The organism is Streptomyces sp. NPDC007088 (assembly GCF_042869355.1).
Lineage (GTDB): Bacteria > Actinomycetota > Actinomycetes > Streptomycetales > Streptomycetaceae > Streptomyces.
In genome coordinates this window covers 171,807-229,174 of sequence record NZ_JBIAFO010000012.1, presented here as the reverse complement: position 1 = coordinate 229,174, position 57,368 = coordinate 171,807, and the positions used below count along the sequence as shown (strand labels likewise).

50 protein-coding genes, 1 tRNA gene and 1 riboswitch (1 of these 52 only partly in view) are annotated in these 57,368 nt (G+C 73.1%); of the genes, 36 read left to right on the top strand and 15 right to left on the bottom strand.

Annotation, left to right across the window (positions count from 1 at the left end; translation table 11 throughout):
• Positions 1-53: 53 nt before the first annotated feature.
• Positions 54-1,418: a M14 family metallocarboxypeptidase gene (locus tag ACFYMP_RS20975; protein WP_388859587.1), complete on the top strand. Its 1,365-nt coding sequence runs from the start codon at positions 54-56 to the stop codon at positions 1,416-1,418.
• Positions 1,419-1,486: 68 nt separating this feature from the next.
• Here the strand turns inward: ACFYMP_RS20975 and ACFYMP_RS20970 are convergent, their stop codons facing one another.
• A complete protein-coding gene (locus tag ACFYMP_RS20970) occupies positions 1,487-2,644 on the bottom strand; it encodes an FAD-dependent oxidoreductase (protein WP_388859584.1) in 1,158 nt (385 codons plus the stop codon).
• Positions 2,645-2,679: 35 nt separating this feature from the next.
• On the opposite strand from ACFYMP_RS20970, the gene ACFYMP_RS20965 reads away from it, so the two are divergent.
• On the top strand, positions 2,680-4,068 hold the full coding sequence (locus ACFYMP_RS20965; RefSeq protein ID WP_388859581.1) for a DUF3616 domain-containing protein: 1,389 nt from the start codon (positions 2,680-2,682) through the stop codon (positions 4,066-4,068).
• Between the two features lie 100 nt (positions 4,069-4,168).
• The gene (locus ACFYMP_RS20960) at positions 4,169-5,806 is read left to right on the top strand and encodes an ABC-F family ATP-binding cassette domain-containing protein (RefSeq protein WP_388859578.1); all 1,638 of its coding nucleotides are present in this window, start codon (positions 4,169-4,171) and stop codon (positions 5,804-5,806) included.
• 73 nt (positions 5,807-5,879) lie between these two features.
• Here the strand turns inward: ACFYMP_RS20960 and ACFYMP_RS20955 are convergent, their stop codons facing one another.
• The 6 genes from ACFYMP_RS20955 to ACFYMP_RS20930 all read right to left on the bottom strand — a co-directional run bounded on the left by ACFYMP_RS20955 (position 5,880) and on the right by ACFYMP_RS20930 (position 12,239).
• Positions 5,880-6,668 carry an SAM-dependent methyltransferase gene (locus ACFYMP_RS20955; protein WP_388859575.1) on the bottom strand — a complete coding sequence of 263 codons (789 nt, stop codon included), beginning with the start codon at positions 6,666-6,668 and terminating at the stop codon, positions 5,880-5,882.
• Entirely contained in the window at positions 6,665-7,486 is an 822-nt protein-coding gene (locus ACFYMP_RS20950; protein WP_388859572.1) for an SAM-dependent methyltransferase, read from the bottom strand. Before ACFYMP_RS20950 ends, ACFYMP_RS20955 begins: the two co-directional genes overlap by 4 nt.
• A gap of 189 nt (positions 7,487-7,675) precedes the next feature.
• Complete coding sequence (locus ACFYMP_RS20945; RefSeq protein WP_388859569.1) at positions 7,676-10,114, bottom strand: Tex family protein; 2,439 nt, start codon at positions 10,112-10,114, stop codon at positions 7,676-7,678.
• 83 nt (positions 10,115-10,197) lie between these two features.
• On the bottom strand, positions 10,198-10,323 hold the full coding sequence (locus tag ACFYMP_RS20940; protein ID WP_388859566.1) for an LPFR motif small protein: 126 nt from the start codon (positions 10,321-10,323) through the stop codon (positions 10,198-10,200).
• A 171-nt stretch (positions 10,324-10,494) separates the two neighbouring features.
• Positions 10,495-11,358: a hypothetical protein gene (locus ACFYMP_RS20935; protein ID WP_388859564.1), complete on the bottom strand. Its 864-nt coding sequence runs from the start codon at positions 11,356-11,358 to the stop codon at positions 10,495-10,497.
• Between the two features lie 92 nt (positions 11,359-11,450).
• The gene (locus ACFYMP_RS20930) at positions 11,451-12,239 is read right to left on the bottom strand and encodes an enoyl-CoA hydratase/isomerase family protein (protein ID WP_388859561.1); all 789 of its coding nucleotides are present in this window, start codon (positions 12,237-12,239) and stop codon (positions 11,451-11,453) included.
• 256 nt (positions 12,240-12,495) lie between these two features.
• Between ACFYMP_RS20930 and ACFYMP_RS20925 the strand changes: the two genes are divergently transcribed.
• Positions 12,496-12,978, top strand: a complete 483-nt coding sequence (locus ACFYMP_RS20925; RefSeq protein WP_388859682.1) for an ATP-binding protein — start codon at positions 12,496-12,498, stop codon at positions 12,976-12,978.
• Between the two features lie 81 nt (positions 12,979-13,059).
• Here the strand turns inward: ACFYMP_RS20925 and idi are convergent, their stop codons facing one another.
• The 3 genes from idi to galE form a co-directional block, all read right to left on the bottom strand.
• Complete coding sequence (gene idi, locus ACFYMP_RS20920) at positions 13,060-13,653, bottom strand: isopentenyl-diphosphate Delta-isomerase (protein WP_388859558.1); 594 nt, start codon at positions 13,651-13,653, stop codon at positions 13,060-13,062.
• A 125-nt stretch (positions 13,654-13,778) separates the two neighbouring features.
• Positions 13,779-14,714 carry a cation diffusion facilitator family transporter gene (locus tag ACFYMP_RS20915; protein WP_388859555.1) on the bottom strand — a complete coding sequence of 312 codons (936 nt, stop codon included), beginning with the start codon at positions 14,712-14,714 and terminating at the stop codon, positions 13,779-13,781.
• 200 nt (positions 14,715-14,914) lie between these two features.
• Positions 14,915-15,901: a UDP-glucose 4-epimerase GalE gene (gene galE / locus ACFYMP_RS20910; protein ID WP_388859552.1), complete on the bottom strand. Its 987-nt coding sequence runs from the start codon at positions 15,899-15,901 to the stop codon at positions 14,915-14,917.
• Between the two features lie 238 nt (positions 15,902-16,139).
• On the opposite strand from galE, the gene ACFYMP_RS20905 reads away from it, so the two are divergent.
• The 18 genes from ACFYMP_RS20905 to ACFYMP_RS20820 all read left to right on the top strand — a co-directional run bounded on the left by ACFYMP_RS20905 (position 16,140) and on the right by ACFYMP_RS20820 (position 36,726).
• Entirely contained in the window at positions 16,140-18,056 is a 1,917-nt protein-coding gene (locus tag ACFYMP_RS20905; RefSeq protein WP_388859679.1) for a DUF5941 domain-containing protein, read from the top strand.
• Positions 18,053-18,805 carry a sugar phosphate nucleotidyltransferase gene (locus ACFYMP_RS20900; protein ID WP_388859549.1) on the top strand — a complete coding sequence of 251 codons (753 nt, stop codon included), beginning with the start codon at positions 18,053-18,055 and terminating at the stop codon, positions 18,803-18,805. Before ACFYMP_RS20905 ends, ACFYMP_RS20900 begins: the two co-directional genes overlap by 4 nt.
• Positions 18,793-19,854: an iron-containing alcohol dehydrogenase family protein gene (locus tag ACFYMP_RS20895; protein ID WP_388859546.1), complete on the top strand. Its 1,062-nt coding sequence runs from the start codon at positions 18,793-18,795 to the stop codon at positions 19,852-19,854. Before ACFYMP_RS20900 ends, ACFYMP_RS20895 begins: the two co-directional genes overlap by 13 nt.
• Positions 19,832-20,611: a CDP-alcohol phosphatidyltransferase family protein gene (locus ACFYMP_RS20890; protein ID WP_388859543.1), complete on the top strand. Its 780-nt coding sequence runs from the start codon at positions 19,832-19,834 to the stop codon at positions 20,609-20,611. Before ACFYMP_RS20895 ends, ACFYMP_RS20890 begins: the two co-directional genes overlap by 23 nt.
• A 23-nt stretch (positions 20,612-20,634) precedes the next feature.
• A complete protein-coding gene (locus tag ACFYMP_RS20885) occupies positions 20,635-21,507 on the top strand; it encodes a glycosyltransferase family 2 protein (protein ID WP_388859676.1) in 873 nt (290 codons plus the stop codon).
• A 92-nt stretch (positions 21,508-21,599) separates the two neighbouring features.
• A complete protein-coding gene (locus ACFYMP_RS20880) occupies positions 21,600-22,541 on the top strand; it encodes an ABC transporter permease (protein ID WP_388859541.1) in 942 nt (313 codons plus the stop codon).
• Complete coding sequence (locus ACFYMP_RS20875; RefSeq protein WP_388859538.1) at positions 22,528-23,319, top strand: ABC transporter ATP-binding protein; 792 nt, start codon at positions 22,528-22,530, stop codon at positions 23,317-23,319. The genes ACFYMP_RS20880 and ACFYMP_RS20875 overlap by 14 nt, the downstream gene beginning before the upstream one ends.
• Positions 23,320-23,774: 455 nt before the next feature.
• Positions 23,775-24,686: a squalene synthase HpnC gene (gene hpnC, locus ACFYMP_RS20870; protein WP_388859536.1), complete on the top strand. Its 912-nt coding sequence runs from the start codon at positions 23,775-23,777 to the stop codon at positions 24,684-24,686.
• A gap of 8 nt (positions 24,687-24,694) precedes the next feature.
• On the top strand, positions 24,695-25,633 hold the full coding sequence (gene hpnD / locus ACFYMP_RS20865; RefSeq protein ID WP_388859533.1) for a presqualene diphosphate synthase HpnD: 939 nt from the start codon (positions 24,695-24,697) through the stop codon (positions 25,631-25,633).
• Between the two features lie 157 nt (positions 25,634-25,790).
• Positions 25,791-27,191 (top strand): hydroxysqualene dehydroxylase HpnE, encoded by a 1,401-nt coding sequence (gene hpnE / locus ACFYMP_RS20860; protein WP_388859530.1) that lies wholly within the window; start codon positions 25,791-25,793, stop codon positions 27,189-27,191.
• Positions 27,188-28,339 (top strand): polyprenyl synthetase family protein, encoded by a 1,152-nt coding sequence (locus ACFYMP_RS20855; RefSeq protein WP_388859527.1) that lies wholly within the window; start codon positions 27,188-27,190, stop codon positions 28,337-28,339. The genes hpnE and ACFYMP_RS20855 overlap by 4 nt, the downstream gene beginning before the upstream one ends.
• A 153-nt stretch (positions 28,340-28,492) precedes the next feature.
• Positions 28,493-30,472 carry a squalene--hopene cyclase gene (shc, locus tag ACFYMP_RS20850; RefSeq protein ID WP_388859524.1) on the top strand — a complete coding sequence of 660 codons (1,980 nt, stop codon included), beginning with the start codon at positions 28,493-28,495 and terminating at the stop codon, positions 30,470-30,472.
• Complete coding sequence (locus ACFYMP_RS20845; RefSeq protein WP_388859521.1) at positions 30,472-31,146, top strand: 1-hydroxy-2-methyl-2-butenyl 4-diphosphate reductase; 675 nt, start codon at positions 30,472-30,474, stop codon at positions 31,144-31,146. The genes shc and ACFYMP_RS20845 overlap by 1 nt, the downstream gene beginning before the upstream one ends.
• 5 nt (positions 31,147-31,151) lie before the next feature.
• Positions 31,152-32,174 (top strand): adenosyl-hopene transferase HpnH, encoded by a 1,023-nt coding sequence (gene hpnH / locus ACFYMP_RS20840; protein WP_388859673.1) that lies wholly within the window; start codon positions 31,152-31,154, stop codon positions 32,172-32,174.
• Between the two features lie 177 nt (positions 32,175-32,351).
• Positions 32,352-34,244, top strand: coding sequence for a 1-deoxy-D-xylulose-5-phosphate synthase (dxs, locus tag ACFYMP_RS20835; RefSeq protein WP_388859518.1), 1,893 nt, complete (start codon positions 32,352-32,354; stop codon positions 34,242-34,244).
• Positions 34,241-35,683: an aspartate aminotransferase family protein gene (locus ACFYMP_RS20830; protein WP_388859515.1), complete on the top strand. Its 1,443-nt coding sequence runs from the start codon at positions 34,241-34,243 to the stop codon at positions 35,681-35,683. Before dxs ends, ACFYMP_RS20830 begins: the two co-directional genes overlap by 4 nt.
• Before the next feature lie 120 nt (positions 35,684-35,803).
• Positions 35,804-36,475 (top strand): helix-turn-helix domain-containing protein, encoded by a 672-nt coding sequence (locus tag ACFYMP_RS20825; RefSeq protein ID WP_388859512.1) that lies wholly within the window; start codon positions 35,804-35,806, stop codon positions 36,473-36,475.
• The gene (locus ACFYMP_RS20820; protein WP_388859509.1) at positions 36,475-36,726 is read left to right on the top strand and encodes a DUF6126 family protein; all 252 of its coding nucleotides are present in this window, start codon (positions 36,475-36,477) and stop codon (positions 36,724-36,726) included. Before ACFYMP_RS20825 ends, ACFYMP_RS20820 begins: the two co-directional genes overlap by 1 nt.
• 21 nt (positions 36,727-36,747) lie before the next feature.
• Here the strand turns inward: ACFYMP_RS20820 and ACFYMP_RS20815 are convergent, their stop codons facing one another.
• Positions 36,748-37,545, bottom strand: coding sequence for a tyrosine-protein phosphatase (locus ACFYMP_RS20815; protein WP_388859506.1), 798 nt, complete (start codon positions 37,543-37,545; stop codon positions 36,748-36,750).
• 352 nt (positions 37,546-37,897) lie between these two features.
• A riboswitch (cyclic di-AMP (ydaO/yuaA leader) is annotated at positions 37,898-38,052 on the top strand.
• Positions 38,053-38,056: 4 nt separating this feature from the next.
• Here ACFYMP_RS20815 and ACFYMP_RS20810 point away from each other — a divergent pair.
• From ACFYMP_RS20810 to ACFYMP_RS20795, 4 genes are all read left to right on the top strand, one after another.
• Positions 38,057-38,800: a peptidoglycan DD-metalloendopeptidase family protein gene (locus tag ACFYMP_RS20810; RefSeq protein ID WP_388859503.1), complete on the top strand. Its 744-nt coding sequence runs from the start codon at positions 38,057-38,059 to the stop codon at positions 38,798-38,800.
• A gap of 256 nt (positions 38,801-39,056) precedes the next feature.
• Complete coding sequence (locus tag ACFYMP_RS20805) at positions 39,057-39,866, top strand: SGNH/GDSL hydrolase family protein (protein ID WP_388859500.1); 810 nt, start codon at positions 39,057-39,059, stop codon at positions 39,864-39,866.
• A gap of 142 nt (positions 39,867-40,008) precedes the next feature.
• Positions 40,009-41,193 (top strand): MBL fold metallo-hydrolase, encoded by a 1,185-nt coding sequence (locus tag ACFYMP_RS20800; protein WP_388859497.1) that lies wholly within the window; start codon positions 40,009-40,011, stop codon positions 41,191-41,193.
• An 828-nt stretch (positions 41,194-42,021) separates the two neighbouring features.
• Positions 42,022-45,366, top strand: coding sequence for a GH92 family glycosyl hydrolase (locus ACFYMP_RS20795; protein WP_388859494.1), 3,345 nt, complete (start codon positions 42,022-42,024; stop codon positions 45,364-45,366).
• A gap of 83 nt (positions 45,367-45,449) precedes the next feature.
• Here the strand turns inward: ACFYMP_RS20795 and ACFYMP_RS20790 are convergent, their stop codons facing one another.
• Complete coding sequence (locus ACFYMP_RS20790; RefSeq protein ID WP_388859491.1) at positions 45,450-46,091, bottom strand: hypothetical protein; 642 nt, start codon at positions 46,089-46,091, stop codon at positions 45,450-45,452.
• A gap of 308 nt (positions 46,092-46,399) precedes the next feature.
• On the opposite strand from ACFYMP_RS20790, the gene ACFYMP_RS20785 reads away from it, so the two are divergent.
• The 8 genes from ACFYMP_RS20785 to ACFYMP_RS20750 all read left to right on the top strand — a co-directional run bounded on the left by ACFYMP_RS20785 (position 46,400) and on the right by ACFYMP_RS20750 (position 53,748).
• Positions 46,400-48,580: an ATP-binding protein gene (locus ACFYMP_RS20785; protein ID WP_388859488.1), complete on the top strand. Its 2,181-nt coding sequence runs from the start codon at positions 46,400-46,402 to the stop codon at positions 48,578-48,580.
• Between the two features lie 106 nt (positions 48,581-48,686).
• The gene (locus tag ACFYMP_RS20780) at positions 48,687-49,148 is read left to right on the top strand and encodes a roadblock/LC7 domain-containing protein (protein ID WP_388859485.1); all 462 of its coding nucleotides are present in this window, start codon (positions 48,687-48,689) and stop codon (positions 49,146-49,148) included.
• Between the two features lie 11 nt (positions 49,149-49,159).
• A complete protein-coding gene (locus ACFYMP_RS20775) occupies positions 49,160-49,531 on the top strand; it encodes a DUF742 domain-containing protein (RefSeq protein ID WP_363143746.1) in 372 nt (123 codons plus the stop codon).
• A complete protein-coding gene (locus ACFYMP_RS20770) occupies positions 49,509-50,111 on the top strand; it encodes an ATP/GTP-binding protein (RefSeq protein WP_388859482.1) in 603 nt (200 codons plus the stop codon). Before ACFYMP_RS20775 ends, ACFYMP_RS20770 begins: the two co-directional genes overlap by 23 nt.
• Positions 50,108-50,674, top strand: coding sequence for a GAF domain-containing protein (locus tag ACFYMP_RS20765; protein ID WP_388859479.1), 567 nt, complete (start codon positions 50,108-50,110; stop codon positions 50,672-50,674). Before ACFYMP_RS20770 ends, ACFYMP_RS20765 begins: the two co-directional genes overlap by 4 nt.
• Positions 50,675-50,782: 108 nt before the next feature.
• Positions 50,783-51,739, top strand: a complete 957-nt coding sequence (locus ACFYMP_RS20760) for an alpha/beta fold hydrolase (protein ID WP_388859476.1) — start codon at positions 50,783-50,785, stop codon at positions 51,737-51,739.
• Between the two features lie 62 nt (positions 51,740-51,801).
• Positions 51,802-52,197, top strand: a complete 396-nt coding sequence (locus tag ACFYMP_RS20755) for an MmcQ/YjbR family DNA-binding protein (protein WP_388859473.1) — start codon at positions 51,802-51,804, stop codon at positions 52,195-52,197.
• A 105-nt stretch (positions 52,198-52,302) separates the two neighbouring features.
• Complete coding sequence (locus ACFYMP_RS20750) at positions 52,303-53,748, top strand: MFS transporter (RefSeq protein WP_388859470.1); 1,446 nt, start codon at positions 52,303-52,305, stop codon at positions 53,746-53,748.
• A gap of 73 nt (positions 53,749-53,821) precedes the next feature.
• Here ACFYMP_RS20750 and ACFYMP_RS20745 read toward each other — a convergent pair whose 3' ends face one another.
• Both ACFYMP_RS20745 and ACFYMP_RS20740 read right to left on the bottom strand, forming a co-directional pair.
• Positions 53,822-54,730: a transketolase family protein gene (locus tag ACFYMP_RS20745; RefSeq protein ID WP_388859468.1), complete on the bottom strand. Its 909-nt coding sequence runs from the start codon at positions 54,728-54,730 to the stop codon at positions 53,822-53,824.
• Between the two features lie 102 nt (positions 54,731-54,832).
• Positions 54,833-55,552, bottom strand: a complete 720-nt coding sequence (locus ACFYMP_RS20740) for a transketolase (protein WP_388859466.1) — start codon at positions 55,550-55,552, stop codon at positions 54,833-54,835.
• Between the two features lie 155 nt (positions 55,553-55,707).
• Between ACFYMP_RS20740 and ACFYMP_RS20735 the strand changes: the two genes are divergently transcribed.
• Positions 55,708-55,781, top strand: a tRNA-Pro gene (locus ACFYMP_RS20735).
• A 194-nt stretch (positions 55,782-55,975) separates the two neighbouring features.
• Positions 55,976-56,161 (top strand): hypothetical protein, encoded by a 186-nt coding sequence (locus ACFYMP_RS20730; protein ID WP_388859463.1) that lies wholly within the window; start codon positions 55,976-55,978, stop codon positions 56,159-56,161.
• Positions 56,162-56,731: 570 nt separating this feature from the next.
• Here the strand turns inward: ACFYMP_RS20730 and ACFYMP_RS20725 are convergent.
• Positions 56,732-57,368 carry the 3' portion of a helix-turn-helix domain-containing protein gene (locus ACFYMP_RS20725; protein WP_388859460.1) on the bottom strand. It continues 614 nt past the right edge of the window, so only the last 637 of its 1,251 coding nucleotides appear in the window; its start codon lies off the right edge, out of view — the gene reads right to left on this strand; its stop codon occupies positions 56,732-56,734.

Sequence of the window (57,368 nt, the reverse complement as noted above, 5' to 3'; positions counted from 1 at the left end):
CACGCGCCACCGCGCCGGAACCCTCCCGCGCGTCGTCAACGGGAGGCAACGAGATGCCCGCACGCGCGCACCCCGAGGAACACGTACGGCCCGAGGCGGACGCGGGGTCCAGGAGGGACGGACGACGCGGTGCGCGCCGCGCCAAAGCCCTCCTGCTCGGCGTCGCCCCCCTGGCACTGGCCGTCCCGCTCGTCACCGCCCCTGCGCAGGCCGCGAGCGGACCACCCCGCACCGGGTTCGAACGCGCCGGCGGGGCCCGCTGGACCACCCAGGCCGAGGAAGCCGCCTTCCTCGCCGCCGTCGACCGGGGCAGCGACCGCACCCGGGTCGAGACGGTCGCCACCACGAAAGAGGGCAGGCCCCTCACCCTCGTACGCGTCGGGGAGCGGCGCACCACGCACCACACGGTGCTCCTGGTGTGCAGCCAGCACGGCGACGAGCCCGCCGGACGCGAGGCGTGCCTGAGCACCGTCCGGGACCTCGCCTACGCGCGTGACGCCCGCACCCGCGCCTTCCTCTCCCGTACGACGGTCCTCGTGCTGCCCGACGCCAACCCCGACGGCAACGCGGCCGGCACGCGCGGCAACTCCGAGGGCGTCGACATCAACCGGGACCACCTCGCCCTGAGGACGGCGGAGGCGCGGGCGATGGCCGCGATCCAGCGCGACCGGCGGCCCGACCTCGTCTACGACCTGCACGAGTACGGCGCCACCCCGCCCTCCTACGACAAGGACCTCTTCGACCTCTGGCCGCGCAACCTCAACACCGCGCCCGCCGTGCACCGCGAGGCGCGGGCCCTGTCACAGAGCTATGTCCGCCCCGCCGCCCGCGCGGGCGGCCACTCGATCGGCACCTACGGCATCTGGACCGACCCCGCGACCGGGGACCCGGTCCGGCAGACCGCCGGGGACGGACAGGAACGCATCCTGCGCAACATGAGCGGCGTCAAGCACGCGGTCGGCCTGCTCGTCGAGAGCCGGATCGACGCGCTGTCCGCCGAGGAGAAGGCCGACCCGGCGCTCAACCACCGGCGCAGGGTCGACTCGCAACTCGACGCGCTCGACGGGCTGTTCACTTTCACGGACACGCACCGCGCGGCCGTGGAGAAGGCCACGACGACGGCCCGGCTGAGCGGGCTCCTGGACCGGGGCCCGGTCCACCTCGCCGGCGCCGACAACGAACCCGCCGCACCCGAGGACGTCCTCACCGACCCGCCGTGCGGCTACCGGCTGAGCGCGAGCCAGTACGCGGACGTCCGCGACGAACTGGCCCTGCACGGAGTCGCCGTCCACGCCGACCGCACGGGCGGCGGGGCCCTCGTCCCGCTGCGCCAGTCGCTGCGCGCCCTGATCCCGCTGCTCCTGGACGCCCGCGCGCGCTACCCGCTGACGGCCGCTACCCCGGTCGAACACTGCTGACGCCTTCCGCGCGTCCTCCCGTGCCCTCTCCCGGCCACCGGGCCGGGCACCCCGCACCTCCGAGCGTGTCACCCGGAGGCGGCCGCGACCAGTTCGGCCGCCTCCCGCGCACAGCCCCAGGCCACCGTGACCCCGGCCCCGCCGTGACCGTAGTTGTGCACGACCGGGGTGCCGTCCGCGAGGCGTTGTGCCTCCATGCGCACCCCGCCGGTGCGCCCGGGGCGCAGTCCGACCCGGTGGCCGAGCACCTTCGCGTCCGCTATCTCGGGCCGTACCGCCGCGCAGCCACGCACGATCTCCCGGGCGGTGGCCGGGTCCGGTTCCCGGTTCCCGTCGCCGACCTGAGCGGTCCCGCCGAGGATGAGACCGAAGGGCTGCGGCAGGAAGTACACCGAGAGCGGCCCGCCCGAGGCGACCGCCCCGAACCACGTGTCCACGCCCGGGTTCTCGACGATCACGAGCTGACCGCGCACGGGATGGACGGCGGCATCGGGCACCAGCTCGCGGGCCGCGAGCCCCGCGCAGTCGACGACCACCCGGGCCTGCCGCCCCGCCTCCTCCAGGGCACGCACCTTGCGCGCCAGGAGCCGGCCGCCGTGCGCCAGCAACTCCCCGGCCAGCCACGCCAGATGCGTCGGCATGTCGATGACCGGCAGCCGCGCCCACAGCCCCGGCCCGCCCGCGTACTCCCGCGCGGTGGAGGGCCGCAGACCGGGTACCTCCGCCGCCCACGGACCGAGATCACCGAGCGAGATCCCCGCCTGCACCCCCGCGACGAGCCGGACGCCGGTGCGGTCCGGCTCGCCGGTGAGCCCCCCGTACACCTCCAGCGACTCCAGCGCCCACGCGCCGGCCCGCTCGGCCGGCTCGATGTGGTAAGGCCACCACAGGCCACCCGCCACGGCCGAAGTGGTGGCGAGCGCCGCGTCCGCCGACCACACCTCCACCCGCCGCCCGGCCCGCGCCAGCGTGACGGCCGTGGTCAGACCGATGACACCCCCGCCGACCACCACGACGTCCGGGGCACCGGCCCTGAGTTCGCTGTCCATGTGTTCGACGGTATCGCCCGCGCGAAAGACGGCCGCCCCGGGGCAGCGCACCGCGTCAGCGCTCCGGCCCGTCGGCAGCGGGCCCCGCTCGTCCCCGCCTGTTCGCTCCCCGTACCTCCGACGTCCGCCCCGCGTTGTCGCAGTGAGCCGAACCTTCTCCTCGGCGCCCGCTTCCACCGCCGGGCCCCCGCTGACAGACGAAAGGCATCCCCGTGCGCGTTCCCGTCCCCCCGTCCCTCCGCCGAACGGGCCTCGGCGCCGCCGGAGCGCTGCTGCTCGCCGCCACCGGGCTGAACGGCAGTGCCCAGGCCGCGAGTTACGGCACCCCCACGATCTCGCTCTCCGCCGCGTACCTGTCCGGAGCGGTCGGGGCGAGCGCCGATCCGACGGTGGCGGTCACCGTGTCCCAGAGCGGCGCCGACCCCTCCGCGCTGACCGTGGACGTCTCCAAGAGCAGCAAGACCTCGGTCGTCGGCACCGGCGACGTGAGCGTGACGGGCACCGGCGGCAGCAGGACGCTCGCGGTCACCGCCCACGCCCGGGGCTACACCGACCTGACCGTCAGGGTCAACGGACTCGGCGGGAAGACCGCGACGAAGACCCTGCACTACGCGGCCTCCCCCGCCGTGCAGTACTCCGCCGACGCGCGCTACCTCACCGGGGCGAGCGACGCCTCGGCCGCCGTCGACGTCGGCGGCGGCTACCTGCTGGTCGCCAACGACGAGGACAACACCCTGCGCCTGTACAACGGCTCGGTCTCCGGCGCCCCCGTGAAGACCTGGGACCTGAGCGGCAAGCTCGGCGCCGACAAGGAGGCCGACATCGAGGGCGGCACCCGCGTCGGCGACACCGTCTACTGGACCGGCTCCCTCGGCAACAACAAGGACGGCGCGTACAAGGCCGACCGCAACACCGTCTTCACGACCAAGCTGTCCGGCAGCGGGGCCACCACCTCCCTCACCTTCACCAGCGCCTACCACAAGCTGCGGGACGACCTCGTGGCCTGGGACAAGTCCCACGACGACCGGTACGGTTTCGCGGCCGCCACCGCGAAGGGCAAGGTCCCCAAGTCCGTCGACGGCTTCAACGTCGAGGGCCTGGAGTTCGCGCCCGGCTCGGCCACCACCGCCTACCTCGGCTTCCGCGCCCCGCTGACCCCGGCGGTGACCGGCGGCAAGGCGCTCCTGGTGCCCGTGACCAACCTCGACAAGGTCGTCACCGGCACCAAGGCGGCCTTCGGCACCCCGGTCGAACTCGACCTCGGCGGGCTGTCCGTACGCGACATCCGCAAGAACGCGGCCGACGAGTACCTGATCCTCGCCGGTTCCTGGGCCGCCGACGACAACAGCGACCCCTACGCCCTGTACCGCTGGGACGGCGTCCCCGGCCACGCCCCCGTCAAGGCCCTCGACCTCCCCACGACCGACGCCGGGGGCTGGGAGTCCGTCGTGTCCGTGCCCGCCTCCGCGAGCGCCGGTGCCCGCGTCCAGCTCGTCACCGACGACGGTGACGCGGACCTGTACGGCGACGGCACCCAGGCCAAGGACCTCGACCACCCCGAGTGGCAGAAATCCCGCAGCACATGGTTCACGCTGGGCTGAGGCGGGGGAGCCGGGACGGAGTCCTCCGGCGGAACCGGGGTGCCGGGGCGGAGTCCTCCGGCGGAACCGGGGTGCCGGGCCCGATAAACTCCCACCCCTGATGACTGCGACTCTCGTGACCAAGGACCTCGCCGCCGGGCACGGCGACCGCTCACTCTTCTCCGGGCTCGACCTCGTCGTCGCGCCCGGGGACGTGGTGGGGCTCGTCGGCGCCAACGGGGCCGGCAAGTCGACGCTGCTGCGGCTGCTGGCCGGGATCGGCACCCCCGAGGAGGGCAGCGTGCGGCTCACCCCGCCGGGCGCGAGCGTCGGTTATCTGCCGCAGGAACCCGAACGCAGGCCGGGGGAGAGCGTCGGCGCCTTCCTCGCCCGCCGTACCGGCGTCACCGCCGCGCAGCGGGCCCTGGACGAGGCGACCGCCGCGCTGGTCGAGGAGCGCGCCGGGGCCGACGACGCGTACGCCGAGGCCCTGGAGCGCTGGCTCGCCCTGGGCGCCGCCGACCTGGACGAACGCGCCGAGGCGGTAGCCGCCGACCTCGGCCTCACCACCGGGCTCGACCTCCCGATGACCGCCCTGTCCGGCGGCCAGGCCGCCCGCGCCTCCCTCGCCTCGCTGCTGCTCTCCCGCTACGACGTGTTCCTGCTGGACGAGCCGACCAACGACCTCGACCTCGCCGGCCTCGCCCGGCTGGAGGAGTTCGTCACCTCGCTGCGCGCCGGCACCGTCCTGGTCAGCCACGACCGCGAGTTCCTGTCCCGCACCGCGACCGACATCCTCGAACTCGACCTCGCCCAGCAGCAGGTACGGCTCTACGGCGGCGGCTACGAGGCGTACCTGGAGGAGCGCGCCGTCGCCCGCAGGCACGCCCGCGAGGAGTACGAGGAGTACGCGGGCAAGCGCACCGCCCTTCAGGAACGCGCCCAGACGCAGCGCGGATGGATGGAGCACGGGGTACGCAACGCGCGCCGCAAGGCCACCGACAACGACAAGATCGGCCGCAAACTGCGCGCCGAGTCCACCGAGAAGCAGGCCGCCAAGGCCCGGCAGACGCAGCGCATGATCGAGCGCATGGAGGTCGTCGAGGAACCCCGTAAGGAGTGGGAGCTGCGCATGGAGATCGCCGCCGCCCCGCGCTCCGGCGCGGTCGTCGCGACCCTGCGGGACGCCGAGGTGCGGCGCGGCGACTTCGCCTTCGGCCCGGTGAGCCTCCAGATCGACTGGGGCGACCGGGTCGCCGTCACCGGGGACAACGGCTCGGGCAAGTCGACCCTGCTCGCCGCGCTCCTCGGCAGGCTGCCGCTCGACGCGGGGGAGTCCGCCCTCGGCTCCGGCGTCCTGATCGGCGAAGTCGACCAGGCCCGCGCCCTGTTCGACGGCGAGAGCCCCCTCATGGACGCCTTCCGCGCGGCCGTACCCGATCTCGAACCGGCCGAAGTGCGCACCCTGCTGGCGAAGTTCGGTCTCAAGGCCGATCAGGTACTGCGCCCCACGCGCACCCTCTCACCCGGCGAACGCACCCGCGCCGCCCTCGCCCTCCTCCAGGGACGCGGAGTGAACCTCCTCGTCCTGGACGAGCCCACCAACCACCTCGACCTGCCCGCCATCGAGCAGTTGGAGTCCGCCCTCGACTCCTACGAGGGCACCCTGCTGCTGGTGACACACGACCGCCGGATGCTGGAAGCGGTCCGCACGACGCGTCGCTTCGAGGTCGCGGCGGGTCGCGTCGGCGAACGCTGAGGCGCGAAGGGCCCCGCCGCGCGGGGCGACTGGCGGGGCCGGAGGCCACGTGCTGCTCCGTGCCCGGTACGGCTCACGGCACGCGCGCGACCACGGCGTAGATCCCGCCGAGGCCGGGCTCCGGGCGGGCCGTGTCGCGGTACCAGGACGTGGTCTCCACGAGGCCGGGCGCCACCGGCTCCAGTCCCTCGTGGAAGCGCGCCACCTCGGCACGGTCGCGGAAGGCGAGCCGGATGCCCCCGCGCGCGTAACCCTCTCGAACCTCCGCCGCCTTGTCCGGGTAGATGTCCGAGGCGGCGTGCGACAGCACGAGGTAACTCCCGGAGGGCAGTGCCCGGGTGAGGGCGGCGACGATGTCGTGCGGTTTCACCTCGTCCGGGAGGAAGTGCAGCAGTGCGATCAGCGAGAGCGCCACGGGCCGGGTGAAATCGAGGAGTTCGCGGCACTCGCGCAGGATCGTGGCGGGCTCGCGTACGTCCGCCTGGAGGTAGTGCGTCGCCCCTTCCGGGCTGCTGACGAGCAGCGCCTCGGCGTGCGCGAGGACGATCGGGTCGTTGTCGGCGTAGACGATCCGGGCGGCGGGGTTCACGGACTGGACGATCTGGTGCAGGTTGGGTTCGGTCGGTATCCCGGTGCCGATGTCCAGGAACTGGTCGACGCCCTCCCCGGCCAGCCACCGCACGGCCCGCGCCATGAACTCCCGGTTCTCCCGCGCTCCCTGGGCGCCGGCCTCCGGAAGGCTCGCGGCGACCCGCTGGTCGACCGGGTAGTGGTCCTTGCCGCCGAGCAGGCAGTCGTAGACCCGGGCCGGGTGCGGGGCGGTGGTGTCGATGTCGACGCCGCCGACACGGATGGTCGTCATACCGCCTCCCCGCGCACGCGCGCGACACCGGCGTACAGACCGCTCGGCTCCGGCACGAACTCCTCGGTCTCCGGGTGCCATTCGCTCGCCGTGACCAGGCCGGGCGGTACGAGGTCGAGACCGTCGAAGAAACGGGCCACCTCGGGCCGTCCGCGCAGGGCCATCTCGATCCCGGCCGCGCGGTAGTCGGCGGCCGACTTCTCCAGGGCCTCGGGGAAGAGGTCGTAGGCCGAGTGGGTGAGGACGAGGTGGCTGCCCGGGGGCAGCGCGGCCACGAGCCGGCGGACGATCCCGTAGGCGTCCTGGCTGTCGGGCAGGAAGTGGAGCAGCGCGATGAGGGAGAGCGCCACCGGCCGCGTGAGATCGAGGTGCTTCCCGGCGCGCGCGAGGAGTTCCTCCGGCTCGCGCACGTCCGCGGGCAGGTAGTGGGTCTCCCCCTCGGGGCTGCTGACGAGCAGCGCCTCGGCGTGCGCGAGGACGATCGGGTCGTTGTCGGCGTAGACGATCCGGGCGGCCGGGTTCACGGACTGGACGACCTGATGCAGGTTGGGTTCGGTCGGTATCCCGGTGCCGATGTCCAGGAACTGGTCAACGCCCTGGCGGGCGAGCCACTTGACGGCCCGGTGCATGAACGCCCGGTTCTGCCGCGCCCCTTGCACGGCACCCGGCGGCAGCGCCTCGGCCACCGCCTGGTCCACGGGGTAGTGGTCCTTGCCGCCGAGCAACCAGTCGTAGACCCGCGCCGGATGCGCCGCGCTCGTGTCGACCGCGAACCGCCGCCCCGCGTCCGCTTCTCGTGCCGCCACCTCGTCCGTCATACGCACTCCCTCGTCTCGCGCGTCCTGAGCCGTCCCGCCCCGCGGCGGGCGCTCGGTCCTGCCCGCATTATGCGTGAAAGGCGGTGGGCGTGGCGTGAGTTGTGACCGGTGGGGGCGTGGCCGCCTCCCAGGGTGAGGGCCGCCCCGCACGCGCACCGGACGCGCGCGGGGCGGCCCCGGCCCTTCGGATCAACGTGGACGGCGCCCGCGTGACTCGCGCTCGCCGCCGGTCAGCCCCGCGCGGCGCAGGGCGTCCGCCATCGCGCTGTTCGCGGGCGCCGACGCCGGGGCCGGACGGCCACCGCCGTTGCCGCCACCGCCACCACCGCGCGGCTGCCGCTGCTGCGGAGTGCGCTCCCCGCCGCCCTTACGGCCCCGGTCGCCACCGCCGCGCCGCTCGCGCGCACCACCGCCGCGACCCGGCTCGCCTCCGGCGGCGGCCTCGTCGTCCAGCCGCAGGGTCAGGGAGACGCGCTTGCGCGGGATGTCCACCTCCATGACCTTGACCTTCACGATGTCCCCGGGCTTCACGACCTCGCGCGGGTCCTTGACGAAGGTGCGGGACATCGCCGAGACGTGCACCAGTCCGTCCTGGTGCACCCCGACGTCCACGAAGGCGCCGAAGGCGGCCACGTTGGTGACCACGCCCTCCAGCACCATGCCCGGCTCCAGGTCGGACAGCTTCTCGACGCCCTCCTTGAAGGTCGCCGTACGGAAGGCGGGGCGCGGGTCGCGTCCCGGCTTCTCCAGTTCGCGCAGGATGTCGGTGACCGTCGGCAGGCCGAAGGTGTCGTCCACGTAGTCCGCCGGACGCAGCGTGCGCAGCGTCCGCGTGTCGCCGATGAGCGAGGCGACCCCGCCGCCCGTGGCCTTCACCATCCGGCGTACCACCGGGTACGCCTCGGGGTGCACGCTCGACGCGTCGAGCGGGTCCTCCCCGTCCCGGATGCGCAGGAAGCCCGCGCACTGCTCGTACGCCTTCGGGCCGAGCCGGGCGACCGCCTTGAGGTCCTTGCGGGAGCGGAAGGGGCCGTTGCCGTCCCGGTGCCCGACGATGTTCTCCGCGAGGGTCGCGCTGATGCCCGACACCCGGGCGAGCAGCGGCGCCGAAGCCGTGTTGACGTCCACCCCGACGCCGTTCACGCAGTCCTCGACGACGGCGTCCAGCGAACGGGACAGCTTCACCTCGGACAGGTCGTGCTGGTACTGACCGACCCCGATCGACTTGGGGTCGATCTTGACGAGTTCGGCCAGCGGGTCCTGGAGCCGGCGGGCGATGGACACCGCGCCGCGCAGCGACACGTCCAGCTCCGGCAGCTCCTGCGAGGCGAAGGCCGAGGCCGAGTACACCGAGGCGCCCGCCTCGGAGACCATGACCTTCGTGAGGTTCAGCTCCGGGTGCCTCGCGATGAGTTCACCCGCGAGCTTGTCGGTCTCCCGGGAGGCCGTGCCGTTGCCGATCGCGATCAGTTCGACGGAGTGCTGCCGCGCGAGCCGCGCGAGACTCGTGAGGGCCTCGTCCCAGCGGTTGCGGGGGGCGTGCGGATAGATCGTGTCGGTCGCGACGACCTTGCCGGTCGCGTCGACCACGGCGACCTTCACCCCGGTGCGCAGCCCCGGGTCCAGGCCGAGCGTCGCCCGCGTACCGGCGGGGGCGGCGAGCAGGAGGTCACGCAGGTTCGCGGCGAACACCGCGACCGCGTCGTCCTCGGCGGAGGTGCGCAGCCGCAATCGCAGATCGATCCCGAGGTGGACGAGGATGCGGGTGCGCCAGGCCCAGCGCACCGTCTCCCGCAGCCACTTGTCGGCGGGCCGGCCCCGGTCCGCGACGCCGAAGCGCTGCGCGACGATCCCCTCGAAGGAGGAGGGCACGCCCGGCTCGGCCGGAGCCTCCTCGGGCTCCAGCACCAGATCGAGGACCTCCTCCTTCTCCCCGCGCAGCATGGCGAGCACGCGGTGTGAGGGAAGGGCGGAGAAGGGCTCGGTGAAGTCGAAGTAGTCGGCGAACTTGGCGCCCGCCTCCTCCTTGCCCTCCCGGACCTTCGCGACGAGCCGGCCCCGCGTCCACATGCGTTCGCGCAACTCGCCGATCAGGTCGGGGTCCTCCGCGAAGCGCTCCGACAGGATCGCGCGGGCCCCGTCGAGAGCGGCCTGCGCGTCCGCGACGCCCTTGCCGGCGTCGACGAAGGCGGCGGCAGCGGCCGAGGGCTCGCGTGAGGGGTCGGTGAGCAGCCCCTCGGCCAGCGGTTCGAGGCCCGCCTCGCGGGCGATCTGCGCCTTCGTGCGCCGCTTCGGCTTGAAGGGCAGGTAGACGTCCTCCAGCCGGGCCTTCGTGTCGGCCGCGAGGACGCGGGCCTCGACCTCCTCGGTCAGCTTGCCCTGCTCGCGCACGGATTCGAGGACGGCGCCGCGCCGCTCCTCCAGCTCCCGCAGATAGCGGAGCCGCTCCTCCAGCGTCCGCAGCTGGGCGTCGTCCAGCATCTCGGTCGCTTCCTTGCGGTAGCGCGCGATGAAGGGCACGGTCGAACCGCCGTCCAGCAGTTCGACCGCGGACCTCACCTGCCGCTCCCGTACGCCGAGTTCCTCGGCAATGCGTCCTTCGATGGACCCTGTGCGGGGTGTTGTCACGTTCCCGTACCGCCTTAACTCTGAGCTTGCGGCCCATTCTGGCAGGCGGCGCGGCGGCGCGGGGATCAGGCTCGATGGGCTGCTCAGGCGCGCCGAGTGGACTGGGAGGCCCCGCCGAACAGGCGGGCCACGGCGCGGAACGGCAGCGTCACGACGGTCGCGAGCGCGCCGCCGATCTGGCGGAGGACGTCGGCGATGGCGCGGAACATGAGGGCATCCCTTCCTCGGGGACAGTACGGACGAGCGGGCGGCGCACCGGTGCGGCGCCGCCTCCGGACGGAGGCGCAGCCTCCGTGAATCCGGTGCTCAGCGCGTTGCCGCTGCGCCCGCCCGCAAACCCGCGTCCGCGCGCCCCCACCCGAACGGGTCAACGGCCGCGGTCAGCCCTTGCCGAAGACGCCGTCGGGGAACGCCCCGCCCGCCAGGGCCGTGCCGGTGAAGCCCTTCGCCAGCTCCGTCAGCCGCTCCACGTCCGCCGCGCCCAGGTGCTCGTACGGCGCGGTGTCCAGCCGGTCCGTCTCCTCCTCGATCTCCACGCGCTGCGCCTGTCCCGCCTCGGTCAGCTCGCCCGCGGCGTCGAGCAGCCCGCGCCCGCGCAGCCGCTCCTGAGCCGCCTCCCAGTCGGCGCGGTGCCAGCCCCGGCTCGCGATGACGAACCGCGGGACCATGCCCTTGCCGGTCGCGGTGTGCGTCACGAGCGCCTCCACCGGGTCGAGCCCCGCGCGCAGCAGGACCTGCACGTGGCCGTCGCCCCGGTGCTCCCGCAGCAGCGTCGCCGCGTGCCAGTACGCGAGGTGCGGCTCGGCCGGCACCGGGAGGTCGGCGTGCGCGGCGTACAGCGGCCGGGCCTCGGGCCGGCAGGCCTCGGCGGCCCGCAGCGCGAGCCGCGCCGCCTCCGCCATCTCCGGGGACTCGACGGCCTCGTCGCCGAGCAGCCTCCGCAGGGTCAGGTCCACGACCTTGAGCCGGGCCTGGAGGACGGTCCCGGGGAACACCGTTCCCCACACGGCGGGCACGTGCTCGGCCACCAGCCGGGGCGAGAAGTTGTAGAAGGTGGCGGTCACGGCACCCGCCCCGACCTGTCCCATCGCGGCGGCACGGGTCGCGAAGTACACGGCGGAGCGGTCCTTGAGGCCCAGTTCCCCCATGACCTCCCCGAGGTCCGGCGAGAAGTAGTGCAGGGAGTGCAGGGGATTGATCACGTTGTGGCAGCGGCGGGCGGCGCGCGGGGGGAGCTTCGTCATACCGGCACGTTACCTACTGGTAGGTATGAGGTGAAGAGGCGGGCCGGACAGGGACGGCCGGTCCCCCGGTCGGCGGGAGGGGCCGCGACCGCTCACCGCCCCAGCGGTACCCCGCCCGCCCCCGGCTTCCAGCGGAACCCGGGAGCGCGCCGTTCCAGGAACGCGGCGGCCCCCTCCGCCGTCTCCCCGGACAGCCGGGCCTGCTCCGTCCAGTACGCCTCCCGGGCCCGCCCTCGCTCGTCCGGGGCGTCCGCGCCGGCCAGGAACTCCTTCGCCGCCGACTGCGTCAGCGCCGAGCGCTCGGTGAGCAGCGTCGCGAAGGCCGCCACCTCCGGCTCGAAGCGGTCCGCCGGCAGCAGCTCGTCCACCAGGCCGGTGCGCAGCGCCCGCTCCGCGTCGATCAGCGCCGCGCTGTACAGGAGGTACTTGGCGGTCGCCGCACCGGCGAGGGAGGCCAGCCGCCGGGTTGAGGAGGCCGGGTACACGATGCCGAGCCGCGCGGGCGTCACCCCGAACACGGCGTCCTCGTGGGCGAAGCGCAGATCGCAGGCAGCGGCGAGCTGGCAGCCGCCGCCCACGCAGTGCCCGCGGACCGCCGCGAGCGTCGGGCGGGGGAAGGCGGCGAGTGCCTCCTCGGCACGGACCGACAGGTCCTGGGCCGGTGCCCCCGCCGCGAGTGAGGCGATGTCGGCGCCCGCGCAGAAGGTGGCCCCCTCCCCGCGCAGCACCAGGACGCGCACGCCGGGATCGGCGGCCAGCCGGTCCAGCAGGGGCGGCAGCGCGCGCCACATGTCCGGCGTCATCGCGTTCCGCTTCGCCGGATTGCTCAGGACGACCGAGACCAGCGCCCCGTCCCGCACACACCGCACCTCGGGTTCCATGACGGGGATGCTAACGCCCGGGGCACGGGGCGACCTGCCCGGCCGCCGGACCCGTCCCCTCCCCGAGGGGCGGTGGCTGACGCGGCCAAGTGGGCGGGAAAGGAGGCAGACCGGTCCTCTTCTGCCCGCAATCGCCTTTCTCCGGTCGAGTTCCGTCGATACCCGCTGACTTCTGGTCAGTAGCCAGGTCCCCGCCCGCGCCCTGCCGAAGACTCCTCCCGTGGTGACAACCGAGCGTGAGGACGACGATCCCGGCATGGGACACAGCGCGAGCGACGGGAAGGGGGCGGCCGCCGGGCCGCGCGTACGACCGCTGCCGCACGAGGGCGTCTGGAGATTCACGGCACCGGCCGTCGACGCCTCCGTACCGCAGGCCCGGCACGCGGTCAGGGATCTGCTGGAGCGGCAGGGCGTACCGGTTGCGCCGGACGTCGCCCATGGACTGCTGGTGATCGTCTCGGAGCTGGTCACGAACGCCGTACGGCACGCGGCGCTGCTCTCGCCCGTCCTCGCGGTCGAGGTCGCGGCAGGACCCGAGTGGATCACCGTGTCGGTCGAGGACGACCACCCCTACCGGCCCACCGCCCTGGAGGCCGACGCGGCGCAGACCGGCGGGCGCGGGCTGCTGCTGGTACGGGAGATCGCCCGCGAGGAGGGCGGGGCCTGCGACGTGGAGCACACCGCGAGCGGCGGAAAGATCATCTGGGCGGCCCTGCCGCTGACCACACGCGCGCTGTGACGCACGCGCGCCGGGACACACCCGTGCCGGGAGCGCGGGACGCGGCCGGGAAGCCGCGTACCGGCCGGGCCGCCCCGGCGCTCACCAGCCCGCGGCGTCGCCCGTCAGTTCGCGTACGGCCGGCCGGGCCGCGTCCAGCACGGTCATGAACCACGCGGAGAACGGCTCCCGCTCGTGCCGCTCCTTCAGCTCCTGGGCGGAGACGAAGGCCGTGTCCCCGACCTCCTCCGGGTCCGGCCGCAGCGGGCCGGGGACCAGGCCCACGAACAGGTGGTTGAACTCCTGCTCCACGAGGCCCGAGGCCGGGTCCGGGTGGTTGTAGCGCACCGTGCCCGCCTCGGCCAGCAGCGAGGGGGAGGCCCCCAGCTCCTCGAAGGTGCGCCGGGCCGCCGCCGCGAACGGGGCCTCGCCCGGGTAGGGGTGCCCGCAGCAGGTGTTGGACCAGACGCCGGGGGAGTGGTACTTGCCGAGCGCCCGCTGCTGGATGAGCAGCCGGCCGCGCTCGTCGAAGAGGAAGACCGAGAAGGCGCGGTGCAACTGGCCGGGCGGCTGGTGGGCGGCGAGTTTCTCCGCCGTCCCGATGGTCGTACCACTCTCGTCGACCAGCTCCAGCAGGATCGCTTCGGTGGACGAGGGGGACGAGCTGTCGGCCGCGGTGGCTGATGAGATCGGCATACGCATCCTTCGCTTCGGGCTTGGCCCCAAGTCTGCCGTACGCGGCGCCCGCCCCTCGCAACCGGCCGTCGCGCGCCCCCGGGCTCCCGGCCACGATCCGTCCCGGGGCCGGGAGCGGACGAGCCCTACCCGCACCGCCCCGTCTCGTGCTCCGCGTGACCGCGCGGCTCCAGCTGGAAGGTGCAGTGCTCGACGTCGAAGTGATGCCCCAGGCAGCCCTGCAACTCGTGCAGCATCTTCTCGTGGCCGATCGAGCTGAGCGCCTCGACACTCACGACCACGTGCGCCGAGAGCACCGGCATCCCCGAGGTGATGGTCCACGCGTGCAGGTCGTGCACCTCCTCGACCCCGGGCAGGGCGAGGAGGTGTTCGCGCACCTCGGCCATGTCCACGCCCTTGGGTGCCGTCTCCAGCAGCACGTTGACGGTGTCCCGCAGCAGCCGCCAGGTTCGCGGCACGATCATCAGACCGATCAGCAGCGAGGCGATCGTGTCGGCGTAGGGCCACCCCGTCGACCACACCAGGAGCGCCGAGACGATCACCGCGAGCGAGCCCAGCGCGTCGGCCGCCACCTCCAGGAAGGCGCCGCGCACGTTGAGGCTCTCCTCCTGGCCGCGCAGCAGCAGCCCCAGCGACACGCAGTTCGCGAGCAGGCCGATCGCGCCGATCAGCAGGGCGAGCGGCCCCTCGGTGTGCTCGGGGCTGACGAACCGCCCCACCGCCTCGAAGACGACGTAGCCGCCGACCCCGAGCAGCAGCAGACAGTTCGCGAGGGCGGCCAGGATCTCCGCGCGGGCGTAGCCGAAGGTCGCCCTGTCGCTCGCCGGCCTGGCGGCCACGTGGATCGCGAGCAGCGCCATCCCCAGGCCCAGCGCGTCGGTCGCCATGTGCGCGGCGTCCGCGACCAGCGCGAGCGAACGGGACAGCACGCCCCCGACGACCTCGACGACCGTCACCAGGAGCGTGATGCACAGAGCGGCCCGCAACCGGCCCCGGTAGCCCGAGGTGACCGTGCCCGGCGCGGGCGCGTGCGTCTGCCCGTGATCGTGCCCAGCCCCCATCGGACCGTCCTTTCGCCTTCGCGTGCCGACGGCGGCCGGACCCGGCCGCCGCTGCCAGTGAACTACCGGCCGGGGGTATCGGGCAACACGGGGCTGAACACCGTTGTCATGTGCCCTGACCTGCGGTGACGACCGCAGGTCAGGGCACCCTTGGTCAGCGCTCCCCGGTGGCCGGGCACAGCCCCCGGCGCGCGCCTGCGCTACGCCCCGGCCTCCTGCGGACGGTGCAGCCGCCAGCCCTCCCAGGCGGAGGCCACCATGTCGCGCACCTCGTGCCGCGCGCGCCAGCCCAGCGCCTCGGCGGCCCGCTCGGCGGAGGCCACCGCGCGCGGCGCGTCCCCGGGCCGGCGCGGTTCCACGAGGGCGGGCCGCCCGTCCCCGGTCACCTCGGCGATGAGCGTCACCAGTTCCCGTACCGAGACGCCCCGGCCGGTGCCGATGTTCACCGTCAGGTCACAGGCCCGCGGTGCCTCCTCCAGGTACCTGGCCGCCGCGAGATGCGCCTCGGCGAGGTCCACGACGTGCACGTAGTCGCGTACACAGGTGCCGTCCGGCGTCGGGTAGTCGTCGCCGAAAATGCGTGGGGCCTCACCCGCGGTGAGCCGCTCGAAGACCATGGGGATCACGTTGAAGACCCCCGTGTCCGCCAGCTCCGGCGCCGCCGCCCCCGCCACGTTGAAGTACCGCAGGCACACCGTGGCGATGCCGTGCGCCTGCCCGGCCGCCCGCACCAGCCACTCGCCCGCGAGCTTGGTCTCCCCGTACGGGGACACCGGCACGCAGGGCGTGTCCTCCGTGACGAACTCCACGTCCGGCGGGTTGCCGTACACGGCGGCCGAGGAGGAGAAGACGAACTTCCGCACCCCCGCCTCGGCGACCGCCTCCAGCAGCACCGTCAGCCCGTACAGGTTCTCCCGGTAGTAGTGGAGCGGGCGCTCCACCGACTCCCCGACCTGCTTGCGGGCCGCGAGGTGCACGACCCCGCTCACCCCGTACCGCGCGAAGACCTCCCGCAGCAGCGCGCCGTCGAGCGAGGAGCCCCGTACCAGGGGGATGTCCCCCGGCAGCCGCGCGTCCACCCCCGTGCTTCCGTCGTCGAGCACCACGACGCGTTCCCCGGCCTCAGCCATGGAACGCGCCACGTGTGCGCCGATATATCCCGCTCCGCCTGTGATCAGCCATGTCATGGCCGCCCACCCTATGGCGAATTGCCCCCGGCGGTTTGGAACCGGGCGGGTGATCCACCATGATGATCGCGTGGTCGGCCGTCGAGCGGACCATTCCCTTCGGAGCGTGAACAGGCGGTGAACGCCTGTCGCACAGCATCCGATAGCCTCAGCCGACGCCCGGCCGCGCCGGCCCGGGGCGCTCCCCACCCTCGCTGTCCGGTCCACGCGCCGGGCCGGCCTCCAAGGAGTGAGTCCTCTGTCGACCGCCATCCTCACCGGTCCGCCGGTGCCCGGCTCGCCTCTGGAGGGCGAGCTGCGCGCGCTCGGCTTCGAGGTGCGGGTCGTCACCGACGCGACGCAGGCGCCGACCGCCCTCGCGGCGGTCCCCGCCGGGGAACGCGTCGCCCTCGTCGACCCCCGGTTCGTGGGCCACACGCACTCCCTGCGGCTGGGTCTCACCGACCCCCGCTTCCCCGCGGCCGCCGTGCCCGGAGCGCTCACCGCGCAGCCCGCCGCCCGCGCCGCGCTGAGCCGCGCGCTGGAGGGCGCCCTGCGTGCGCCGGCCCCCGGTGTGCCGGTCCCGGCCGGCCCGGCGGAGCACCCGCCGCACCAGCCGGTCCCCGCCGAGGCGGGCGGCGTGCGGGCCCCCGGGCCCGAGGCGGCCCCCGTCGCCGACGGCCCGCTGCCCGACCGCGTCGCCACGCTCCTGGGCGCCGGCGGCACCGCCGTCCACCAGCCGGACCTCGGCAGTCTCGTCGCGGCCGTCCCCACCGGACCGCAGGACCGCAACGAGGCCCGCCAGTCCGTGGAGAGCGTCGACGAGGAGGCCGTCCGGCTGCGCTCGGCCGTCAAGGCGCGCGACGGCTTCTTCACGACGCACTGCATCAGCCCGTACTCGCGCTACCTCGCCCGCTGGTGCGCCCGGCGCGGACTCACCCCGAATCAGGTCACCACCGCCTCGCTGGTCACCGCGCTGATCGCGGCGGCCTGCGCGGCCACCGGCACCCGCCCCGGCTTCGTGGCCGCCGGCGTGCTGCTGCTCGCCTCCTTCGTCCTCGACTGCACCGACGGGCAGCTCGCCCGCTACTCCCTCCAGTACTCCACGCTCGGCGCGTGGCTCGACGCGACCTTCGACCGCGCCAAGGAGTACGCCTACTACGCGGGTCTCGCGCTCGGCGCGGCCCGCGCCGGGGGCGGCGACGACGTGTGGGCGCTCGCGCTCGGCGCGATGGTCCTGCAGACCTGCCGGCATGTCGTCGACTTCTCGTTCAACGAGGCCAACCACGACGCGACGGCCAACACCAGCCCCACCGCCGCGCTCTCCGACAAGCTCGACAGCGTCGGCTGGACCGTGTGGCTGCGCCGCATGATCGTGCTGCCGATCGGCGAGCGCTGGGCGATGATCGCGGTCCTCACCGCGGTGACCACCCCGCGTGTCACCCTGGTCGTCCTGCTCATCGGCTGCGCCCTCGCGGCGTGCTACACGACGGCCGGGCGCCTGCTGCGCTCGCTGACCCGCCGGGCCCACCGCACCGACCGCGCGGCCCAGGCCCTCGCCGACCTCGCCGACAACGGCCCGCTCGCCTCGGCGGCCTCCCGGGCGCTGCGCCCGCTGGGCCGGCGGATGCCCGCCTTCGGAGTGCCCTTCGTCGCCCTCGTCGGGGGCGCGGCCGTCACCGGCTGCGCCGCGTTCACCGAGCGGGGCGGCGCCTGGCCGGTGCTGGGCGCCGTCGTCTACGTCCTGACCTCGGGCCTCGCCCTCACGCGCCCCCTCAAGGGAGCCCTGGACTGGCTCGTCCCGCCGTTCCTGCGGGCCGCCGAGTACGGCACCGTGCTGCTGCTCGCCGCCCGCAGCGAGGTGAACGGCGCCCTGCCCGCGGCTTTCGGGCTGGTGGCGGCCGTCGCCTACCATCACTACGACACGGTGTACCGCATTCGCGGAGGCACCGGAGCGCCGCCCCGGTGGCTGACGGCCGCGATCGGCGGGCAGGACGGCAGGACGCTGCTGGTCGCGATCGCCGCCGCCGTCCTCGCCGGGAGCGCTCTCAACACCGCGCTCACGGTGATCGCCGTGATCGTGGCCCTCGTGGTGCTCTTCGAGAGCATCCGCTTCTGGGTGACCGCGCACCGGCGCGGCGCACCCGCCGTACACGATGAAGGAGAACCCGCATGATCGGCCTCGTGCTCGCGGCCGGCGCCGGACGGCGTCTGCGCCCCTACACCGACACCCTGCCGAAGGCGCTGGTGCCGGTCGGGCCCGAGGGCCAGGAGGAGAGCATCACCGTGCTCGACCTCACCCTCGGCAACTTCGCCGAGATCGGCCTGACGGAGGTCGCGATCATCGTCGGCTACCGCAAGGAGGCCGTCTACGAGCGCAAGGCGGCCCTGGAGGCCAAGTACGGGCTCAAGCTGACCCTGATCGACAACGACAAGGCCGAGGAGTGGAACAACGCCTACTCCCTGTGGTGCGGCCGTGACGCCATCCGGCACTCGGTGATCCTCGCCAACGGCGACACCGTGCACCCCGTGTCCGTCGAGAAGACCCTGCTGGCCGCCCGCGGCGAGGGCAAGAAGATCATCCTGGCCCTCGACACCGTGAAGAAGCTCGCGGACGAGGAGATGAAGGTCGTCGTGGACCCCGCCAAGGGCGTCCAGAAGATCACCAAGCTCATGGACCCGGCCGAGGCCACCGGTGAGTACATCGGCGTCACCCTCATCGAGGGCGAGGCCGCCGACGCCCTGGCCGACGCGCTGAAGACCACCTACGAGCGCGACCCGCAGCTCTACTACGAGGACGGCTACCAGGAGCTCGTCAACCGGGGCTTCCCGATCGACGTGGCCCCCATCGGCGAGGTCACCTGGGTCGAGATCGACAACCACGAGGACCTGGCCAAGGGGCGGGAGATCGCGTGCCAGTACTGACGAGGCTCATCCCCTCGCCGGTCGTCGTCGACATCCGCCCCGGAGCCCTGGACGATCTCGCCTCCGTCCTGTGCGACCAGCGGATCTCGGCGTCCGGCAAGCTCGCCGTCGCGATCAGCGGCGGCTCCGGGGCCCGGCTGCGCGAGCGGCTGGCCCCGGCGCTGCCCGGCGCGAGCTGGTACGAGGTCGGCGGCGGCACCCTGGACGACGCGATCAAGCTCGCCGACGCCATGAAGTCCGGCCACTACGACGCCGTGGTGGGCCTGGGCGGCGGCAAGATCATCGACTGCGCGAAGTTCGCCGCCGCCCGTATCGGGCTGCCGCTGGTCGCCGTCGCCACCAACCTCTCGCACGACGGGCTGTGCTCGCCGGTCGCGACCCTCGACAACGACGCGGGCCGCGGCTCCTACGGGGTGCCCAACCCGATCGCCGTGGTCATCGACCTCGCGGTGATCCGGGAGGCGCCCTCGCGGTACATCCGCTCCGGCATCGGCGACGTGATCTCGAACATCTCCGCCGTCGCCGACTGGGAGCTGTCCAACCGGGTCACCGGCGAGTCCATCGACGGGCTCGCCGCCGCCATGGCCCGGCAGGCCGGCGAGGCGATCCTGCGCCACCCCGGGGACGTCAGCCAGGACGGCTTCCTGCAGACCCTCGCCGAGGGTCTGGTGATGACCGGGATCTCGATGTCGGTGGCCGGCGACAGCCGCCCCGCCTCGGGCGCCTGCCACGAGATCAACCACGCCTTCGACCTGCTGTTCCCCAAGCGCGCGGCGAGCCACGGCGAGCAGTGCGGGATGGGCGCGGTCTTCGCGATGTACCTGCGCGGGGAGCACGAGCAGTCGCGGTACATGGCGCAGGTCCTGCGCCGGCACGAGCAGCCGGTCCTGCCCGGCGACATCGGCTTCAGCGTGGACGAGTTCGTCCAGGCCGTGGAGTTCGCCCCGCAGACCCGGCCCGGCCGGTACACGATCCTCGAACACCTCAACCTGTCCACTGATCAGATCAAGGACGCATACGCCGACTATGCCAAGGCCATCGGTAGCTGAACTTCGCCCCGTCGTCCACCCCGCGGGGGTCAAGGACCGGCGCAGCGGCGAACACTGGGCAGGGCGCATGTACATGCGGGAGATCTCGCTGCACATCGACCCCTATCTGGTGAACACCAGGATCACGCCCAACCAGCTGACCTATCTCATGACGGTCTTCGGCGTCCTGGCCTGCCCCGCCCTGCTGGTGCCCGGCATACCGGGCGCGGTGCTCGGTGTCGTGGCCGTCCAGCTCTACCTGCTGCTCGACTGCGTCGACGGCGAGATCGCCCGCTGGCGCAAGCAGTTCTCCCTCGGCGGGGTCTACCTCGACCGGGTCGGCGCCTACCTCACCGACGCCGCGGTCCTGGTCGGTTTCGGCCTGCGCGGTGCCGACCTGTTCGGCAGCGGCCGCATCGACTGGCTGTGGGCCTTCCTCGGCACCCTCGCCGCGCTCGGCGCGATCCTGATCAAGGCGGAGACCGACCTCGTCGGCGTGGCCCGCCACCAGGGCGGACTGCCGCCCGTGCAGGAGGCGGCCTCCGAGCCGCGCTCCTCCGGCATGGCGCTGGCCCGGCGGGCCGCAGCCGCCCTCAAGTTCCACCGGCTGGTCCTCGGCATCGAGGCGTCGCTGCTCATCCTCGTGCTGGCCGTGGCCGATCAGGTCCGGGGCGACCTGTTCCTCACCCGGCTCGGCATCGCCGTGCTCGCGGCCATCGCGATCGTCCAGACGCTGCTGCATCTGGTCTCGATCCTCGTCTCCAGCCGACTGAAATGAGTGAGGGCATGTCCCAGTCCGCGCTGAAGGTCGGCGCCGTCGTCATCACCATGGGCAACCGGCCCGAGGAACTGCGGCTGCTGCTCGACTCCATCGCCAAGCAGGACGGCGACCCCGTGTCCACCGTGGTCGTCGGCAACGGCTCCCCGGTGCCCGAGGTGCCCGAGGGCGTGCGCACCGTGGAGCTGCCCGAGAACCTCGGCATCCCCGGCGGCCGCAACGTCGGCATCGAGGCCTTCGGCCCCGGCGGGCGCGAGGTGGACATCCTCCTCTTCCTCGACGACGACGGTCTGCTCGACCGCACCGACACCGCCGAGCTGTGCCGGCGGGCCTTCACCGAGGACGAGCGCCTCGGCATCGTCAGCTTCCGCATCGCCGACCCCGAGACCGGCGTCACCCAGCGGCGCCACGTGCCCCGGCTGCGCGCCGCCGACCCGATGCGCTCCTCCCGCGTGACCACCTTCCTGGGCGGCGCCAACGCCGTACGGACCAAGGTCTTCGCCGAGGTGGGCGGTTTGCCCGACGACTTCTTCTACGCCCACGAGGAGACCGACCTCGCCTGGCGGGCCCTGGACGCCGGCTGGATGATCGACTACCGCTCGGACATGGTGCTGCTGCACCCGACGACGGCCCCCTCGCGGCACGCGGTCTACCACCGCATGGTGGCCCGCAACCGGGTGTGGCTGGCCCGCCGCAACCTGCCCGCGCTCCTGGTCCCCGTCTACCTCGGCGTCTGGATGCTGCTGACCCTGGCCCGCCGCCCCTCGGGGCCCGCGCTGCGCGCCTGGTTCGGTGGGTTCAAGGAGGGCTGGCGCACGCCCTGCGGACCGCGCCGGCCCATGAAGTGGCGCACGGTGTGGCGGCTGACCCGGCTGGGCCGGCCGCCGATCATCTGACACGCTGGTCGCCCCAGCGCGTCCCGCCCCTCTTCCGGTCCGGCGCCCGCCCCCCTCCGGGCGCGGCGCCCCCGCAGACGAAGGTTTCCCCCGTGAGTGACACAACGCAGGACAGCGGTGTGATGGTGGGCAGCACAGCCCCGCCCTCGCCCGACGACGGGCTGAGCCGCGCCGAACTCGCGGCCAAGTACGGACTGACGGTCAGTGGAGCCCGGCCCAGCCTGCCGGCGTACGTCCGGCAGCTGTGGAGCCGCCGCCACTTCATCCTGGCCTTCTCCCGGGCCAAGCTGACCGCCCAGTACAGCCAGGCGAAACTCGGCCAGTTGTGGCAGGTCGCGACCCCGCTGCTCAACGCGCTCGTCTACTTCTTCATCTTCGGGCTGCTGCTGGGGGCGCGGAGGGGCATCGACAAGGACATCTACGTGCCCTTCCTGGTCACCGGTGTCTTCGTCTTCGCCTTCACCCAGAGTTCGGTGCAGGCCGGGGTGCGGGCCATCTCGGGGAACCTGGGCCTGGTGCGGGCGCTGCACTTCCCGCGCGCCTCGCTGCCCATCTCCTTCTCGCTCCAGCAGCTCCAGCAACTGCTGTACTCGATGCTCGTGCTGGTCGTCATCCTGCTGGCCACCGGCTGCTATCCGTCCCTCTCCTGGCTGCTGGTCGTCCCGGCGCTGGTGCTCCAGTTCACGTTCAACACCGGCCTCGCGCTGATCTTCGCCCGGCTCGGGGCCAAGACCCCCGACCTCGCGCAGCTCATGCCCTTCGTGATGCGTACCTGGATGTACGCCTCCGGGGTCATGTTCAGCCTCCCGGCCATGCTGGCCGACAAGGACGTACCCGGCTGGGTCACCGACGTGCTCCAGTGGAACCCGGCCGCGGTCTACATGGACCTGATCCGCTTCGGCTTCATCGACGGGTACGGCAGCGAGTACCTCCCCCCGCACGTGTGGGCCGTCGCCCTGGGCTGGGCCGTGGTCGTCGGTGCGCTCGGATTCGTGTACTTCTGGAAGGCTGAGGAACGCTATGGCCGTGGCTGAGGGACGCAACGCGGGTCGTGAGCACATGCCCACGGTCATCGCGGACGACCTGCACATCGTGTACCGGGTGCACGGTGCGAAGGGCGGCAAGGGCAGTGCGACCGCCGCGCTCAACCGGATCGTGCGGCGCGGCGACTCGCCCGGGGTACGCAAGGTGCACGCGGTGCGCGGGGTCTCCTTCACCTCCTACCGGGGCGAGGCGATCGGCCTGATCGGCTCCAACGGTTCGGGCAAGTCGACGCTGCTGCGGGCCATCGCCGGGCTGCTGCCCGCCGAGAGCGGCAAGGTCTACACCGACGGACAGCCCTCGCTGCTCGGCGTCAACGCGGCGCTCATGAACGACCTGACCGGGGAGCGCAACGTCATCCTCGGCGGGCTCGCGATGGGCATGAGCCGCGAGGAGGTGCGGGAGCGCTACCAGGAGATCGTCGACTTCTCCGGCATCAACGAGAAGGGCGACTTCATCACCCTGCCGATGCGCACGTACTCCTCCGGCATGGCGGCGCGGCTGCGTTTCTCCATCGCGGCCGCCAAGGACCACGACGTCCTCATGATCGACGAGGCGCTGGCCACCGGCGACCGCAAGTTCCAGAAGCGCTCCGAGGAGCGCATCAGGGAACTGCGCAAGGAGGCCGGGACGGTGTTCCTCGTGTCCCACAACAACAAGTCGATCCGGGACACCTGCAATCGCGTGCTGTGGCTGGAACACGGAGAGCTGCGCATGGACGGGCCCACCGAAGAGGTCATGAAGGAGTACGAGAAGTTCACCAGCAAATAACGGACAAGCCGTAATCCGGGAATTCAGCGGATTGCGGCATCCGGGGTACCGCACGGGCCCCTGTCGGACAAATCCGGCAGGGGCCCTTCGCGCACCCGGACGGGTGAGTCGCGTAAAGCTGTTGCCGGGCTGCGTACGGCGGGTCAAAGATCAGTCAACTTCTTCGCAGGTCGGGAAGGTTGACGGCAATCGGTGTGTTCTTGTGACGTGCTGAACACCCCGCCGTGAGCCGTTGAGTTGTACAACGTAAGCTGTGCCGGTGCCGAATCGCGACGAGTGGTGCGATACCGCACAGGGGGTTTCGCTGCGCCGAACCGCTCCAGGGGCGGCCGGGCGGCGTGTCCGAAATAGTCAGTTTTGTGTGCGCGGTGTAGAACGGGAGATGTGACGGCATTGGCTACGGATGATCTCCGCCTCCACGCTGTACCCGCCGTCCCCGCGCCGGGTGGCGAGCGATGAGCCCCGCCCGGGGGTCGGCCCCCGGCGGCAGCGCCGAGCGCGACACGCTCGGCAAGGCCACCGAGGAGAACTTTCCGGTGGCTCCCTTCTTCCTGCCCCGCGCGTGGCGCGACGACCTCATGGCCGTCTACGGATTCGCCCGACTGGTCGACGACATCGGTGACGGCGATCTGACGCCCGGTGGGGCCGACGCGCGCTACCTCGGCGTCCCCGAGGACCAGGCCGGGGACCGCCTCGCCCTGCTCGACGCCTTCGAGCGCGACCTGCACCGCGTCTTCCGCTCCACCGGCACCCCGCACCACCCGCTGCTGCGCGCCCTGCGCCCCACCGTCCGGCGGCGCGGGCTGATCCCGGACCCCTTCCTCGCGCTCGTCGAGGCCAACCGGCAGGACCAGAAGGTCAGCCGCTACGCGACCTGGGACGAACTGCTCGCCTACTGCGAACTCTCCGCCAACCCGGTGGGCCGGCTCGTCCTCGGCATCACCGGCACCGAGAGCCCCGAACGCCTGCGCCGCTCCGACGCGGTGTGCACCGCGCTCCAGATCGTCGAGCACCTCCAGGACGTCGCCGAGGACCTCGCCCGGGACCGGATCTACCTCCCCGCCGAGGACATGAGGCGCTTTCACGTCACGGAAACCGACCTGGCCGCCCCCACCGGGGGCGCGTCGGTGCGCGCGCTGATCGCCTTCGAGGCCGAACGCGCCCGCGCCCTGCTGGATGAGGGCGAGCCCCTGGTGGGTAGCGTCCACGGCAGACTCCGGCTGCTGCTCGCCGGGTTCGTCGCCGGTGGACGGGCCGCCCTCGCCGCCGTCGCGGACGCCGGGTACGACGTACTCGCCGCGCCGCCGAAGCCGGCCAGGCTCCGGCTGCTGCGCGAGGTGGGAGTAGTTCTGCGAGGAGAGGGGTGAGTCCGACGATGAGGGAGACAGCCGCGCTGGGCGGACCGGTGCTCGCCGCATACGGGTACTGCGAGACCGTCACGGGCCTGGAGGCCAAGAACTTCGCCTACGGCATCCGCCTGCTGCCCGCGGACAAGCGCCGCGCCATGTCCGCCGTCTACGCCTTCTCACGGCGCGTCGACGACATCGGTGACGGCCGCCTGCGCCCCGAGGTCAAGTCCACCCGCCTGGAGACGGCCCGCGCCACGCTGGACCGGGTACGCGAGGGCGCGGTCGAGGAGGACGACACCGACCCGGTGGCCGTCGCCCTCGCCCACACCGCCCGCCGTTTCCCGGTGCCGCTCGGCGCCCTCGACGAACTCATCGACGGCGTCCTGATGGACGTCCGCGGCGAGACCTACGAGACCTGGGACGACCTGAAGACCTACTGCCGCTGCGTGGCCGGCTCGGTGGGCCGCATCTCGCTGGGCGTCTTCGGACTGCGCCCCGGCTTCCGCGACCTGGAACGGGCCTCCGAGTACGCCGACACCCTCGGGCTCGCCCTCCAGCTGACCAACATCCTGCGCGACGTACGCGAGGACGCGGGCAACGGACGCACCTACCTCCCGGCCGAGGACCTCGCCAAGTTCGGCTGCTCCGCCGGTTTCACCGCCTCCAGACCGCCCGAGGGCTCCGACTTCGACGGGCTCGTGCACTTTGAGGCCCGCCGCGCCCGCGCCCTGTTCGCCGAGGGCTACCAACTGCTGCCGATGCTCGACCGGCGCGGCGCCGCCTGCGTGTCCGCGATGGCGGGCATCTACTACCGCCTGCTCGACCGGATCGAGCAGGACCCCGCCGCCGTCCTGCGCGGCCGGGTCTCGCTGCCCGCCCACGAGAAGGCGTACGTCGCGGTGCGCGGCCTCGCCGGGGTCGACGTCCGGGCGGCCGCGCGGCCCAGGATCGGCGGCCATCCGTGAACCGGGCGAAAACCAAGAGAACGTCCCAGCTCACGACCGCCCGCCCGGCCGTGTGGATCTCCCGCGACACCCGGGCAACCCTCAGGTCGGCCGCCGCGTCCCTCACAGCGTCGGCGCCCTGCCCGCCCGTGACAGCGGCCGTCGCCAGGGAGGACGTATGACCGGACAAGAGGACCCGCTCACCGCACCGCGGGAGAGCGCCCGGCGCGCCGTGGTCGTCGGCGGAGGACTCGCCGGAGTCACCGCCGCCCTCGGACTCGCCGACGCCGGACTGGACGTGACGCTCCTTGAGGGCCGCCCCCGGCTCGGCGGGCTCGCCTTCTCCTTCCGGCGCGGCGCACTCACCGTCGACAACGGACAGCACGTCTACCTGCGCTGCTGCACCGCCTACACGCACTTCCTCGACCGCATCGACGCGAGCCGGCTGGCCCCCGTGCAGGACCGCCTCGACGTCCCGGTGCTGGACGCGCACACCCGCAAGCTCGCCCGGCTGCGCCGCACCGCCGCCCCGGTGCCGGTGCACCTCGCCGCCTCCCTGGCCGGCTTCCGGCACCTGTCCCTCGCCGAACGCGCCTCCGTCGCCCGCGCCACCCTGGCCCTCGGGCGCCTGGACCCGGCCGACCCGGCGCTCGACGAGGAGGACTTCGGCAGCTGGCTGCACCGGCACGGACAGAGCCCGCGCACGATCGAGGCGCTGTGGGACCTCGTGGGCGTCGCGACCCTCAACGCGCGCGCCGGGGGAGCCTCCCTGGCCCTGGCCGCGAAGGTGTTCAGGACCGGACTGCTCTCCGAGCCCGGCGCCGCCGACATCGGCTGGGCGCACGTCCCGCTCGGCGAACTCCACGACACCCTCGCCCGCCGCGCCCTCGACAAGGCCGGGGTGCGCACCGAACTGCGCGCCCGGGTCGGCGCCGTCCACCGCGAACAGGACGGCACCTGGCGCGTGGTCACCGAGGACGGCGAGCTGCGCGCCGCGACCCTCGTGCTCGCCGTACCGCAGCGCGAGACGCACGCCCTGCTCCCCGCCGAAGCGATCGAGGACCAGGACCGGCTCACCCGGCTCGGCACCTCCCCGATCCTCAACGTGCACGTCGTCTACGACCGCAAGGTGCTGCGCCGGCCCTTCTTCGCCGCGCTCGGCAGCCCCGTGCAATGGGTGTTCGACCGCACCGCCCCCTCGGGACTCACCGGCCCCGGCCAGTACCTCGCGCTGTCCCAGTCGGCGGCCCAGGACGAGATCGACGCCCCCGTCAGCGCCCTGCGCGCCCGCTACCTGCCCGAACTGGAACGCCTGCTGCCCGCCGCGCGCGGCGCCGGTGTCCGCGACTTCTTCGTCACCAGGGAGCGCACCGCGACCTTCGACCCCGCACCGGGGTCGGGACGTCTGCGACCGGGGAACCGCACCGCCTTCCCCGGGCTCTACCTGGCCGGCGCGTGGACGGCCACCGGCTGGCCCGCGACCATGGAAGGCGCCGTACGCAGCGGCAGCGCCGCGGCGGCCGAAGCCCTCCGCACCCTGGGCCGTGCCCACGACCATCTCTTCGAGGAGGCGGCATGAGGCTAGATCTTCCGGGATCGGCTGCCCGGACCGACCGCAGGACCGGAACTAGAGGAGAGACTGTGCCGACTGTGCCCTCGGCCGATACGGCTGGCGACACCGACACCCCGGACGTGCCCGCGCTCCTGGAGCGCAGCCGGGCCCTGGCGACGCCGGTGCTGCGTTCCGCCGTGGACCGCCTGGCCCCGCCCATGGACGCCGTGGCCGCCTACCACTTCGGCTGGACCGACGCCCAGGGCCGGCCCGCCGAGGGCGACGGGGGCAAGGCCGTACGGCCCGCCCTCGCCCTGATCTCCGCGCAGGTCACCGGCGCCGCCCCCGAGGTGGGCGTGCCCGGAGCGGTCGCCGTGGAACTCGTGCACAACTTCTCGCTGCTGCACGACGACCTGATGGACGGGGACGAGCAGCGCCGCCACCGCGACACCGTGTGGAAGGTGCACGGCCCCGCCCAGGCCATCCTGGTCGGTGACGCCCTGTTCGCCCTCGCCAACGAGGTCCTGCTGGAGCTCGCCACCCCCGAGGCCGGGCGCGCCACGCGCCGGCTCACCTCGGCGACCCGGGCGCTGATCGACGGTCAGGCCCAGGACATCTCCTACGAGCACCGGCGGCGCGTCAGCGTCGAGGAGTGCCTGGAGATGGAGGGCAACAAGACCGGGGCGCTGCTCGCCTGTGCCGCGTCCATCGGCGCCGTCCTCGGCGGCGCCGACGACCGCACCGCCGACACGCTGGAGACCTACGGCTACCACATGGGCCTCGCCTTCCAGGCGGTCGACGACCTGCTCGGCATCTGGGGCGACCCGGAGGCCACCGGCAAGCAGACCTGGAGCGACCTGCGCCAGCGCAAGAAGTCGCTGCCCGTGGTCGCCGCGCTCGCCGCGGGCGGACCCGCCTCCGACAAGCTCGCGGGCCTGCTCGCGGCCGACGCGGAGGCCCAGGACGCCGGGCAGCCCGCGGACGCCTTCTCCGAGGAGGAGTTCGCGGCCCGCGCCGCGCTCATCGAGGAGGCCGGCGGCCGCGAGTGGACGAGCCAGGAGGCCCGCCGCCAGTACACCGTCGCGATCGAGGCGCTCGACTCGGTCCCGATGCCCACACCTGTGCGCGCGTCCCTCGTGGCGCTCGCTGATTTCATCGTCGTCCGAAAGAGATGATCACCATCAGACAGCCACACCGTCCATAACGCGCAGTCGCCGGCCGGTCCGGGCGACTCCCCCCGCCGTACCAGGAGACGGCGGGGGAGCGGCCCCGGTTCCGGCCGACGGCGGACCCACAGCAGATGAACATGACTGCACGAAGGGGAAGCCATGACAGCGACGACCGATGGAAGCACCGGGGCCGTGACGCCCCGCGCTGCCACGGCCAGTGCACCACTCGACCCTGCCGCGACCCACGAGACCGCCCAGGGGGCGGCCGAACGCGCCACCCGGCGCGCCGTGGACTACCTGCTCTCCCGGCAGGACGGCGAGGGCTGGTGGAAAGGCGATCTCGCCACCAACGTCACCATGGACGCCGAGGACCTGCTGCTGAGGCAGTTCCTCGGCATCAGGGACGAGCGGACCACGCAGGCCGCCGCGCTCTTCATCCGCGGTGAACAACGGGAGGACGGCACCTGGGCCACCTTCTACGGCGGCCCGGGGGAGCTCTCCGCGACCATCGAGGCGTACGTCGCGCTGCGCCTGGCGGGCGACCGCCCCGACCAGCCGCACATGGCGAAGGCCGCGTCCTTCGTCCGGGACCACGGCGGCATCGCCCGCGCGAGGGTCTTCACCCGCATCTGGCTGGCGCTGTTCGGCTGGTGGAAGTGGGACGACCTTCCGGAGATGCCCCCGGAACTGATGTTCTTCCCGAAGTGGTTCCCGCTCAACATCTACGACTTCGGCTGCTGGGCCCGCCAGACGATCGTGCCGCTCACCGTGGTGTGCGCCAAGCGCCCGGTGCGCCCCGCGCCCTTCGCGCTCGACGAACTGCACACCGACCCGGACAACCCCAACCCGGCCAAGCCGCTCTCACCGGTGGCCAGCTGGGACGGGGTCTTCGAGCGGCTCGACAAGATGCTGCACGGCTACCGCCGTATCGCCCCGCGCCGGGTGCGCGAGAGCGCGATGCACGCCGCGGCGAGCTGGATCATCGAGCGCCAGGAGAACGACGGCTGCTGGGGCGGCATCCAGCCGCCGGCCGTCTACTCGGTGATGGCCCTGTACCTGCTCGGCTACGACCTCGACCACCCCGTGCTGCGCACCGGCCTGGAGTCGCTGGACCGGTTCGCGGTCTGGCGCGAGGACGGCGCCCGGATGATCGAGGCGTGCCAGTCCCCGGTCTGGGACACCTGCCTGGCCACCGTCGCCCTGGCCGACGCCGGGGTCCCCGGTGACCACCCGCAGATGGTCAAGGCCGCCGACTGGATGCTCAGCGAGCAGATCGTGCGCCCCGGCGACTGGGTGGTGCGCCGTCCCGACCTGCCGCCGGGCGGCTGGGCCTTCGAGTTCCACAACGACAACTACCCGGACATCGACGACACCGCCGAGGTGGTGCTCGCGCTGCGCCGGGTCGAGCACCCCGACCCGGACCGGGTCGAGGCGGCGGTGCGCCGGGCCGTCGACTGGAACGTGGGGATGCAGTCGAAGAACGGGGCCTGGGGCGCCTTCGACGCCGACAACACCAGCCCCTTCCCCAACCGGCTGCCGTTCAGCGACTTCGGCGAGGTCATCGATCCGCCGTCGGCCGACGTCACCGCCCACGTGGTGGAGATGCTGGCGCAGGAAGGTCTCGCCCACCACCCGCGCACCCGGCGCGGAGTGGACTGGCTGCTGAAGAACCAGGAGCCGAACGGCGCCTGGTTCGGCCGCTGGGGCGTCAACTACGTGTACGGCACCGGGGCGGTCGTCCCCGCGCTCGTCGCCGCGGGTCTGTCCGCCTCCCACCCCGCGATCCGGCGGGCCGTGGACTGGCTGGCCGCCGTGCAGAACGAGGACGGCGGCTGGGGCGAGGACCTGCGCTCCTACAACGACCCGGCCTGGCACGGCCGGGGCGCCTCGACCGCCTCCCAGACCGCGTGGGCGCTGCTCGCCCTGCTCGCGGCCGGCGAACGGGAGTCCGAGCCCGTGCGCCGCGGGGTGGCCTATCTGGTCGAGACCCAGACCGAGGACGGGACCTGGGACGAGCCCTGGTTCACCGGGACCGGCTTCCCCTGGGACTTCTCCATCAACTACCACCTGTACCGGCAGGTGTTCCCGGTGACGGCGCTCGGCCGTTACGTGCACCGCACCGGTCCGGGGGCCGTCTGATGGACCAGGCCCCCGAGGCCGGGCAGCGCCCGGAGCCCGTACCGCTGCTGGTCGCCTGCGCGCTCGGCATCGAGCACCTCGCGCTGCGCAGCGGCGGGGGCCGCGGGAACAGAAAGGCACCGGGTCCCGTCACCGTCCTGCGGACGGGGATGGGGCCGCGGGCCGCGGAGCGTGCCGTACGGCACGCTCTGAGCGGGGACCTGGCGCAGGCCGCGGTCCTCGCGACCGGATTCTGCGCCGGGCTCGTTCCGGGGATGCACCCCGGCGACCTCGTCGTCGCCGAACGCACCCGGGACGAGTCGGGCGCGAGCGAGTGCTCGCGGACCGCCGCCCTCGCGGAGGCGGTCTCCCGCGCGGTACCCGGCCGCACCGTCCATACCGGGGTGCTGGCCGGCTCCGACCACGTGGTGCGCGGACCCGAGAGGGCCGCCCTGCGCGCGACGGGTGCGGTCGCGGTGGACATGGAGTCCGCCGCGAGCCTGCGCACGGCCCTCCAGGCCGCCGGCCAGGGGGCCCGTCCGGTTGCCGCCGTACGAGTGATCGTGGACGCACCCGAGCACGAGCTAGTCAGAATCGGCACGGTACGCGGGGGAATATCTGCCTTCCGCGTACTCCGTGCCGTCCTACCCGCTTTCTATGAATGGCACCGTTCTTCGCTGCTCCCCAGGAGGTGAGCCAGATGGCCATGCCGCTGCGCCAGACCATCAGGGTCGGGACGTATCTGATGGAACAGAAACTCCGCAAGCGGACGAAATTCCCGCTGATCGTGGAGTTGGAACCGCTCTACGCGTGCAATCTCGCATGCGAGGGCTGCGGCAAGATCCAGCATCCGGCGGGGGTCCTCAAGCAGCGTATGCCCGTGGCCCAGGCCGTCGGCGCGGTGCTGGAGTCGGGCGCGCCGATGGTGTCCATCGCCGGTGGTGAGCCGCTGATGCACCCGCAGATCGACGAGATCGTCCGCCAGCTCGTGGCCAAGCGGAAGTACGTCTTCCTCTGCACCAACGCCATGCTGCTGCGCAAGAAGATGGACAAGTTCAAGCCCTCGCCGTATTTCGCCTTCACCGTGCACATCGACGGGCTGAAGGAGCGGCACGACGAGTCCGTCGCCAAGGAGGGGGTGTTCGACGAGGCGGTCGCGGCGATCAAGGAGGCCAAGCGGCGCGGCTTCCGGGTCACCACCAACTCGACCTTCTTCAACACCGACACCCCGCAGACCATCATCGAGGTGCTCGACTACCTCAACGACGACCTCCAGGTCGACGAGATGATGATCTCCCCCGCCTATGCCTACGAGAAGGCTCCCGACCAGGAGCACTTCCTCGGCGTCGAGCAGACCCGCGAGCTGTTCAAGAAGACCTTCGCGGGCGGCAACCGCAGCCGCTGGCGGCTCAACCACTCGCCGCTCTTCCTCGACTTCCTTGAGGGCAAGGCCGATTACGACTGCACGGCCTGGGCCATCCCGAACTACTCCCTGTTCGGCTGGCAGCGGCCCTGCTACCTGATGGCCGACGGCTACGTCCCGACCTACCGTCAGCTCATCGAGGACACCGACTGGGACAAGTACGGCCGCGGGAAGGACGACCGCTGCGCCAACTGCATGGCGCACTGCGGCTACGAGCCCACCGCCGTCCTCGCGACCATGGGTTCGCTCAAGGAGTCGCTGCGCGCGGCCAGGGAGACCGTCGCGAGCAACCGCTCCTGAGGTGACGAAACGCCCGCGGCCCCGGCCGTCAGGCCCGAACCGGCCCCTCGACCGTGCCGCCCCGAGCGGCCCGGTCGAGGGGCCGGCGCGTCGGTCGCGGGCGCCCCGCCACCACGAGAAGCGGCCCGCCGCCCGCAGCGACGGCGAGCCGGACGTCCCCAGAAGGAGGGCTGAGACGTGACACTGCTGGAAGGCATCCACGGGCCGCAGGACCTGAAGACGCTGACCGGGGAAGAGCTGGTCGAACTGTCCGCGCAGATCAGGGAGTTCCTCATCCAGGCGGTGGCCAGGACCGGGGGGCACCTCGGCCCCAACCTCGGCGTCGTGGAACTGACCGTGGCGCTGCACCGGGCCTTCGACTCGCCGCGCGACCGCGTCCTGTGGGACACCGGGCACCAGAGTTACGTGCACAAGCTGCTCACCGGCCGCCAGGACTTCTCGAAGCTGCGCGGAAAGGGGGGCCTCTCGGGCTACCCCTCGCGCGCCGAGTCCGAGCACGACGTCATCGAGAACAGCCACGCCTCGACCGTCCTGGGCTGGGCCGACGGACTCGCCAAGGCCCGTGACGTACGGGGCGAGGAGCACCACGTGGTCGCCGTCATCGGCGACGGGGCGCTCACCGGCGGCATGGCCTGGGAGGCGCTCAACAACATCGCCGCCGCGAAGGACCAGCCCCTGGTCGTCGTCGTCAACGACAACGAGCGCTCCTACGCCCCGACCATCGGCGGTCTCGCCAACCACCTCGCGACGCTGCGCACCACCAACGGCTACGAGAAGGTCCTGGCCTGGGGCAAGGACGTCCTGGACCGCACCCCCGTGGTGGGCCGTCCGCTCTACGAGTCGCTGCACGGCGCGAAGAAGGGCTTCAAGGACGCCTTCGCCCCGCAGGGCATGTTCGAGGACCTGGGCCTGAAGTACCTCGGGCCCATCGACGGGCACGACATCGAGGCCGTCGAGTCCGCGCTGACCCGAGCCAAACGTTTCGGCGGACCTGTCATCGTGCACTGCCTCACCGAGAAGGGCCGCGGCTACGAGCCCGCCCTCGCCCACGAGGCCGACCGCTTCCACACCGTCGCCGCGATGGACCCGCTCACCTGCGAGGCGCTGACCCCCTCCGAGGGGCCCTCGTGGACCTCCGTCTTCGGCGAGGAACTGGTGCGCATCGCCGAGGAGCGGCCCGAGGTCGTGGCCCTCACCGCCGCGATGCTCGACCCGGTGGGACTGACCCCCTTCGCGAAGCGCTTCCCCGAGCGGATCTGGGACGTCGGCATCGCCGAGCAGCACGCCACGGTCTCCGCCGCCGGCCTCGCGACGGGCGGACTGCACCCCGTCGTCGCCCTGTACGCGACCTTCCTCAACCGCGCCTTCGACCAGCTCCTCATGGACGTGGCCCTGCACAAGTGCGGGGTCACCTTCGTCCTCGACCGGGCCGGAATCACCGGCACCGACGGCGCCTCCCACAACGGCATGTGGGACATGTCCGTCCTCCAGGTCGTCCCCGGACTGCGGATCGCCGCCCCGCGCGACGCGGTCCAGCTGCGCGCCCAGCTACGTGAGGCCGTCGCCGTGGACGACGCCCCCACCCTCGTGCGCTACCCCAAGGAGACGGCCGGTCCCGAGGTGCCCGCGCTGCGCCGCGTCGGCGGCATGGACGTCCTCGCCGAGCCCGGCGCGGGCGAGGACACCGATGTCCTGCTCGTCGCGGTCGGCGTGATGGCCCCCGTCTGCCTGAGCACCGCCGCACTGCTGCGCGAGCGCGGTATCGGCTGCACCGTCGTGGACCCGCGCTGGGTCAAACCCGTCGACCCCGCGCTCCCCGCCCTCGCCGGGGAGCACCGGCTGGTCGCCGTGGTCGAGGACAACAGCCGCAGCGCCGGGGTGGGCACCGCCGTCGCCGCCGCCCTCGGCGACGCCGACGTGGACGTGCCCGTGCGGCTCTTCGGCATCCCCGAGCAGTTCCTCCCGCACGCCAGACGCGGTGAACTGCTCGCAGACATCGGCCTCACCCCGGTCGAGATCGCCGGCCGGATCGGGGCCCGCATGGCCCGTAAGGAGAACAAGCAGGCATGACAACCGGCACGAGTGACACCACCGAGGCGCAGACCGGCCCCGGACAACGGGAACCCGGGCGCTCCGGCTTCGACCTCGGCGCGCTGCTGGCCGAGCGCGGCCGGGAGCGGTACGAGCTGCACACCAAGCACCTCAACCACCAGCTGCCCCGGATGCTGCACACCATCGGCTTCGACCGGGTCTACGAGCGGGCCGAGGGCGCGTACTTCTGGGACGCGGAGGGCAACGACTACCTCGACATGCTGGCCGGCTTCGGCGTCATGGGCCTGGGCCGGCACCACCCCGTGGTCCGGCAGGCCCTGCACGACGTCCTCGACGCGCAGCTCGCCGACCTCACCCGTTTCGACTGCCAGCCGCTGCCCGGACTGCTCGCCGAGAAGCTGCTCGCCCACAGCCCGCACCTGGACCGTGTCTTCTTCGGCAACAGCGGCACCGAGGCGGTCGAGACGGCGCTGAAGTTCGCCCGGTTCGCGACCGGCAGGAAGCGCGTCCTGTACTGCGCGCACGCCTTCCACGGGCTGACCACCGGCTCCCTCTCGGTCAACGGCGAGAAGGGATTCCGTGAGGGTTTCGCCCCGCTGCTGCCCGACACGGCCGTCCCGATCGGCGACCTGAAGGCGCTGGAGAAGGAGCTGAAGAAGGGCGACGTGGCCGGGCTCATCATCGAGCCCATCCAGGGCAAGGGCGTCCACGACACCCCGCCCGGCTACCTGCGGGCCGCCCAGGATCTCCTGCACAAGCACAAGGCGCTGCTCATCGCCGACGAGGTGCAGACCGGTCTGGGACGCACCGGCGACTTCTACGCCTACCAGCACGAGGAGGGGGTCGAACCCGACCTCGTGTGCGTCGCGAAGTCCCTGTCCGGCGGCTACGTCCCGGTCAGCGCGACCCTCGGCAAGGACTGGATCTTCAAGAAGGTCTACTCCTCGATGGACCGGGTGCTCGTGCACTCGGCGAGCTTCGGGGCCAACGCGCAGGCCATGGCCGCCGGGCTCGCGGTGCTCTCCGTCATGGAGGACGAGAACATCGTCGCCCACGCCCGGCGCACCGGCGACTACCTGAGAAACCGCCTGAGCGAGCTGATCCCGCGCTACGAGCTGCTGGCCGACGTCCGGGGACGCGGGCTCATGATCGGCATCGAGTTCGGCCGGCCCGAGTCCCTCAAACTGCGCAGCCGCTGGGCCATGCTCCAGGCCGCCCGCAAGGGGCTGTTCGCGCAGATGGTCGTCGTACCGCTGCTCCAGAAGCACCGCATCCTGACCCAGGTCTCCGGCGACCACCTCGAAGTCATCAAGCTGATCCCGCCGCTCGTCGTGGGGGAGAAGGAGGCCGACCGCTTCGTGGACGCCTTCACCGCCGTCATGGACGACGCGCACAACGGTGGACTGATGTGGGACTTCGGGAGGACCCTGGTGAAGCAGGCGGTCGCCAACCGATGACGGGGACGGAGCCCGCGGTCATCGGGCGCTGAGCCGGTCGCGAGCGGTCCGGCGCCACGGACTTTTGCCTCCCGGGCAAAAAAATTGCCCGGGAGGCATTTTCCTGGCTCAATCAGAGGTATGAGTCCTGCCATCCCCGGCGGACGGGACCTCCCCGACCCGCCGGACCAGCACACCGACGAGTCCGCGGCCGACGGCGTCCCCCTCGCGCTGTCCGCGGCCGTCGCCCCGCAGCTGCGGGAACTGCGCCGCCGCGCCGGGCTCACCCTGGAGGCCGCGGCCAAGGCCGCCGGACTCTCCCCGGCGCACCTCTCCCGGTTGGAGACCGGCCGCCGCCAGCCCTCCCTGCCGATGCTGCTCGCCCTGGCCCGTACCTACGGTACGACCGTTTCGGAACTGCTCGGCGAGCACACCGAGGGACGCGAGGCCGTCGTCCGGGCCGCCGCGATGGAGCCGACCGCCGCGGGCGGCTGGACCTACTGGCAGGCCGGCGGCCCGGGACGCGGGATGCAGGCGCTGCGCGTCCACGTCCCCCACGGCAGCCAGGGCGATATCGTCCGCGTCCACCCCGGCGAGGAGTGGCTGTACGTCCTCACCGGCCGGCTCAGGCTTCGGCTCGGCGACAGCACCCACCTGCTGGACCCGGGCGACAGCGCGCACTTCGACTCCCTCACCCCGCACCGGATCGCCGCCGTGGACCAGGGCGGCGCCGGGCTGCTCTTCGTCCACACCCTCATGCAGAGCCCGCTCGGCGCGCTCTGCCTCGGTGACGTACGCCCAGGAGGCGCATGATGTCCCGTCCCGCACCCGAATCCGTACCCGAGACCACCACTCCCGCCGCCCCCACGCCCGAAAGCGGCCCCGCCCCCGAGGCGCAGGCGGCCCCGGCCGGTGAGGAGGACACCCCGCGCGGGGTGCGCCGGTTCGTGGAGGACAAGATCCCGCGCGGCCTCGCCATCAGGCTGTTCGTCTACATCGTCGCGGGCCACGGACTCGCCGCGTTCCTGTTCCTCCTGTTCGAGCTGGGCGCCAAGAACCAGTGAGCCCCCGGCGCCCCGGGCCGGTCACTCGACCAGTCGCGCCCGCAGCCCCTCCCGCAGCTCCGGGGTGAGCCCGAGCACCTCGCCGAAGTACCGCTCGGGCCCGCCCCACACCGTGTCGACGGCCTCCAGAGCCGCCCGCAGGTACTCCACCCGCGCCTCGAACAACGGGTTGAGCAGCTCCATCACCTCGGGCGCCGTCGCCTCCGGGGAGTCGCTGCCGCGCCGGACGCGGTAGCGGCGGTGTGGGGCGTTCGACTCCAGGTAGTCCGCCTCGATCGCCTCCCGCTCGACGCCCACCGCGAGCAGCGTGAGGGCTATCGAGGTGCCCGCGCGGTCCTTCCCGGCCGCGCAGTGCATCAGGGCGGGCAGGCTGTCCGTCGCCATCGCGCGCAGCAGGCGCCCGTACTCCGCGGTCCGCTCCTCGACCAGCTGCCGGTAGGTGGCCTTCATCCGCGCCTCCGCCCGGCCCTCACCGAGCAGCTCCCGCAACTGCTCCAGCTCCCCGTGCCGCACCATCCGCCAGAACTCCGCGCCGTCCGCCGGGTCGTTGAGCGGCAGGCGCACGTTGCGCACCCCGGGCAGCTCGACGTCCGGGCCCTCCAGCGCCTGGTCCGCCGCGTTGCGGAAGTCGAAGACGGTGTGCAGGCCGAGCGAGGAGAGGAAGCTCACGTCCTCGGCGCTCGCGTGCGCGAGGTGACCGCTGCGGTAGAGCCGACCCGGGCGCACCCGCCCGCCGTCCACCGTGGGCAGCCCGCCCACGTCCCGGAAGTTGCGTACGGCGGCCAGCTCGGGCTCGGCCTGCGGCACCTGCTGCGTCACGGGGATTCCCTTTCCGGTGGGCCGCCGGCGCGGCTCGCCGGCACGGCGAGCCCGACCCTACGACACACCCGTACGCCCCCGACAGGACTTCGTACGGCCGCGAGGGCCGAGGTGAGCAGCGTCATAACCGTGACGGTCCGTACCCGCCGCCCCTTTCCGCCGATGCCGAATCGGTCCGGCGCATACGGGAAATCGAAGATCGGAATTCCACGGAGCGTGACGGAATTCCGGTCAATGGATCAAGAAAAGGGACACGGACGGGAAAAGAGTGGCTTGTCGGGCGAGTTCTCGCTCCTTTACGGTCACCCTCAGTCCGGCCGGAACGCCCAATCCTGCCGCCGCCCGGACTCCCGCTCCACTCACACCCGTACCGGCAGGAACGGGGGACCCACAGGCACCACCGCCGCCCGGTCCACCGGACGGCTAGGGGTGAAGCCGCGTCCACGCGGCCGGGCAGCTCCAGCCCGAACCCGACAGCTCACCTCGTAGGCGACGGAGAAAGAACACACCCATGCCCGCACAGGGTAAGAACCGCCGTTCGCTGTCCCGCCGCCTCGCGCTGATCGGCACCACCGGTGCCGCCGCGGTGGTGCTCCCGCTGACCGCCGCGGCCGGCGCGCACGCCGCCGCTCCCGAGGCCGCCCCGCAGAAGGCCGCCACCACCTACACCGTGATGAAGGGCGACACCCTGGCCAAGATCGCCAGGACGCACCACGTCGACGGCGGCTGGAAGAAGCTCTTCGAGATCAACAAGAAGGCCGTCGGCGCCGACCCGGGCGTCATCAAGCCGGGCCTCAAGCTCTCCCTGAAGGCCGCCGCGGCGGCACCCGCCGTGCAGTCCGCCCCCGCGGACTCCGGCTGGACCGCGCCCGTCGTCGGCGTCAAGGGCGGCGGCTACGGCAACTCCGGCAGCCTGTGGTCGCACGGCCACACCGGCGCCGACTTCCCCGTCCCCACCGGCACCTCGGTCAAGGCCGTCTCCAACGGCACCGTCGTCGCCGCCGGGGACGGCGGGGCCTACGGCAACCAGATCGTCATCAAGCACGGCGACGGCCACTACTCGCAGTACGGTCACCTCTCCTCGATCGGCGTGTCCGTCGGGCAGACCGTGACCGAGGGCCAGCAGATCGGCCTGTCCGGCGCCACCGGCAACGTGACCGGCCCGCACCTGCACTTCGAGGTCCGCACCGGCCCGGACTACGGCTCCGACATCGACCCGCTGGCCTTCCTCGCCCAGCACGGCGTCAACGCCTGATCCGTCCCTCCAGGACCGCACCGGCCCGCCCGCCCCGCGCCCCGCGCGGGGCGGGCGGGCCGAGGCGCACCCCGGGCGTTGCGCGCCCACGTCGCGGTGGCGACGGAAAAGCGACGACGACCCGTTCTCCGCCCCCCGTCACACCAGGCCCGCCCTATTCCTCAATTGGGCGAGATTTGACCGGTGGTCTTTCTCACCCCCCGTCAACCCCTGCCTACGGTGGCGTAGGTCACTCGGCCAGGTGAATGATGCCGAGGTGGCACAAGAATCGAGGTTCCCCCGTAGCAGCGCCCTTTCGGGAGAGGGCACCATCGCGTCGTACGCGGCCGTCGGCGACAGCTTCACCGAGGGCGTCGGCGATCCCGGCCCCGGCGGTGTCCTGGTCGGCTGGGCCGACCGGCTCGCCGTCCAGCTCGCCGACCGGCTCCCCGAACACGACTTCCGCTACGCCAACCTCGCGGTACGCGGCAAACTCCTCGACCAGATCGTCCGCGACCAAGTGCCCCGCGCCAAGGAACTCGCGCCCGACCTCGTCACCTTCGTCGCCGGCGGCAACGACATCCTGCGCCCCGGAAGCGACCCCGACGACGTCGCGGCCCGCTTCGAGAGCGCCGTCGCCGACCTGACCTCCGCCGTCGGCACCGTCCTCGTCGCGACCGGCTTCGACACCCGCGACACCCCGGTGCTGCGCCGGCTGCGCGGGAAGATCGCCACGTACAACGCCCATGTGCGCGCCGTCGCCGACCGCCACGGCTGCCCGGTCCTCGACCTGTGGTCGCTGCGCTCGGTGCGCGACCGCCGGGCCTGGGACACCGACCGGCTCCACCTCGGGCCCGAGGGACACACCCGGGTCGCCCTGCGCGCCGCCCAGGTCCTCGGCCTCGACGTACCCGCCGACCCGGAACAGCCCTGGCCGCCGCTGCCCCCGCGCGGCACCCTGGAGCACCGCCGCGACGACATCACCTGGGCACGCGACCACCTCGTCCCGTGGATCGGCCGCCGGCTGCGCGGAGAGTCCTCCGGTGACCACGCGCACGCCAAGCGCCCCGACCTGCTGCCCCTGTAGCGCCGCGCACCCGGTCCGACGCCCCGGGCCCCCGGCCCGTCCGGTCGGCCCGGCCCGCCGGGCGGCCCGCCCCGGGCCCCGCACATAATGGGTAGCCCACCGAGACGACGGGCAGCCCGCCCCGAGACCTTGAGGAGGCGCCGTGACCGACGCCCGTTCCCTGCGCTCCGAACTGCGCTCGCTGCGGCCCCTCGCCTTCGGCGCGGACGCCACCGGTGCCAGGCTGGAACGCATCCGGCGATCCCCGCACTTCGACCAGGCCCGCGGCGTCTTCCGCAACCCCGAAGGGCCGAAGGCCCCGCCGCCCGGCTCGCGCCTGGAGTTCCTCCAGAACTACTTCCGCAAGGACCAGCGCGCCCTGCGCGCCCCCGAGGGCACCCTCCCCGTCCACCCCACCACCCTCGCGGACCTCACGCGCGAGCCCGCCCCGGGGCTGCGCGTCACCTGGATGGGGCACTCCAGCGTCCTCGTCGAGATCGACGGCGCCCGCGTCCTGTTCGACCCGGTGTGGGGCGAGCGCTGCTCCCCGTTCTCCTTCGCCGGCCCCAAGCGGCTGCACCCCGCCCCGGTGGGGCTGGAGGCGCTCGGTCCCGTCGACGCGGTCGTCATCTCGCACGACCACTACGACCACCTCGACCTGCCCTCCGTGCGGCGCCTCGCCCGCACCGGCACCCTCTTCGTCGTCCCGCTCGGTATCGGCGCGCACCTGGAGCGCTGGGGGGTGGCTCCCGAGCGGCTGCGGGAACTGGACTGGCACGAGTCCACACGCGTCGCGGGCCTCGACCTCACCGCGACCCCGGCCCGCCACTTCTGCGGCCGCGGCCTGCGCAACCAGCAGCACACCCTGTGGGCCTCCTGGGTGGTCGCCGGCCCCGAGCACCGCGTCTACCACAGCGGCGACACGGGCTACTTCCCCGGCTTCGGTGACATCGGCACCGCGCACGGCCCCTTCGACACGACAATGATCCAGATCGGCGCGTACTCCCCGTACTGGCCGGACATCCACATGACCCCCGAGGAAGGCGTGCGGGCCCACCTCGACCTCCAGGGCGGCTCGCCCTCCGGGGTCCTGTTGCCGATCCACTGGGGCACCTTCAACCTCGCCCCGCACGCCTGGGCGGAGCCGGGGGAGTGGACGAGGGACGCGGCCGCGGAGGCAGGACAGGCGGTGGCGTTCCCCCGTCCGGGCCAGCCGTTCGATCCCGCGGGGGAGTTGCCGCGCGAGCCGTGGTGGCGGGCCGTGTCCCCGGCGATCGCGCGTCCGTGGCGTGCGGAGGGGGAGGCCGAGACGAGCCGGGGCGATCTCGACCTCGCCGGTGAGCGCTGACACCGCACCGCGTTCGCCGGCCCCGGCCTCAAACCGCCGACGCTCACCGGGGACCCTGTGAGCCGGTGGTCGTCCTGACCGCCGGGGGCCCCGGCCGGCCGGGGCAGTGCCCCCACGATCAACTCGGCTGACTCCCATACGGTGTCGGCTCACCGCCCTGGTGACTGGCCGGCCCCCAGGGCGGTTGCTTTCCCGGGGATGGCCGTCAGCCACGGGTTGTTGTCGCGGACGTACCGTCAGGAGGCGGGCGGTCACCGCGCCGCCGATCCCGGCACGCCGACCCCGCGCGCGCGGACTGCACGCGATCCCGGCCCGGCGGGCAGCGCCGTTCCGGTCGGCTTCCTGCCGCCCCTGCCGGCGGGCATCAGCTGCGGCAGTGGAGCGACGACACGACGAGAAACCGTGGCTCAGCCACGTCGCTTTGGGGTGTCGTTCGGACCTCTCCGTCGTCGCGGGGCTCCGGCAGGGCTGTGCCGGGTGGTCTCGTCCGCTGTGCCGGGTGGTCTCGTCCCAAGGGCGGTGGCCTGTCACCTCGCGAACCGCCCGGTAGTCGACGACGTCGGCCCCGGCCACCGGCAGGGCCTCGCCCCCGGCACCGGGCGAGCCGCGGTCGGCCGGGGACCGTGCGGCCCGGCGTGGTGGAAGTCGAACCGGGGATTCCGCCCCCTTGACACCGTCAGATCGATGGGAGGACCATCCGGTTCAGCTTTGACAACGTTGTCCCGGCGGTGGCCGCTTCGGGGCGGGGCGAGCTGTGGGTGTCGGACGACGCCCGCTGACGTGCCGTCAGGCGCAAGGCGGCTCCCGTCCGACAGAAGGGCAGGAAGAGTGTCCGACACAGTGACACGCCGCGGAGGCCCGGTGCGCCGGGCGGCCGGTGGCGTCGTGGTTCTGGCCCTCGCGGCCCTCGGCCTCTCGGCGACACCCGCGAGCGCGAGCCACGACCGTCCGGCCGTCGTCACCGACCCGGCCGCCCACGTCAACCCGTTGATCGGCTCGGCCAACGCGGGCAACACCTATCCCGGTGCCGTACGGCCCTTCGGGATGCTGTCCTGGAGCCCGCAGACCTCCAACGGGAAGCAGGTGTCCAACCCGGCGCCCGGCGGCTACCAGTACGACGCCAAGAAGATCCGCGGCTTCAGCCTCACCCACCTCAACGGGGTCGGCTGCTCCGGGGCCAACGGTGACGTGCCGATCATGCCGTACCCCGGGGAGGTGGACTCCTCGCCCACGGCCGACACCGAGGACGCGACGTACGCCTCGACCTTCTCCCACGCGAAGGAGACCGCCCAGGCCGGCTACTACAAGGTCGCGCTCGACAGCGGGGCCACGGCCGAACTGACGGCCACCGAGCGCACCGGCTCGGGCCGCTTCACCTTCCCCACCGGTAAACCCGCGAGCATGCTGGTGCGCGGCTCCAACGCCGAGTCCGGCAGCGCCGACGCGCAGGTCCACGTGGACCGCGCCGCGCACACCGTGAGCGGTTCCGTGGACGCCGGCAACTTCTGCGGACCCCAGAGCGCGAACAACCGCAAGGACCTCTACACCCTCCACTACACCGTCCACTTCGACCGGCCCTTCGCGAAGTCCGGTACCTGGAAGGACGGTTCCCTCAAGCCCTCCGCCACCTCGGCCACCGGCGGCACGGGCTACAGCTCCTCGGGCAACCCCGTCGCGGGCAAGGGCTCGGGCGCCTACGTCACCTTCCCGGCCGGCACCACCGAGGTCGGCGCCAAGGTGGCCGTGTCCTACGTGAGCGACCGGGGCGCCGAGGCCAACCTGCGCGCCGAGAACCCGCCGCACAAGAGCTTCGACGCGGTGCGGCACGAGGCGACACGGGCCTGGCAGAAGGCGCTGCGCACCGTCGAGGTCGGCGGCGGCAGCGAGGACCAGTACGCCACCTTCTACACGGCGCTCTACCACTCGATGCTCGAACCGACGCTCACCAGCGACAGCGACGGAACCTACACGGGGGCGGACAACAGGACACACCGCCTCGCGCACGGACAGCGCGCCCAGTACGGCACGTTCTCCGGCTGGGACCAGTACCGCGCACAGGTACAGCTCATGACGCTCCTGAACCCGAAGGCCGGGAGCGACTACGCCCAGTCCCTGTACAACTACGCCGGACAGCGCGGCGGCGAGTGGGACCGCTGGCTGCTGGAGCACGGCAAGACCAGCGTCATGTCGGGCGACCCCTCGGACGCGGCCCTCGCCGGCATCCTCGCGTTCGGCGGGCGTGACTTCGACGTCAAGGGCGCCGTCGCCTCCCTCGTGAAGGCGGCCACCGTGCCCACGGCCAACGACTCGGACAGCGCCGGCTGCAACGTGGAGTGCGTCGGTCAGCGGCCCGCGCTCGACCAGTACCTCAAGCTCGGCTACGTACCGGCCGACAACTGCCACTGCTGGGGCGGCGCCGCCGAGACCCTGGAGGACGCGGCAGCCGACTACGGCCTCTCGGAACTCGCGCGCGCGGTCGGCGACAAGGCCGCCCAGAAGCGGTTCCTCGACCGTTCCGGCAACTGGACGCACGTCTTCGACCCGACAGCCACCCCCGAGGGCGGATACATCCGTGACCGCAAGGCGGACGGCACCTGGGCGGGCACCTTCACCCCCGCCACCGGCGCCGGCTTCGTGGAGGGCACCAGCGCCCGCTACAGCTGGATGGTCTACTCCGACGTGGCCAGGCTGGCCCGCGCGATGGGCGGCAGGGACAAGACGGTCAAGCGCCTCGACGCCTTCTTCCGCGACGCCGACGGGGCGTTCGACTTCTCCGCGAAGGACGACACCCGCTACGACCCGACCAACGAGCCCGACATCAACACGCCCTACCTGTACGACTACGTGGGCGCCCCCTACAAGACGCAGGAGACCGTCCGCGCCGAGCTGGACCAGCTGTGGACCAACGCCCCCGGCGGCATCCCCGGCAACGACGACGCGGGCACCATGTCCTCCTGGTACGTGTTCTCCGCGCTCGGCGCCTACCCCCAGAACCCCAGCCGCGCCGACCTCGCGCTGAGCGCCCCGCTGTTCCCGCGCGCGGTGGTCCACGCCGGGCACGGCCGCACCCTCACGATCAACGCGCCGGGTGCCTCGAAGACCAACAAGTACATCCGCGGCCTGCGGACCGACGGCCGCAGCTCGCACAAGCCCTGGGTGCCCGCCTCCTTCGTGGAGCACGGCGGCACGCTCGACTTCACCCTCGGCAGCGAGCCCGACACCTCCTGGGGCAGCGCCGAGGCCGACGCCCCGCCCTCCTTCCCCGGCGGCGGCGACACCTATTTCACCGGTACGCGGCCCGGCACGGTGAAGACCGAGCCCGGCGGCGCGGACGCGAAGGCCGCCGTCACCGTGCAGACCCTCCAGGACAAGGCGGAGACCGTGCGCTGGGAGGCCACCGCCCCCGACGGGCTCAGCGTGACCCCCGCGAGCGGGCAGATCACGGTGCCCGGCGCGGGCTCCGCGGACGCGACGTTCTCCGTGGCCGCCGGGGCCGGCACGAAACCCGGCTTCTACTCCGTCCCCGTGACACTGAAGTCGGCCTCCGGGACCGAGCTGCCGAAGACCTCGCTGTCGGTGACCGTCGCGCCCAAGGACAGCCTGCTGTGGAACCTCAACAACCACGGGGTGTCCAGCGAGGACGGCAACGCCGACGGCAACTTCGACGGGGAGGGCTTCAGCTACTCCGCGAAGGCGCTCGCCGCCGGGGGCGCGAAGCCGGGCGCCACGGTCTCCTCCGGCGGCTTCGACTTCACCTGGCCCGACACACGGCCCGGCGACCCGGACAACATCGAGGTGACGGGCGGCGGACAGGTCCTCGCCGTCCCCGCGGCCCCCGGCGCCACGAAGCTGAGCCTGCTCGGCAGCGCCGCCGAGGGCAAGGCCAGCGGTACGGCGACGCTGACCTACACCGACGGCACCACGCAGCAGGCCGACATCGGATTCAGCGACTGGACGCTCGCCGCGGGAGCCGACCAGCCCTCCTTCGGCAACACGATCGCCGTGCACACCGGCTACCGGCTCGCCACGGGCGGCGAGCAGGACCCGGTGGGCGCCGAGATCTTCGCCACCGCGCCCGTACCGCTCCAGACCGGGAAGCAGCTCGCGAGCGTGACCCTGCCGAAGACCACCGACGGAGGCGTCCTCCACGTCTTCGCGGCGGCGACGGCCTGACCCCCACCGGCTCCGCGGACCGGGCGAGTGGTCGCCCGGTCCGCGGAGCCGGCCCCCAAGGGGGCTTCCCCTTCCTGCCCCTCCTACCGCTTCCCCTCCTGTGGCAGTTCGACGGTGCTGCACACCCGTACCAGCGCGGGGGTCCGGGGCGCCGAACCGAAACCGAAGGTCACCGGCGGGGAGAGCGGGCCCGGCGCGCCCAGATCGCGGCCGTCCAGCTCGGCCCGGACCGAGCGCAAGGAGTGCAGATCCCGCGCGCCGTACCACTCGCGCCGCCCGGCCCCCGCGCTGCCGAGCGTGCGCACCCCCGGCAGGAGACGGGCCGGCCCATCGCACAGACGCGCCCAGCGCCTGCTGCGGGCGAGCCGCGCCGGGACCACGCACAGCAGCCGGCCCAGCGGCGTCCGGCGGCCGACGGTCAGCCACAGGCGCAGCGGGCCCGCCGTCACGCTCCACCGCGCGCCCGCCACGTCCACCGCGACGGGCACCACCCGCACCCGGTCGAAGGTGTAGGTCGCGGCGACGAACTCGGCCACCCGCTGCGAGGGGGCGAACAACGTCCGCCGCCCGTCCGCGTCCTGGACCATGACGTCGCTGAACGGGCCGAACGGCGACCGGGGCCAGTGGCCGAGCACCAGCCGGGTGCCCGAGGTGGTGCCGACCCCCGCGATCCACCCGTCGAACAGCAGTCGTCCCCGCCGTACCCCGGCGCCCGAAGCGGTCATGGAGGACAGTGTGCCCGCTCGGGCACGGGACCGCCCTCCGGGGGCCGACCCCCACCCGGCCGGATCAAGCGTGCGAACGGGACGACGGCTCGCGCACGTGTGCCCACCGGGTTTTCGCTCATACGAACCGGCACTCATACCAGAGCGGGACCCTGCGCGTACGGGTTTGTCAACTGGTCGCGGCCCCTGTTCAGTTGGTGACTACTGTGTGTTTTCCGGCGGTCACCCGAGCAGGGGTGCCGTCGGCGCGGCAGCACGCACCCAGCAGGACTTCAGCAGGAGCCCCCACACCCGCACCGAGGACGCCGATGTCACACCTCCGCGCACCGGCCCCCCGCGCAGACCGCCGAGACGGCGGGGCGCGGCACGGCCGGCCGGGCAGCCCCCTGCCCGAGACGCACATACGGACCCTTCTGCTGCGCACCGCGGTCCTCCCGGCCGTCGCCGTGGCCCTCAGCGGAACCGCGGCCGTCCTCATGGTGCTCGGCGCGGGCCCGCACCCCACCACGGCCGTCCGGATCGTGCTCGCCGTGGCCGCGGCCGTGGCCGTCGCCGCCCTGTGCGGCGCCGTCCTCGCCGCGCGCCGCGCCACCCGCACCCTGCTGGACCGGATCGCCGTCCTGCGCAGCACCAGCGCCCGGCGCCAGAGCGAGCTGCGCGGGCTCGTCGACCGGCTGCGCCGGGGCGAGGTCACACCCGTGCGCGAGTCCTCACCGCGGCCCGATCGCGGAGGGGACGGGCTCGACCTGCTCGCCGACGAACTGGGGCGCTCGCACGACGTCGCGATGGCCTCGGTCGTGCAGGCGTCGAAACTCTCCAGCCAGGCCGGCAGCGATCAGAAGGTCGAGGTCTTCGTGAACCTCGCCCGCCGCCTCCAGTCCCTCGTGCACCGCGAGATCCAGCTCCTGGACGAGCTGGAGAACGAGATCGAGGACCCGGCGCTGCTCAAGGGGCTCTTCCACGTCGACCACCTAGCCACCCGCACCCGCAGGCACGCCGAGAACCTCGCCGTGCTCGGCGGGGCGATGTCCCGCCGCCAGTGGAGCCGGCCCGTGACCATGACGGAGGTGCTGCGCTCGGCCGTCGCCGAGGTCGAGCAGTACTCCCGGGTCAAGCTCGTGCCGCCCGTCGAGGGCACGCTGCGCGGTCAGGTCGTCGCCGACGTGATCCACCTGCTCGCCGAACTGGTCGAGAACGCCACCCAGTTCTCCTCCCCGCACACCCCGGTGCTGCTGCGCGCGGGGCGGGTCGCCGCGGGCCTCGCCGTGGAGGTCGAGGACCGGGGCCTGGGCCTGCCGGTCGCCGAACAGCACCGGATGAACGCGCTGCTCGCCGACCCCGATCAGGTCAACATGGCCAGCCTGCTCCAGGACGGCAGGATCGGCCTCTACGTGGTCGCCACCCTCGCCCGCAGGCACGGCATCGCCGTCCGCCTCCAGAGCAACATCTACGGCGGTGTGCAGGCGGTGCTCGTCCTGCCCGCCACTCTGCTCGGGGAGGAACCCGGGGAGCTCGAACCGGTCGCGGGCGACAACACCGCCCCGGCGATCCCCCTCCCGCGCGCCGAACGCCCGGCCTCGCCCCCGGCGCTCCCCGCACGGCCCGAACCGCGACCGCAGGCGGAGCCCGAACCGGCCCCGCCGACGACCGGGACGGGGCGGGAGACGGCGACGGGAACGACCTGGACGACGGGGATCGCCGCGACGACGGGGGCTACGGGGACTACGGGGACGAAGCGGGAGGAGACCTCCGGGACGGGGCCGGACAGGCGCTCGGTCACCAGTCCCGTTCCTCCCGCCGCGGCCCACCGCGCCCCGGAGACCGCCGCACGTCCGGGCCCCGTCGTGGAACAGACGCCCGACGCCAAGCGCACCCCCGTCGTGCCCCAGCGCCAGGCCCGGCGCGCGCCCGACGAGGAGACGAGCGAGGGCGCGCCACCGCCGCTGCCCGTCCGGGGCGCGCCGGGCTCGCACACCGCGCGCCGCGCCCCGTCCCCGGCGCCCGGCGCCGCGCCGCGCCGCGCCTCCTCCCCGTCGCCCCGCGCCTCCTCCCCGGAGTCCGCCGGGACCGGGCGTCCGTCCGCCCCCCGGCTCCCGGTGCGCGGCGTGGACCGGGAACGCCCGAACCCGGCCGAGGCCCGTCCCGGTATCCGTCCGGGCGAGCTGACACCCGTCGACACCCCGGGCGGCATCACGGCGCTCACCCTGCGGGACGGCACCCCGGTGGCCGGCCCGGCGGCCCGGCCCCCCGGACTGCCCCGCCGTCAGGCGCAGACACACATGGCCCCGCAACTGCGGCGCGGACCGCAGCCCGACCGCCCCGAGGACGACGCCTACGTCGGGCACGACCCGGGCCTGATGGCCGCCTTCCGTACCGGCTTCGGCCGGGGCGAGGCCACCGATCCGCCGGCCGTCCGCGTGCCCGAGCCGCGGCTGGAGGAGCCCCCCGGCACCGAGCACGCCGACCGGCCCCACCCGTCCACCGGCTGATGGCCCCACCCGCCCCCGCATCCCCCGGGCCGGCGAAGGACCGGCCCCCGCCCCCGCGCGGCGCGTGCCCCGACCTCCCGCCCCCGTACTCCAAGGAGCCGATCCCATGGCGAGCGAAGTGCCCACGGGCCATGCCCAGGACGTGACCACCGGCCATGTCTCCGACCTCGACTGGCTGTTGAGCGGCCTGGTGCAACGCGTACCGCACAGTACGAGTGCCGTACTGCTCTCGGCGGACGGGCTGGTCAGGTCCGTGCACGGACTCGACGTGGACAGCGCCGACCACCTCGCGGCCCTCGCCTCCGGGATCTACTCCCTCGGCCGCAGCGCCGGCGCGCGCTTCGCCGACGGCGGGGACGTACGCCAGGTCGTGGTCGAACTGTCCACCGCTCTGCTGTTCGTGTCCTCGGCGGGCTCGGGCACCTGTCTCGCGGTGCTCGCCGGGAACGAGGCCGACCCGGCGGTCCTCGGCTACGAGATGGCGATGCTCGTCAAGAGCGTGCGCCCCTACCTCGCCACCCCGGCGCGGCGCCCGGCCGTCACGGCGGCCCCGGCGAGGACCCGTTGAGGGCCCTGGCCGTGACGATCGGGCAGGACGGTCCGTGGCTGGACGACGCGGCGGGGCGGCTCGTGCGGCCCTACACCGTCAGCGGCGGCAGGACCGAACCCGCCACCAGATTCGACCTGCTCTCCCAGGTGCTCGCCACCGGTACCCCGGCCCCCGCCCACCTGGGACCCGAGCACAACCAGGCCCTCGGCCTGTGCGGGGCCCCGGCCTCCGTCGCCGAGCTGGCCGCGCAGTTACGGCTGCCGGTCGTGGTCACCAAAGTGCTGCTGTCCGACCTCGTGGACTGCGGCGCGCTCGTCAGCAAACCCCCGGACTCCTTCCACAACCCCACGGACCGGTCCCTACTGGAGGCACTGCTCGATGGACTACGACGACGGCTCTGACACCTTCCCCACGGCGCTCAAAATCCTGGTCGCCGGCGGCTTCGGGGCGGGCAAGACGACCTTCGTGGGCGCCGTGAGCGAGATCGCCCCGCTCAGCACCGAGGAGCTGCTGACCAGCGCCAGCGCCGAGACCGACAGCCTGGAGGGGGTCGAGCAGAAGACCACCACGACCGTCGCAATGGACTTCGGCCGCATCACCCTCGACCGCTCCCACGTCCTCTACCTGTTCGGCACCCCGGGCCAGGAACGTTTCTGGTTCATGTGGGACGAGCTGTCCGAGGGGGCGCTCGGCGCGGTCGTGCTCGCCGACACCCGCAGACTCCAGGACTGCTTCGCCGCCGTGGACTTCTTCGAACAACGCGGACTCGGCTTCGTCGTGGCCGTCAACGAGTTCGACGGCGCCCACCGCTACGACCCCCAGGAGGTGCGGGCCGCCATCGACCTGGCCCCCGAGGTGCCCGTGGTGCGGTGCGACGCGCGCATCTCCAGCTCCGGCATCCAGACCCTGCTCAAACTCGTCCAGCACCTGCTGACGAGCACCGAACCGACCGCCGCGAGCAGCCAAGGGGTCAGGGCGTGACCTTCGGCAGGCTGCTGCTCACCCCCGAGGACGCGCAGGCCCCCGCCCGGTTGGAGCGTCTGCGCGCGCTGGGTCTGGGAGAGCGGCCCGAACCGGCGCTCGACGCGGTCGCGCGGCGGCTCGCCGCCCGGCTCGACGTGCCCTACGCGGCGGTCAACTTCGTCACCCCCGCCCACCAGTTCCTCGCCGGACGACACCCCTGCGCGCGCCCCTCGGCACGCCGGACCCTGCCGCGCGACCACGGCTACTGCCCGTACGTCGTCGTACGCCGCAAGGCCCTCGTCCTGGAGGACGTGCGCCAGTTCCCGCGCTTCGCGAGCAACCCGGTGGTCTACCAGTGGGGGGTCCTCGCCTACCTCGGTGCCCCGCTCATGGACGGGGACGGCCTGGCCCTCGGCACCGTGTGCGCCGCCGCGCGCGAGCCCCGTACGTGGGGCGGCGAGGGACTCGACGTGGTGAAGACGCTCGCGGCGGAACTCGGCGAGGAACTCACGGGCAGGGCCCCGCGGACCCCGGCCGCGGACCCGGGTGCGGTGGGCCGGCCGGCCCACGTGGGGGCATGACCTCGCGTACGCGGGGGAGAGGGGGAGGGGCAGGCCGTCACCTGGCGTCCGCCGGGCCCCGCGCGGGCACGGCCGCCCCGTACCCCCACCGGAAGGAACCCGACCGCGATGAACAGTTCCAGCGCCGACACCGCCCGTACCCCCGGCGTCCTCCAGACCGGTGACGGAGTCGCCCTGGCCACGTACACCTGGCTGCCCGAGGCGGGGAGCCGTCCGCGCGCCTTCGTGCAGATCGCGCACGGCGCCGCCGAGCACGCCCAGCGCTACGACCGCTTCGCACGGCACCTGACCGCCCGGGGATACGGCGTCGTCGCCTCCGACCACCGGGGTCACGGGGCGAGCGCCCAGTCCACCGGGGGCTTCGGCGTCACCGGGGACACGGGTGCCGACACCTGGCGTGCGATCCTCGCCGACCTCAAGGCCGTCGGCGATCAGGTGCGGGCGCTGCACCCGGGCACCCCGCTGCTGCTGCTCGGCCACAGCCTCGGCTCGATGCTGGCGCGCGAGTACGCCCAGGAGTACCCGGACGACCTCGCGGGGCTGATCCTCACCGGTGCCTTCCGCTCCTTGCCCGGGGCCGAGCCGGAGTCCGCGATCGCCGCGCTGGAGGCGGAGATCGACACCCACGGCCGCGACCACCTCTCCTCCTTCGTGCCCGATCTCTTCGCCTCGTTCAACGACCCCTTCCGGCACCGCACCGGCTTCGAGTGGCTGTCGCGGGACGAGGCCGAGGTGGACGCGTACGTCGCCGACGAGCGCTGCGGTTTCCCGTTCTCCGCCGGGCTGTCACTGGACTGGGTGCGCGCCTCCCGCCGGGTCAACGACCCCGAACGCCTCGCCCGCATGCCGCGCGACCTGCCCGTGCACGTCGCCTCCGGCACCGAGGACCCGTGCAACCAGCGGATGACCCTGATCTACGAACTCCTGGAGGACCTGCGGTACCTGGGCGTCGAGGACCTCAGCTGGAAAGGGTACGAGGGGGCCCGCCACGAGATCCTCAACGAGACGGTGCGCGAGCGGGTGCACGCGGACCTGACCGACTGGCTGGACGCCCACGCGCTGTGAGCCCCGGAGCCCGGGGCCGGGCCGCGCAACGCGCTGTCGGTGCCGTGCTCTACGGTCTCGTCATGCCTCACGTCCCCTCCGCGCCCGCGCTCGGCTCCGCCGACCTCCGCGCGATCTGCCTCGCGCTGCCGGAGACCGTCGAGAAGACGGCCTGGTCCATGCCGACCTTCCGGGTCGCCGGGAAGATGTTCGTGACCGTGCCCGAGGACGAGACCTCCTTCGCGGTGCGCTGCCCGAAGCAGGAACGGGAGGAACTGGTCCTCGCCGAACCGCACAAGTTCTGGGTCGCCGAGCACGAGGCGTTCTCGGCCTGGGTCCGGGTCCGGCTCGCCGCTCTCGACGACGCCGCCGAACTGCGGGACATCCTGACCGACTCCTGGTGCCAGGCGGCCCCGCCGCGCCTGCGCGAGGCCCATCCCGCGCTGTGCCCCCGGCCGGAGACCTACGGCCCGGCCTGACGAACGCTCGTCCGCCCGCCGGAGTCACCGGCTCCTCCCGGCCCCCGCCGTGGCATGATCCACGCGAGGCCGCAAGGCCGACAGGAACGGGAGGACGCGGCACGGATGGCCGGAGAACCAGAAGCGCGGGACGTGGAGCCACGGACGTGGACGGGAGCGGCCCGGAGGGCGGCGCGCAAGGCGTCCGGCGCCAGCGGCGTACCTCCCGGGATCGCGGCCCCACCCCTGGGCGGTCCCTGCGACGAGCCCCTGCCCCGGGACCGGCAGCCGCTGTGGACCCGCGACTTCGGGCTGTTCTTCACCGCTCGCGCCGTAGCCAAACTGGGCGACACGATGCTCCCGGTGGCCCTCGCCACGGGACTCCTCCAGGAGGGGTACGGGGCGGGGGCGGTCGGCCTCGCCATGGCCTCCTCGGTGGCCCTCTTCGCCGGCCTGGTCGTCTTCGGCGGCGTCTTCGCGGACCGGTTCAACACCCGGCTGCTGATGATCGGCGCCGACAGCGTCCGCGTCGTGACGCAGTCCCTGGCCGCCGTCCTCTTCTTCACCGGGCACGTCGTGCTGTGGCAGGTCTGCGCGATCGGCGCGGTCAACGGGGCCGCCTCCGCCCTGTTCCAGCCCGGGGTGGCCAGTACGGTGCCCCGGCTCGCCGCCGACGTGCAGAAGGCGAACGGAGCCGTCCGGGTCGCCGAGTCGGTGGCCAGCCTGGGCGGTCCCGCCTTCGCCGGTCTCCTGGTCGGGTTCGCCTCCGCGGGCGGCGTCTTCGTCGTACACGCCGGCACCTATCTGGTCAGCGCCCTGTGCCTGATCGTGCTGCGGCTGCCCGCCGCCGCCCCCGGCACCGCGCCCCGCGCCACCCGGTTCCGCGCCGACCTCGTCGAGGGCTGGCACGAGTTCCGCTCCCGCACCTGGCTGTGGGCGGTCATCGCCGTGTGGGGCCTGTACATGGTCGCCGCCTGGGGCCCGGCGGTCCCGCTCGTGGCGACCTCCGTCGTCCAGGACCACGGCCCGAAGGCGTACGGACTGGTCAACTCGGCGCTCGGCGCGGGCACGGTGATCGGCGGACTGCTCGCCCTGCGGCTGCGCCCGCGCCGCATGCTGCGGGCCGGGGCCCTCGCGTTCTTCGGCGTGTGTCTCTTCCCGGCCGGGGTGGGCGCCGGCCTCCCGGTCGCGGGTATGGCGGTGTGCTCGCTCGTGGCGGGGGCGGGCTCCGCGTTCTGGGGCGTGATGTGGGCGACGACGGTGCAGACCCAGGTGCGCCCCGACGTCCTCAACCGCATCCACGCCTACGACGTCGCGGGCTCCCTCGCGCTGATGCCGGTCGGCCAGGCGCTCGCGGGTCCCGCCGCCTCCTTGTTCGGCACCGACACCGTCCTGCTGACCGGCGGGGTGGTGATCGTCGTGGCCGGTCTCACCCTCCTCGCCGTGCCCGACGTCCGGCGCCTGACCCGCGTCGACGCGCCACCGGAACGCCACGGCAACCTCGCACCCCGGCCACGCGGCCCCGAGCGCGCCCGCGACGACCGGGAGGCCCCGCCGACCAGAGCCGGCTGACGGGCCCGCCGACCGGGAGCCGGCCGCCGGGCCCGCCGAGTTCGCCGACCGTTCCCCGGCGCGCGGTCGTCGCTCACCCGGCGCGCGCGTCCAGGAAGGCGGTGACGCGCCGCCGCAGGCCGGCGGCGTCCAGACCGTGCGCGGCGGTGTGCTCGGCCGCCGTCCCGTAGCGCCGCAGCTCCGTACGGCCCACACCGAGGCCCAGTACGCGGTGCGGCCGGTCCACGAGCGCCTCGGCGACCACCGAGGTCGAGGTCCCCGCGTAATACGGCTCTACGAGCACGACGTCCTGGGCGGCGCCCGCCAGGGCGCGGCGCAGCCCGGCCCCGTCGAACGGCCGCACCGTCGTCGCGTACAGCACCGCCACGTCGAGTCCCTCGGTCGCCGCGAGCACCTCGTCGAGCACCGGCCCGACCGCGAGGACGACCCCGGCCCGCCCTTCCCGCACGAGGCTCGTACGGGACCCGTCAACGGTCCGCCCCACCGCGTTGACCTGATCCGACAGCCGTACGTAGACGCGCTCCGGCCCTGCGGCGACCGCGTGCCGCAGCAGTGCCTCGGCCTCGTCCGGATGACCGGGGACGTGCACGGTCCACCCGTCGAGCGTGTCGAGCAGGCCCACGTCACCGGGGGACATATGGGTGAAACCGCCCGCGGCGATGTCGAAGGAGGCCCCCGAGCTGACCAGCACTCCGCCCACGTCCTGGTGGCCGAAGTCCAGTTTGAGCTGTTCGAAGGGCCGCTCCACGAGGAAGCTCGCGAAGGTGTGCAGCACGGGCCGCATCCCGCTCAGCGCGAGTCCGGCGCCCGCCCCGACCAGCAACTGCTCCCTGATCCCGACGTTGACGACACGTTCGGGGTGGCGACGCGCGGCTCCGGTGAAGCGGTCGGCGCTGATCTCGGCGAGGACGAGAGCGACCCGGGGGTCCTCGTCCAGCAGCTCGGAGACGGTGGTGGCGAAGCGGTCACGCATGGTGTCCACGGCGGTGTGGTCCTTTCGGGAGAAGGGTGCGGCGCGCCGCTCGGGGACGAGCGGTGGTTCCGGGCAGGGGGGCACGGAGTGGCGGGCCCACGGCGGGGCAGGTCAGGCGGCACCCGAGGTCTTCGGCTCCACCCGGGCGACGACGGCGAGCGGCCGGCCCGGGTGCGCGGTGGTGAAGGCGGACAGCAGCGCCGCGTGGTCGCGGCCGTCCACGGTCCTGGTCTCCCAGCCACCGACCCGGAAGCGTTCCGCGATGCCGCCGGGGCGGGCGTGCCGGGCGGAGGAGTTGTCGATCACCACGGTGTGCAGCCGGTCGAGCCCCGCGGGCCCCGCGAACGCGATCGCCTCGTGGTTGGAGCCCTCGTCCAGCTCCGCGTCACCGACCAGCACCCAGACCGCCGGCCCGCCGCGCCCCTGCGCCCGCAGCCCCAGGGCGACACCGACCGCGAGCGGCAGCCCGTGCCCCAGGGAGCCGCTGCCGATCTCGACGCCGGGGACCAGGGTCCGGTCCGGGTGGAAACCGAGCCGCGACCCGAAGGACCCGAAGCCGTCGAGCCACTCCTCGGGGAGGAAACCCTTGGCGGCGAGCACCGAGTAGTACGCCATGGGGCCGTGCCCCTTGGAGAGCAGGAACCGGTCGCGCTCCGGGTCGTCGACGGCGCCGGGGGAGACCCGCAGCACCTCGTCGTACAGCACCCACAGCACGTCGAGGGTCGAGGTCGCGGCGGGCCCGTGCTTCTCGTCGCCGGTGAGCCGTTCCATGAGCCGGGGAAGATCCGCGTACCCGAGGCTGCCGGGGGCGGACGCTGAGGTCGTCGTCATACGGCGACGCTAAAACCCCAAGTGAACTTGAGGTCAAGCCCCCGGTGCGTGCGGCGCCCCCCACGGGTGCGAGAAAGGCGTGCGCGACCACCCGCCGGAGTGCGGTATGGTTTCTGTGCGCGTTCGGCCAGGGAAACCCCAGGTCACTCGCGCATCGGGACGTGGCGCAGCTTGGTAGCGCACTTGACTGGGGGTCAAGGGGTCGCAGGTTCAAATCCTGTCGTCCCGACGGAAACGTCGCAGATCAGAGGGGTCCTCCGGGGCCCCTCTCGATCGTTTCCCGAGGTGCCGTCTCACCTGTCTCACAGACGCTGTTGATCAAGGTCGGCCGAGCAGTTCGGCCCGTTCTCCGAACCCGCCTGCGCGTAGGTCCGTACCGAGCCCGAGGCGCGGCTGCTGAAGATATGCGATCTCGCGGCCCGCATGGGTGTGGAAGAGCGTCTGGTGACGCTGGCCGAGGTTCAGACGAAGATCATGTTCGAGGCGATGAACCGGGCGCTGGCAGCCCTGGAGCTGACGGCCGCGCAGCGCGCCCGCGTGCCGGAGATGATGGCCGGTCTCCTGCGGGGCATGGCCGCCAAGGGGCGGCCGGAACTCCCCGCCGCCTGAACACACGGAAGCCGCAGCCCGTGTGAGCTGCGGCTTCCTGGCGGGTAGACGGTCAGCCGGTCTGTTGCCACTGATCCACCGCCCACGCTGCGGACCCTGGTTACGATCCCCCGATGGAATGGGGCAAGGCGATCGCGCCGCTGGTCGGCGTCGTTCTGGGAAGTCTCGGCACACTGCTTGGGCAGTAGCTCTCCGAGTCGCACGCTCCGGCGTGACCGGCTACTCGCCAAGGAGGAGACGAAGGAACGTCTGGCAGCGGAGCGGGTAACGCTCCAGCGGGAAGCCGTCATGCGGATACAACACGCGCTGGAAGGCGTCATTGCCGCGAACAGCGCCCCAAACGGGCGACTGACTGACCAGGCCCGGACGGTGGCCACGGAGTCAGCCATGCACCTCCGCGCCTACATAGCCCGGCTCGAAGACCGGGAGTTGGCCGGCAGCGTGCTGACGTGGCTGGGCAACCATGAGAACGCAGCAGCGGCTCGGACGGCGCTTGACGCCCTCCAGAACCGGTTGAGTCAGCATCTCCGTGGGCTGTACGCGGACCGGTAAGCAGGGCGACCGCTGCGATCAGGCGAGCAGCAGATGCCCGTAGTCGGCCAGCACTTCGCGTGCCTCCGGCACGTCCTGGTACTCCTTCAGCCGGTGGAGGACCGTCCGGGCCCGCTCCGCCGTGCGCTCCGAGGAGAGATCGCCGGACGTGTTGATGACGCGGCGGGCCTCTTCGGCCGCCTGCTCGGGCTCGTTCGCGTCAGCCAGCGCCACGGCCAACCATGAGCGGTACAGCGCGACCTCCCGGGCGTGCGTGGCGTCGTAGCGTCCCAGCACGTCCTGGAGCAGCGGCACCGCGCGCAGCGGGCGGCGCAGCTCGGTGAACACGCGGGCGTCCATGACCTCCAATTCCTCGCGGTTCACCCAGTAGGCCCACGTCGGCGCAGGAGGGCCGTCCGTGGCGTCCAGGGCGGCGTGGGCCTCCCCAAGCGCCCGCAGGGCCGGTTGAGCCTCCCCGGCACGCGTGTGCGCCCACGCCACGCGGTCCAGGAACAGGGCGCGGGTTGTGGCCGCGGCATCCGGCCCGGCCTCTCTGACGGCTGCCTTGGCCAGTTCCAGGCCCTCCCGTTCCCGGCCGCTGTTCGTCAGGTGGTAGGCGAGGCTGCCTGCGAGCTGTGCCACCAGGGGTGCGTCCCCGGCCTGGCGGGCGGCCGAG

Coding starts and splice junctions, on each gene's coding strand:
- ACFYMP_RS20975 (WP_388859587.1), top strand. CDS start 54: ATGCCCGCACGCGCGCACCCCGAGGAACACGTACGGCCCGAGGCGGAC.
- ACFYMP_RS20960 (WP_388859578.1), top strand. CDS start 4,169: ATGACTGCGACTCTCGTGACCAAGGACCTCGCCGCCGGGCACGGCGAC.
- ACFYMP_RS20955 (WP_388859575.1), bottom strand. CDS start 6,668: ATGACGACCATCCGTGTCGGCGGCGTCGACATCGACACCACCGCCCCG.
- ACFYMP_RS20950 (WP_388859572.1), bottom strand. CDS start 7,486: ATGACGGACGAGGTGGCGGCACGAGAAGCGGACGCGGGGCGGCGGTTC.
- ACFYMP_RS20940 (WP_388859566.1), bottom strand. CDS start 10,323: ATGTTCCGCGCCATCGCCGACGTCCTCCGCCAGATCGGCGGCGCGCTC.
- ACFYMP_RS20935 (WP_388859564.1), bottom strand. CDS start 11,358: ATGACGAAGCTCCCCCCGCGCGCCGCCCGCCGCTGCCACAACGTGATC.
- ACFYMP_RS20930 (WP_388859561.1), bottom strand. CDS start 12,239: ATGGAACCCGAGGTGCGGTGTGTGCGGGACGGGGCGCTGGTCTCGGTC.
- ACFYMP_RS20925 (WP_388859682.1), top strand. CDS start 12,496: ATGGGACACAGCGCGAGCGACGGGAAGGGGGCGGCCGCCGGGCCGCGC.
- idi (WP_388859558.1), bottom strand. CDS start 13,653: ATGCCGATCTCATCAGCCACCGCGGCCGACAGCTCGTCCCCCTCGTCC.
- ACFYMP_RS20915 (WP_388859555.1), bottom strand. CDS start 14,714: ATGGGGGCTGGGCACGATCACGGGCAGACGCACGCGCCCGCGCCGGGC.
- galE (WP_388859552.1), bottom strand. CDS start 15,901: ATGACATGGCTGATCACAGGCGGAGCGGGATATATCGGCGCACACGTG.
- ACFYMP_RS20900 (WP_388859549.1), top strand. CDS start 18,053: ATGATCGGCCTCGTGCTCGCGGCCGGCGCCGGACGGCGTCTGCGCCCC.
- ACFYMP_RS20890 (WP_388859543.1), top strand. CDS start 19,832: ATGCCAAGGCCATCGGTAGCTGAACTTCGCCCCGTCGTCCACCCCGCG.
- ACFYMP_RS20875 (WP_388859538.1), top strand. CDS start 22,528: ATGGCCGTGGCTGAGGGACGCAACGCGGGTCGTGAGCACATGCCCACG.
- hpnC (WP_388859536.1), top strand. CDS start 23,775: ATGAGCCCCGCCCGGGGGTCGGCCCCCGGCGGCAGCGCCGAGCGCGAC.
- hpnD (WP_388859533.1), top strand. CDS start 24,695: ATGAGGGAGACAGCCGCGCTGGGCGGACCGGTGCTCGCCGCATACGGG.
- hpnE (WP_388859530.1), top strand. CDS start 25,791: ATGACCGGACAAGAGGACCCGCTCACCGCACCGCGGGAGAGCGCCCGG.
- ACFYMP_RS20855 (WP_388859527.1), top strand. CDS start 27,188: ATGAGGCTAGATCTTCCGGGATCGGCTGCCCGGACCGACCGCAGGACC.
- shc (WP_388859524.1), top strand. CDS start 28,493: ATGACAGCGACGACCGATGGAAGCACCGGGGCCGTGACGCCCCGCGCT.
- ACFYMP_RS20845 (WP_388859521.1), top strand. CDS start 30,472: ATGGACCAGGCCCCCGAGGCCGGGCAGCGCCCGGAGCCCGTACCGCTG.
- hpnH (WP_388859673.1), top strand. CDS start 31,152: ATGGCCATGCCGCTGCGCCAGACCATCAGGGTCGGGACGTATCTGATG.
- ACFYMP_RS20830 (WP_388859515.1), top strand. CDS start 34,241: ATGACAACCGGCACGAGTGACACCACCGAGGCGCAGACCGGCCCCGGA.
- ACFYMP_RS20825 (WP_388859512.1), top strand. CDS start 35,804: ATGAGTCCTGCCATCCCCGGCGGACGGGACCTCCCCGACCCGCCGGAC.
- ACFYMP_RS20820 (WP_388859509.1), top strand. CDS start 36,475: ATGTCCCGTCCCGCACCCGAATCCGTACCCGAGACCACCACTCCCGCC.
- ACFYMP_RS20810 (WP_388859503.1), top strand. CDS start 38,057: ATGCCCGCACAGGGTAAGAACCGCCGTTCGCTGTCCCGCCGCCTCGCG.
- ACFYMP_RS20790 (WP_388859491.1), bottom strand. CDS start 46,091: ATGACCGCTTCGGGCGCCGGGGTACGGCGGGGACGACTGCTGTTCGAC.
- ACFYMP_RS20785 (WP_388859488.1), top strand. CDS start 46,400: ATGTCACACCTCCGCGCACCGGCCCCCCGCGCAGACCGCCGAGACGGC.
- ACFYMP_RS20780 (WP_388859485.1), top strand. CDS start 48,687: ATGGCGAGCGAAGTGCCCACGGGCCATGCCCAGGACGTGACCACCGGC.
- ACFYMP_RS20770 (WP_388859482.1), top strand. CDS start 49,509: ATGGACTACGACGACGGCTCTGACACCTTCCCCACGGCGCTCAAAATC.
- ACFYMP_RS20760 (WP_388859476.1), top strand. CDS start 50,783: ATGAACAGTTCCAGCGCCGACACCGCCCGTACCCCCGGCGTCCTCCAG.
- ACFYMP_RS20755 (WP_388859473.1), top strand. CDS start 51,802: ATGCCTCACGTCCCCTCCGCGCCCGCGCTCGGCTCCGCCGACCTCCGC.
- ACFYMP_RS20750 (WP_388859470.1), top strand. CDS start 52,303: ATGGCCGGAGAACCAGAAGCGCGGGACGTGGAGCCACGGACGTGGACG.
- ACFYMP_RS20740 (WP_388859466.1), bottom strand. CDS start 55,552: ATGACGACGACCTCAGCGTCCGCCCCCGGCAGCCTCGGGTACGCGGAT.
- ACFYMP_RS20730 (WP_388859463.1), top strand. CDS start 55,976: ATGGGTGTGGAAGAGCGTCTGGTGACGCTGGCCGAGGTTCAGACGAAG.